The 56,646-nt window shown below is 61.2% G+C and carries 53 protein-coding genes and 1 tRNA gene (2 of these 54 only partly in view); 33 read left to right on the forward strand and 21 right to left on the reverse strand.

Features of this window, described 5'->3' with window-relative positions; genetic code table 11:
• Positions 1-325, reverse strand: partial view of a UbiH/UbiF family hydroxylase gene (locus M0H32_RS04485; protein ID WP_248151201.1) — the 5' portion only. Its footprint begins 905 nt before the window's first position; 325 of the gene's 1,230 nt are visible here — the first part of the coding sequence; its start codon is at positions 323-325; its stop codon lies beyond the left edge, outside the window.
• 212 nt (positions 326-537) lie between these two features.
• On the opposite strand from M0H32_RS04485, the gene M0H32_RS04490 reads away from it, so the two are divergent.
• The 12 genes from M0H32_RS04490 to M0H32_RS04545 all read left to right on the forward strand — a co-directional run bounded on the left by M0H32_RS04490 (position 538) and on the right by M0H32_RS04545 (position 15,406).
• Positions 538-1,464: a DUF2182 domain-containing protein gene (locus M0H32_RS04490; protein ID WP_248151204.1), complete on the forward strand. Its 927-nt coding sequence runs from the start codon at positions 538-540 to the stop codon at positions 1,462-1,464.
• 173 nt (positions 1,465-1,637) lie between these two features.
• Positions 1,638-2,354, forward strand: a complete 717-nt coding sequence (locus tag M0H32_RS04495) for a CDP-alcohol phosphatidyltransferase family protein (RefSeq protein ID WP_248151206.1) — start codon at positions 1,638-1,640, stop codon at positions 2,352-2,354.
• 141 nt (positions 2,355-2,495) lie between these two features.
• Positions 2,496-3,473 carry a quinone oxidoreductase family protein gene (locus tag M0H32_RS04500; RefSeq protein ID WP_248151208.1) on the forward strand — a complete coding sequence of 326 codons (978 nt, stop codon included), beginning with the start codon at positions 2,496-2,498 and terminating at the stop codon, positions 3,471-3,473.
• A 10-nt stretch (positions 3,474-3,483) separates the two neighbouring features.
• Positions 3,484-4,434 (forward strand): LysR family transcriptional regulator, encoded by a 951-nt coding sequence (locus M0H32_RS04505; protein WP_248151210.1) that lies wholly within the window; start codon positions 3,484-3,486, stop codon positions 4,432-4,434.
• 250 nt (positions 4,435-4,684) lie between these two features.
• On the forward strand, positions 4,685-6,169 hold the full coding sequence (xdhA, locus tag M0H32_RS04510; protein ID WP_248151212.1) for a xanthine dehydrogenase small subunit: 1,485 nt from the start codon (positions 4,685-4,687) through the stop codon (positions 6,167-6,169).
• Positions 6,153-8,489: a xanthine dehydrogenase molybdopterin binding subunit gene (gene xdhB / locus M0H32_RS04515; RefSeq protein ID WP_248151213.1), complete on the forward strand. Its 2,337-nt coding sequence runs from the start codon at positions 6,153-6,155 to the stop codon at positions 8,487-8,489. Before xdhA ends, xdhB begins: the two co-directional genes overlap by 17 nt.
• The gene (gene xdhC / locus M0H32_RS04520; protein ID WP_248151214.1) at positions 8,489-9,484 is read left to right on the forward strand and encodes a xanthine dehydrogenase accessory protein XdhC; all 996 of its coding nucleotides are present in this window, start codon (positions 8,489-8,491) and stop codon (positions 9,482-9,484) included. The genes xdhB and xdhC overlap by 1 nt, the downstream gene beginning before the upstream one ends.
• Before the next feature lie 50 nt (positions 9,485-9,534).
• Complete coding sequence (locus tag M0H32_RS04525; protein ID WP_248151776.1) at positions 9,535-11,106, forward strand: ABC transporter ATP-binding protein; 1,572 nt, start codon at positions 9,535-9,537, stop codon at positions 11,104-11,106.
• Positions 11,106-12,194 (forward strand): ABC transporter permease, encoded by a 1,089-nt coding sequence (locus M0H32_RS04530; protein WP_248151215.1) that lies wholly within the window; start codon positions 11,106-11,108, stop codon positions 12,192-12,194. The genes M0H32_RS04525 and M0H32_RS04530 overlap by 1 nt, the downstream gene beginning before the upstream one ends.
• Positions 12,187-13,161 (forward strand): ABC transporter permease, encoded by a 975-nt coding sequence (locus M0H32_RS04535; protein ID WP_248151227.1) that lies wholly within the window; start codon positions 12,187-12,189, stop codon positions 13,159-13,161. Before M0H32_RS04530 ends, M0H32_RS04535 begins: the two co-directional genes overlap by 8 nt.
• Before the next feature lie 95 nt (positions 13,162-13,256).
• A complete protein-coding gene (locus M0H32_RS04540; RefSeq protein ID WP_248151230.1) occupies positions 13,257-14,321 on the forward strand; it encodes a BMP family ABC transporter substrate-binding protein in 1,065 nt (354 codons plus the stop codon).
• 146 nt (positions 14,322-14,467) lie between these two features.
• Positions 14,468-15,406, forward strand: a complete 939-nt coding sequence (locus tag M0H32_RS04545; RefSeq protein ID WP_248151234.1) for a patatin-like phospholipase family protein — start codon at positions 14,468-14,470, stop codon at positions 15,404-15,406.
• Positions 15,407-15,415: 9 nt separating this feature from the next.
• On the opposite strand, the gene M0H32_RS04550 is transcribed toward M0H32_RS04545, so the two are convergent.
• On the reverse strand, positions 15,416-17,062 hold the full coding sequence (locus M0H32_RS04550) for an alpha/beta hydrolase (RefSeq protein ID WP_282449165.1): 1,647 nt from the start codon (positions 17,060-17,062) through the stop codon (positions 15,416-15,418).
• A 615-nt stretch (positions 17,063-17,677) separates the two neighbouring features.
• Between M0H32_RS04550 and M0H32_RS04555 the strand changes: the two genes are divergently transcribed.
• On the forward strand, positions 17,678-19,486 hold the full coding sequence (locus tag M0H32_RS04555) for a putative bifunctional diguanylate cyclase/phosphodiesterase (protein ID WP_248151238.1): 1,809 nt from the start codon (positions 17,678-17,680) through the stop codon (positions 19,484-19,486).
• A 6-nt stretch (positions 19,487-19,492) separates the two neighbouring features.
• Here the strand turns inward: M0H32_RS04555 and M0H32_RS04560 are convergent, their stop codons facing one another.
• From M0H32_RS04560 to M0H32_RS04585, 6 genes are all read right to left on the reverse strand, one after another.
• Positions 19,493-19,714 (reverse strand): hypothetical protein, encoded by a 222-nt coding sequence (locus M0H32_RS04560; protein ID WP_248151241.1) that lies wholly within the window; start codon positions 19,712-19,714, stop codon positions 19,493-19,495.
• Entirely contained in the window at positions 19,711-20,175 is a 465-nt protein-coding gene (locus M0H32_RS04565; protein WP_248151246.1) for a hypothetical protein, read from the reverse strand. The genes M0H32_RS04560 and M0H32_RS04565 overlap by 4 nt, the downstream gene beginning before the upstream one ends.
• A 2-nt stretch (positions 20,176-20,177) precedes the next feature.
• Entirely contained in the window at positions 20,178-21,416 is a 1,239-nt protein-coding gene (locus M0H32_RS04570) for an agmatinase family protein (protein WP_425607291.1), read from the reverse strand.
• A gap of 8 nt (positions 21,417-21,424) precedes the next feature.
• Complete coding sequence (locus M0H32_RS04575) at positions 21,425-22,246, reverse strand: ATP-binding cassette domain-containing protein (protein WP_248151249.1); 822 nt, start codon at positions 22,244-22,246, stop codon at positions 21,425-21,427.
• Positions 22,243-23,064, reverse strand: coding sequence for an ABC transporter permease (locus M0H32_RS04580; RefSeq protein WP_248151252.1), 822 nt, complete (start codon positions 23,062-23,064; stop codon positions 22,243-22,245). The genes M0H32_RS04575 and M0H32_RS04580 overlap by 4 nt, the downstream gene beginning before the upstream one ends.
• A 69-nt stretch (positions 23,065-23,133) precedes the next feature.
• Positions 23,134-24,204 (reverse strand): putative urea ABC transporter substrate-binding protein, encoded by a 1,071-nt coding sequence (locus M0H32_RS04585; protein ID WP_248151255.1) that lies wholly within the window; start codon positions 24,202-24,204, stop codon positions 23,134-23,136.
• A 522-nt stretch (positions 24,205-24,726) separates the two neighbouring features.
• Between M0H32_RS04585 and M0H32_RS04590 the strand changes: the two genes are divergently transcribed.
• On the forward strand, positions 24,727-25,848 hold the full coding sequence (locus tag M0H32_RS04590) for an endonuclease/exonuclease/phosphatase family protein (RefSeq protein WP_248151257.1): 1,122 nt from the start codon (positions 24,727-24,729) through the stop codon (positions 25,846-25,848).
• 49 nt (positions 25,849-25,897) lie between these two features.
• Here M0H32_RS04590 and M0H32_RS04595 read toward each other — a convergent pair whose 3' ends face one another.
• The 10 genes from M0H32_RS04595 to M0H32_RS04640 all read right to left on the reverse strand — a co-directional run bounded on the left by M0H32_RS04595 (position 25,898) and on the right by M0H32_RS04640 (position 35,525).
• The gene (locus M0H32_RS04595) at positions 25,898-26,083 is read right to left on the reverse strand and encodes a hypothetical protein (RefSeq protein WP_248151264.1); all 186 of its coding nucleotides are present in this window, start codon (positions 26,081-26,083) and stop codon (positions 25,898-25,900) included.
• 60 nt (positions 26,084-26,143) lie between these two features.
• Positions 26,144-26,722 carry an SRPBCC family protein gene (locus tag M0H32_RS04600; RefSeq protein WP_248151268.1) on the reverse strand — a complete coding sequence of 193 codons (579 nt, stop codon included), beginning with the start codon at positions 26,720-26,722 and terminating at the stop codon, positions 26,144-26,146.
• Positions 26,723-26,743: 21 nt separating this feature from the next.
• The gene (locus tag M0H32_RS04605) at positions 26,744-27,616 is read right to left on the reverse strand and encodes an XdhC family protein (protein WP_248151271.1); all 873 of its coding nucleotides are present in this window, start codon (positions 27,614-27,616) and stop codon (positions 26,744-26,746) included.
• Positions 27,617-27,634: 18 nt separating this feature from the next.
• Positions 27,635-28,834 carry a vWA domain-containing protein gene (locus tag M0H32_RS04610; protein WP_248151274.1) on the reverse strand — a complete coding sequence of 400 codons (1,200 nt, stop codon included), beginning with the start codon at positions 28,832-28,834 and terminating at the stop codon, positions 27,635-27,637.
• Between the two features lie 2 nt (positions 28,835-28,836).
• Entirely contained in the window at positions 28,837-29,718 is an 882-nt protein-coding gene (locus tag M0H32_RS04615; RefSeq protein WP_248151780.1) for an AAA family ATPase, read from the reverse strand.
• Positions 29,719-29,941: 223 nt separating this feature from the next.
• On the reverse strand, positions 29,942-32,362 hold the full coding sequence (locus M0H32_RS04620; protein ID WP_248151276.1) for an aerobic carbon-monoxide dehydrogenase large subunit: 2,421 nt from the start codon (positions 32,360-32,362) through the stop codon (positions 29,942-29,944).
• On the reverse strand, positions 32,359-32,868 hold the full coding sequence (locus M0H32_RS04625; protein WP_282449173.1) for a (2Fe-2S)-binding protein: 510 nt from the start codon (positions 32,866-32,868) through the stop codon (positions 32,359-32,361). Before M0H32_RS04625 ends, M0H32_RS04620 begins: the two co-directional genes overlap by 4 nt.
• Before the next feature lie 11 nt (positions 32,869-32,879).
• Positions 32,880-33,746, reverse strand: a complete 867-nt coding sequence (locus M0H32_RS04630; protein ID WP_248151277.1) for an FAD binding domain-containing protein — start codon at positions 33,744-33,746, stop codon at positions 32,880-32,882.
• 368 nt (positions 33,747-34,114) lie between these two features.
• The gene (locus tag M0H32_RS04635; protein ID WP_248151279.1) at positions 34,115-35,293 is read right to left on the reverse strand and encodes an MHYT domain-containing protein; all 1,179 of its coding nucleotides are present in this window, start codon (positions 35,291-35,293) and stop codon (positions 34,115-34,117) included.
• 142 nt (positions 35,294-35,435) lie between these two features.
• Positions 35,436-35,525 (reverse strand) — tRNA-Ser (locus M0H32_RS04640).
• A gap of 1,157 nt (positions 35,526-36,682) precedes the next feature.
• On the opposite strand from M0H32_RS04640, the gene M0H32_RS04645 reads away from it, so the two are divergent.
• The 7 genes from M0H32_RS04645 to M0H32_RS04675 all read left to right on the forward strand — a co-directional run bounded on the left by M0H32_RS04645 (position 36,683) and on the right by M0H32_RS04675 (position 43,167).
• Complete coding sequence (locus M0H32_RS04645; RefSeq protein WP_248151285.1) at positions 36,683-37,777, forward strand: septal ring lytic transglycosylase RlpA family protein; 1,095 nt, start codon at positions 36,683-36,685, stop codon at positions 37,775-37,777.
• A 78-nt stretch (positions 37,778-37,855) separates the two neighbouring features.
• Complete coding sequence (locus M0H32_RS04650; protein WP_248151286.1) at positions 37,856-39,061, forward strand: D-alanyl-D-alanine carboxypeptidase family protein; 1,206 nt, start codon at positions 37,856-37,858, stop codon at positions 39,059-39,061.
• A gap of 79 nt (positions 39,062-39,140) precedes the next feature.
• On the forward strand, positions 39,141-39,827 hold the full coding sequence (tmk, locus tag M0H32_RS04655; RefSeq protein WP_248151287.1) for a dTMP kinase: 687 nt from the start codon (positions 39,141-39,143) through the stop codon (positions 39,825-39,827).
• Positions 39,827-40,888, forward strand: a complete 1,062-nt coding sequence (locus M0H32_RS04660; protein ID WP_248151288.1) for a DNA polymerase III subunit delta' — start codon at positions 39,827-39,829, stop codon at positions 40,886-40,888. The genes tmk and M0H32_RS04660 overlap by 1 nt, the downstream gene beginning before the upstream one ends.
• A gap of 86 nt (positions 40,889-40,974) precedes the next feature.
• A complete protein-coding gene (locus M0H32_RS04665; RefSeq protein ID WP_248151291.1) occupies positions 40,975-41,781 on the forward strand; it encodes a TatD family hydrolase in 807 nt (268 codons plus the stop codon).
• Positions 41,778-42,614 (forward strand): MBL fold metallo-hydrolase, encoded by an 837-nt coding sequence (locus M0H32_RS04670; RefSeq protein ID WP_248151302.1) that lies wholly within the window; start codon positions 41,778-41,780, stop codon positions 42,612-42,614. Before M0H32_RS04665 ends, M0H32_RS04670 begins: the two co-directional genes overlap by 4 nt.
• Entirely contained in the window at positions 42,604-43,167 is a 564-nt protein-coding gene (locus tag M0H32_RS04675) for a regulatory protein RecX (RefSeq protein ID WP_248151304.1), read from the forward strand. The genes M0H32_RS04670 and M0H32_RS04675 overlap by 11 nt, the downstream gene beginning before the upstream one ends.
• A 211-nt stretch (positions 43,168-43,378) precedes the next feature.
• Here M0H32_RS04675 and M0H32_RS04680 read toward each other — a convergent pair whose 3' ends face one another.
• Positions 43,379-43,774: a MerR family transcriptional regulator gene (locus tag M0H32_RS04680; RefSeq protein ID WP_248151307.1), complete on the reverse strand. Its 396-nt coding sequence runs from the start codon at positions 43,772-43,774 to the stop codon at positions 43,379-43,381.
• A gap of 97 nt (positions 43,775-43,871) precedes the next feature.
• Here M0H32_RS04680 and M0H32_RS04685 point away from each other — a divergent pair, with 97 nt between their 5' ends.
• From M0H32_RS04685 to M0H32_RS04700, 4 genes are all read left to right on the forward strand, one after another.
• A complete protein-coding gene (locus tag M0H32_RS04685; RefSeq protein WP_248151320.1) occupies positions 43,872-44,195 on the forward strand; it encodes a hypothetical protein in 324 nt (107 codons plus the stop codon).
• Between the two features lie 4 nt (positions 44,196-44,199).
• Complete coding sequence (locus tag M0H32_RS04690; protein WP_248151324.1) at positions 44,200-44,415, forward strand: GDCCVxC domain-containing (seleno)protein; 216 nt, start codon at positions 44,200-44,202, stop codon at positions 44,413-44,415.
• An 87-nt stretch (positions 44,416-44,502) separates the two neighbouring features.
• Positions 44,503-45,579, forward strand: a complete 1,077-nt coding sequence (locus M0H32_RS04695) for a D-alanine--D-alanine ligase family protein (RefSeq protein WP_248151327.1) — start codon at positions 44,503-44,505, stop codon at positions 45,577-45,579.
• A gap of 96 nt (positions 45,580-45,675) precedes the next feature.
• Positions 45,676-46,572, forward strand: coding sequence for a bestrophin family protein (locus M0H32_RS04700; protein WP_248151337.1), 897 nt, complete (start codon positions 45,676-45,678; stop codon positions 46,570-46,572).
• 18 nt (positions 46,573-46,590) lie between these two features.
• Here M0H32_RS04700 and arfB read toward each other — a convergent pair whose 3' ends face one another.
• A complete protein-coding gene (gene arfB, locus M0H32_RS04705; protein WP_248151340.1) occupies positions 46,591-47,052 on the reverse strand; it encodes an alternative ribosome rescue aminoacyl-tRNA hydrolase ArfB in 462 nt (153 codons plus the stop codon).
• The gene (gene rutR / locus M0H32_RS04710) at positions 47,049-47,729 is read right to left on the reverse strand and encodes an HTH-type transcriptional regulator RutR (RefSeq protein ID WP_248151353.1); all 681 of its coding nucleotides are present in this window, start codon (positions 47,727-47,729) and stop codon (positions 47,049-47,051) included. Before rutR ends, arfB begins: the two co-directional genes overlap by 4 nt.
• A gap of 502 nt (positions 47,730-48,231) precedes the next feature.
• Between rutR and aptA the strand changes: the two genes are divergently transcribed.
• The 8 genes from aptA to M0H32_RS04750 all read left to right on the forward strand — a co-directional run.
• Positions 48,232-49,560, forward strand: a complete 1,329-nt coding sequence (aptA, locus tag M0H32_RS04715; RefSeq protein ID WP_248151355.1) for an omega-aminotransferase AptA — start codon at positions 48,232-48,234, stop codon at positions 49,558-49,560.
• A gap of 65 nt (positions 49,561-49,625) precedes the next feature.
• Positions 49,626-49,913, forward strand: coding sequence for a cupin domain-containing protein (locus M0H32_RS04720; protein WP_248151357.1), 288 nt, complete (start codon positions 49,626-49,628; stop codon positions 49,911-49,913).
• 9 nt (positions 49,914-49,922) lie between these two features.
• The gene (locus M0H32_RS04725; RefSeq protein ID WP_248151359.1) at positions 49,923-51,179 is read left to right on the forward strand and encodes a Zn-dependent hydrolase; all 1,257 of its coding nucleotides are present in this window, start codon (positions 49,923-49,925) and stop codon (positions 51,177-51,179) included.
• Between the two features lie 84 nt (positions 51,180-51,263).
• Positions 51,264-52,025, forward strand: a complete 762-nt coding sequence (locus M0H32_RS04730; RefSeq protein ID WP_248151361.1) for an endo alpha-1,4 polygalactosaminidase — start codon at positions 51,264-51,266, stop codon at positions 52,023-52,025.
• Positions 52,026-52,077: 52 nt separating this feature from the next.
• Positions 52,078-53,535 carry a dihydropyrimidinase gene (gene hydA / locus M0H32_RS04735; protein ID WP_248151363.1) on the forward strand — a complete coding sequence of 486 codons (1,458 nt, stop codon included), beginning with the start codon at positions 52,078-52,080 and terminating at the stop codon, positions 53,533-53,535.
• Positions 53,536-53,840: 305 nt separating this feature from the next.
• Positions 53,841-54,647, forward strand: a complete 807-nt coding sequence (locus M0H32_RS04740) for an ABC transporter ATP-binding protein (RefSeq protein ID WP_248151784.1) — start codon at positions 53,841-53,843, stop codon at positions 54,645-54,647.
• Between the two features lie 204 nt (positions 54,648-54,851).
• Positions 54,852-55,721, forward strand: coding sequence for an ABC transporter permease (locus M0H32_RS04745; RefSeq protein WP_248151787.1), 870 nt, complete (start codon positions 54,852-54,854; stop codon positions 55,719-55,721).
• Positions 55,718-56,646 carry the 5' portion of an ABC transporter permease gene (locus tag M0H32_RS04750; RefSeq protein ID WP_248151365.1) on the forward strand. Its footprint extends 226 nt past the window's final position, so only the first 929 of its 1,155 coding nucleotides appear in the window; the start codon lies at positions 55,718-55,720; its stop codon lies off the right edge, out of view. Before M0H32_RS04745 ends, M0H32_RS04750 begins: the two co-directional genes overlap by 4 nt.

Below are 56,646 nucleotides of genomic sequence, written 5' to 3' on the forward strand. Positions count from 1 at the left end.
TGAAACCAAACTCTTCCATTCCAAGTTCCGAACTGTCGAATGTGACTTCCGGTGCCCGTAACAGGCGGCCGGTTCCGTCGATCATGCGCATTTTCTTCAGGGGAGCGGCAGTTGCCTCGATCTCGGCCCAGATACCGATGTCGCGCAAAAGGTCGATCGATTGCTGCCATAGCGCCGTGGTCCGCCCATCCGGTTTGGCCGACGGCGGCGCGAACAGGGCGCAGCTAAATCCCGCCTGCGCCAGGGTGAGGGCGGCGATCCGCCCCGATGGTCCGCCACCGACAACGGCAATATCGAAGATGTCCGGCTGATTTGTCTGCGCCATGGGCTCGTCCATTTGTCGCGTTGGTTTCGCACAATGTGCGCCTTCCACCACAGAAAGCAACGGGACCAAAACACGCAGGCCCTGACTTTTCACATGTTTGCAATTGCCCGGTTCTGTATGAGAAAGATCAATGGCCTCCATGGACACCCCGTTTATGGTTCCGTGAAGGCTGGTCACCATGTTATTCGGCCGGCACCCGGAACAAGGCCCAGATGAGCAATCTTTCTTCCTTCAAGGATAACGGCGCCACCACCGATGGCGCGGGGCGAGGCTGGCCGGTCGTGCTTGGGCTGGTCTTGCTGCTCAGTCTCGCTGGCTGGACTTATCTTGTGGCCATGGTCGCCGACATGGTTCCTGTCATGAATATGAGCGAAGCCGGACCGGGCATGGCGATCTTCAACAGGTTCAACCTGTTCGCGGGCCTGCCTGCCGAGGCAAGGGCCGCTCTGGCCGCGCTGTGTCTGCCTGCGGGCGCGACCTTCGGCATGCCGGGCGCGGAAGCGGGCGCCTTGGATCTCCTCAAGATCTTTTTGATGTGGGCCATGATGGCGCTTGCCATGATGCTGCCCACCGCGCTGCCGATGCTCCGGCGCTACGCTTCGGAGCTGGCCAGCCAGGGGGCTTCGGCCCCGACGGGTCGACTGGCCGGGATGGCCGCAGCACTCGGCTATCTGTCCGTCTGGCTCGGCTATGCCCTGCTGGCCACACTGGCGCAGTGGCTGCTGTCGCGCGCGGGAGCGCTGACGGATATGATGGCGCCGGCCAGCCTGGCGTTGACCACCTCGGTCCTGTTCGCCGCCGGTCTTTACCAGTTCACGCCGGCAAAACAGGCTTGCCTGGCCAGATGCTGGTATCCCCGGTGGGCGTTTGCGGGCGGATCCGTGCAACCGGGAGCAGTCAGCGGCTTTCGGGAGGGGATCGTCCAGGGATGGGCCTGTATCGGCTGCTGCTGGGCGGTGATGACGTTGATGTTCGCGGTCGGGCTGATGAACATTCTCTGGATAGCGCTTTTGGGCGGCGTGATGGCCGTCGAGAAAACCTTTCCAAACCGCCACTTGCCCTACGCAATTGGCGCAGTCTTGCTGACTTGGGCAGGCTTCCTGGTTTACCTGATCCTGAACGGTCGTTTGTCAGCTTAAAAGGCAGCGAAATCCAAACGGGACTGTTTTTTCGGTTCACACTGTCATACGATTGCAATAAAGGTCATCGTCAGCGTCTGTGTGATCGAAGGGCAAAACCACAGCCTCACGCAATGAAAGCGCTAACGACAGAACAACAATCGCGCAAAATTCTTGTGAGTGAGGGAAGCCCCGTGACGGACTTTACGCCAGGCAAAGAGAAACCCGAGCCTGCCCTGTTCCTGATCCACATCCTGACAGCGTCCGGCGCCCCGATCGCTTTGGTCGCACTTCTGGCCGGAGCCCAGGGCAATTGGGCGGAGATGTTCGCCTGGCTCGGCCTGGCCTTTTTTGTCGATGGCATCGATGGCCCGCTCGCCCGTCGTTACAACATTGCCGAGAGGCTGCCGCGCTGGTCTGGCGCATCGCTCGATTTTGTCATCGACTATGCCACATATGTTTTTCTGCCGGCCTTCGCGCTGTCCTGGAGCCTGATGCTGTCCTCACCCTGGAACTGGATCTGCGGTGGCCTCGTCGTCTTCACCGGTGCGCTTTATTTTGCCGACAATGGCATGAAAACACCGGACGGATCCTTCAAGGGCTTTCCGGCGGGCTGGAACATGGTGGTCTTCGGCCTGATGGTGCTGTCGCCCTCCGAAACCTTCACGATCTTTTTCGTCCTGCTCTGCTGCGCGCTGACCTTCGCACCGATCCGCTTCGTGCATCCGGTGCGCGTGCGCCGCTGGCGTCTCGTCACCCTGCCGGTGACGTTGCTGTGGATGGGCCTTGCCGCCCTTGCCATTCTGGACGGCATGGCGCTGACCGGTGTTTCCGCAACGCTCTTTACGGCGGCGAGCTTTTACCTCTTCGGCGTTTCCGCCGTTCAGCAGCTGCTCGACCGGGTCGATTGAGGCGCGGCAACGCGTCTGTAAAGGCAAAACATCTTTGCCCGTACGGCCTTTCCGGCAGCCGTCTGAGCCATTAAAGTTCCTCCGAGACTCACACGCGGGCAGCCTCTGACGGCTGTCCCGGCAATGCTCCGGGGATGAAAAATGGTTCAAGCTGTCTGTGTTCATGAAACCGGTGGTCCGGACGTTCTGCGCTGGGAACAGGTCGAGGTCGGCGAACCCGGGCCGGGCGAGGCCCGCATCCGTCACACGGCCATCGGCCTGAATTTCATCGACACCTATTTCCGCTCCGGCCTCTATCCGGCTCCGAACGGCACGCCGTTCAGCCCGGGTAATGAAGGTGCCGGCGTCGTCCTGACAGTGGGCGAGGGTGTAAGCCACCTGCAGCCCGGCGACCGGGTCGCCTATGTCGGCCCGCTCGGTGCCTATGCCCAGGAACGCCTGGTGCCTGCCGATCGGCTGGTGGTGATCCCGGAAGGCATCGACGACAAAACCGCTGCCGGCATGATGCTGAAAGGCATGACCGCGCAGTATCTGCTGCGCCAGACCTTCAAGGTCGGTCCGGAGACTGTACTGCTGTTCCACGCGGCGGCGGGCGGCGTCGGCCTGATCGCCGGACAATGGGCCGCCCATCTCGGCGCGACCGTGATCGGCACGGCCGGCTCGGAAGAAAAGATCGCGCTCGCCAAGGCCCATGGCTACCAGCACATGATCAACTACCGAACCGAGAATTTTGTTGAGCGGGTCAAGGAGATTACCGGCGGCAAGGGCTGTGATGTCGTCTATGACAGCGTCGGACAGGACACCTATCCCGGATCGCTCGATTGCCTGAAACCGCGCGGTCTCTGGGTCAGCTTCGGCCAGTCCTCCGGACCGATCACCGATTTCAATCTGGCGCTGCTTGCCCAGAAGGGATCGCTTTATGCCACCCGGCCGACCCTGTTCAGCTATATCGCCAGCCGCGAAGCGCTCGAGGCGACTGCAGGGGATCTGTTCGACGTGGTGCAAAAAGGCATCGTCAAGATCGAGATCAACCAGGAATACCGGCTGGCGGACGCCGCCCAGGCCCATATCGATCTGGAAGGGCGCAAGACCACCGGCACCACCGTGCTGATTCCGTAAGGGTCTTCCCATGTTGTCCGGCCGGGCCCAGGATCTGTCGCGCAATCTCTACAGCCCGGCCATGCGCTACTTCCTGGCCGTCGCGGAGGCTGGCTCGATCCGGGCTGCCTCGCGCGAACTCAATGTGGCTTCGTCGGCCGTCAACCGCCAGGTGCTGTGGCTGGAGGAGGCCCTCGGCCTGCAATTGTTCGATCGGGTCGGCCGCCGCCTGCGCCTCAGTCAGGCCGGCGAATTGCTGCTTGCCCATATCCGCCGCACCTATTCCGATTTTGAAGGTACGGTCGCGGAACTGGATGCCCTGAAAGGCCTGCGCCGGGGAACGGTCTCCATCGCGAGCGTGGAAAGCGTCGCGGAAAAGCTGCTGCCGGCCGTTATCAGCGGCTTCCGGCGCCGCTATCCCGGCATTCACGTCAACGTGTCGATTTCCTCGTCTCAGGAGGCCGCCCGCAAAGTCGAAGCCGCGGAAGCCGATGTCGGCTTCACCTTCGATCCGCCGGACACTTCCGCGCTGACGATAGCCTTCCACCATGACCTGGTGATCGGCGCGCTGATGCGGCCGGACCACCCGCTGGCGGAGGCCAGGGGTCTCAGTCTGGTCGATTGCCTGAAATATCCTGTTGCGCTGCCGGCGGAGGGCCTGTCGCTCAGGACCCGGATCGACGTGGTCCGCCGCAGTATTCCGGGAGCCTCCCGCACCTATGTGGAGGCCAACTCCCTGCGGCTGATGCGGGCGCTGGCCCGCGAGGAACAGGTGATTGGCTTCCAGACCCGGATTGGCTGCGAGGAGGAGATCGCTAACGGCACCTTGATCTTTAAACCCTTGACCGATAAGCCACTTCAGGCGGACCGTCTGTGTGTGGTAACCTCGTCCCTACGCGCACTGGCGCTTGCGCCTGGGATGTTTTTCGACCATGCCGTGTTCGCTCTAAGGGATCAACTGCCGGCACTTGATGCCATTTAGGCATCATCATGGTCTCAAATGAGCGCTTTGGTTCTGTGTTTTTTTAAGGCACATTTTTTGTGACAGTTTTGCGGCAGAGCGCCGCAGGAGGGAGACAACCGATGGCGCGTTTGATACCGCACGGTCCGGAAACTGCCCTGGGGAAGCCCATTGATGGCTTTAAGGAACGTCCTCTGATGCCTTTGCTCGGAGGCAGGACAAGTCTTCTCTCGTCGCCCGCTTGCCTTTCTGGAATAGGAGGGCCCGTCTGATGCGCGACACCATCCGTTTCCTGAAAGGCGGCAAGATCGTCGAACTTGAGGACGTCGGTCCGACGGAAACCCTGCTTGATTACCTGCGCCTGCGCCGCCGCGAAACCGGCACCAAGGAAGGTTGCGGCGAAGGCGATTGCGGTGCCTGCACGGTTGCGCTCGGCCGGATTGTCGACGGCAGGCTCGTCTATCTGCCGGTCAACAGCTGCATTCAGCTCCTGGGCATGATCGACGGTGCCGAACTTGTGACTGTCGAGGATCTTGCGGAAGACAACAGGCTCCATCCCGTCCAGTCCGCCATGGTCGAATTGCACGGCTCGCAGTGTGGCTTCTGCACGCCCGGTTTCGTCATGAGCCTGTTCACGCTCTACCATGCCGAGGGCAAGGAAAAGTCCCGCAAGACGGTTACCGACTGGCTGGCGGGCAATCTCTGCCGTTGCACCGGCTACCGGCCGATCGTCGATGCTGCCCTGGAGGCATGTTTCGACGCCGCCGATGACGCCTTTTCCTGGCGGGCCAAGGACACACGGGAACAGCTGCGGGTGCTCTCGGACGGCAGCGACGTCTTCATCGGCGATAGCGACCGGTTCTTTTCCGCTCCCGCGACCCTTGACGGGCTGGCCGCTCTCTACAGCCAGCATCCAGACGCAACACTGGTCTCCGGTGCCACGGATGTCGGTCTGTGGATCACCAAGCAGCTTCGCGAGTTTCCGAAAGTGATCTGGCTCGGCCGCGTCGAAGGCCTGGACCGCGTTGAGGAAAGCCCCTCGGGGGTTCTGATCGGCGCAACGGCGACCTATCAGGCGACCGAACAGGCCATGACCGGAATTTCCGCCGATCTCGGCGAACTCTGGCGGCGGATCGGGTCCAAGCAGGTGCGCGCCTCCGGCACTGTCGGTGGCAACATCGCCAACGGCTCGCCCATCGGCGACACGCCGCCGGCACTGATTGCCCTTGGCGCGACACTGGAGTTGAGCTCGGCAGAAAGCTCACGTGCGCTGCCGATCGAGGATTTCTTCATCGAATACGGCAAACAGGACCGGCAGTCCGGAGAATTCGTCACCGGTCTGTTCGTTCCGCGCCTGTCAGCCAACCAGGCCTTCCGCTGCTACAAGATTTCCAAACGGTTCGATCAGGACATTTCCTCGGTGATGGCGGCCGTGCGCTTGACCGCCGACGAGGAAGGTACGGTCACTGAGGCGCGCATCGCCTATGGCGGCATGGCCGGCACGCCGAAACGGGCAACGGCGGCGGAAGCCGCGCTGACCGGCGCGTCTCTGGAAGATCCGTCGACCTGGGGGCCGGCAATGCAGGCGCTGCTCTCCGATTTCACACCAATGACGGACATGCGGGCGAGCGCGGAATACCGGATGGAAACCGCCCGGGCGCTGCTCGCCAAGGCGCTGATGGAAATGAGCGGAACCGCGCCGGAGCAGGTCCGGGTTCTGGCAAGACGGGAGACTGGCAATGACCGCGCCGCTTGATCCCGAGGGCATGACGGGCCCACTGAAATCCGTCCGCAAGGCGTTGCCCCATGACAGCGCCGCCAAACATGTGTCCGGCACCGCCACCTATATCGACGACATGGTCGAACCGACCGGAACGCTGCACGTGGTTCCAGGCTGGGCGCGCGATGCGGTCCGGGGGCGGATCCAGTCGGTCGATCTTGACGAAGTCCGATCCGCTCCGGGAGTCGTTGCGGTGCTGACTGCCGAGGATGTGCCCGGAACCAACGATTGTTCCTCCGCCTTTGGCGACGATCCGGTGCTCGCCAAGGACGAGATCCTGTTTCATGGCCAGGTCGTGTTCGCTGTGGTCGCGGAAGCACGCGACCAGGCCCGCAAGGCAGCGCAGAAGGCCAGGATCGAGGTTGCCGGGATCACTCCGATCCTGACGGTGGACGATGCTGTCGATGCGGACATCACCGTTCTACCCGACTACCAGTTCCGCCGAGGTTCTCCCGAGACGGGCATGACCGCCGCCGAGACGATCCAGTCCGGCACCATGCGGATCGGCGGACAGGAACACTTTTACCTGGAAGGCCAGGTCGCCATGGCCCAACCGCAGGAAGACGGCGGCATGCTGGTCCATTCCTCCACCCAGCACCCGACTGAAATCCAGCACACGGTGGCCAAGGTGCTCGGCGTGCCGGATGCCGCGGTGACGGCGGAAGTGCGCCGCATGGGTGGCGGCTTCGGCGGCAAGGAATCCCAGGCCAACCAATGGGCGGCGCTCGCCGCATTGGCGGCAAACAAGACTGGCCAGGCCTGCAAAATGCGCCTCGACCGGGACGACGACATGATCATGACCGGCAAGCGGCATGATTTCAAAGTCAATTGGAAGGTCGGCCACGACGGCGAAGGCCGGATTCGTGCCGTAGACATGGAGTTTCTGGCCCGCTGCGGTTATTCGGTCGATCTCTCGCTCGGCGTCAATGACCGTACGCTGTTTCATGCCGATTCCAGCTACTTTTATCCCGACGCCCTGATCCGCTCCCGGCGCCTGCGCACCGATACCTGTTCCAACACCGCCTTTCGCGGCTTTGGCGGTCCGCAGGGCATGCTGGCGGCCGAGCGCATGATCGATGCGATCGCCATCCGCCTCGGCAAGGACCCGCTGGAGATCCGCAAGCTCAATTTCTACGACGGTGAACGCAACCTGACGCCCTATGGCATGCCTGTCGAGGAATATGAGGTCATGCATGACCTGATCGACCAATTGGAGCAGAGCTCCGACTATTGGGCGCGCAGGGAGGATGTCAGCGCCTTCAACGCGGAAAACGCTATCCTGAAAAAAGGCCTGGCCCTGACGCCGGTAAAATTCGGCATTTCCTTCACGCTGAAACATCTCAACCAGGCCGGAGCGCTGGTCCATCTCTACACCGATGGTTCCGTTCATCTGAACCATGGCGGCACGGAAATGGGGCAGGGGCTCTACCAGAAGGTCGCCCAGGTGGTCGCCGAGGAATTCGGCATCACGCTCGACAAGGTCCTGATCACCGCGACCAACACGTCCAAGGTTCCGAACACCGGGCCGACAGCGGCCTCCTCCGGCACGGATCTCAACGCCATGGCTGCCAAGCTGGCGGCCAAGGAAATCAAGGCGCGCCTGATCACCTTCTTGTGCGAGCAGCATCAATGCAGCGCCGAGGCCATTCATTTCAGTGACAACAAAGTGCTGGTGGGTGATCAGAGCTTTGCGTTGTCGGAAATTGCCAAGCAGGCCCATATGGCCCGTATCCAGATGTCCCATGCCGGCTTTTATGCGACGCCCGGCATCACCTGGGACCGGGACAGCGCCACAGGACGGCCGTTTTACTATTTTGCCTTTGGCGGCGCCTGTGCCGAAGTCACCATTGACACCATGACCGGCGAGATGACGGTCGACCGGGTCGATATCCTGCATGATGTCGGCCATTCCCTGAACCCGGCGATCGACATGGGCCAGATCGAGGGCGGTTTCGTGCAGGGCATGGGCTGGCTGACCACCGAGGAGCTTGTCTGGGACGGCAAGGGCCGCCTGCGCACCCACGCGCCAAGCACCTACAAGATCCCGACCGCCTCCGACATTCCGGAGGAGTTTACCGTCCGTCTTTATGAGGGCAGCGGCAATCCGCAGGCAACGGTCTATCGCTCCAAGGCGGTCGGCGAACCGCCTGTCATGCTGGCCAACGCCGTGTTCTGCGCGATCAATGACGCGGTCGCCAGTCTGGCGCCGGGGGAAGTGCCCGATCTGGACGCTCCGGCGACCCCTGAAGCCATCATGAAAGCTGTCCAGGACATGCGCAGGAGGAAACACGCCTGATGCGGGTCTGGGCCAACATCACCGATTGCCTGGAAAGGGACGGCGCATGCGCGCTCGTCACGGTGGCCCGCGTCGACGGTTCGACGCCGCGCGAGGCTGGGGCGCGCATGGTGGTGCGGCCGGACGGAAGCTTTCACGGCACGATCGGCGGCGGCACACTGGAATTCGAGGCCATTCGAAAGGCGGTCGGCGCACTGCGGGGCGACAACGCCAGGTTCTTTCTCCAGAGCGTGTCCCTCGGACCGGATCTCGGCCAGTGTTGTGGCGGCAGGGCCCAGATCGCCATTGAGACAATGAAAGCCGGAATGCTTGGCCAGGCGCGCCGGTTTGCAGCGTTGGAAGCAAAGGGAACAGCGTTCACAACCAGGGTTCAGGTGGGAGACGGCCGGGCAGGGGAACGCACGCTCCATCACGAGCCTTCGGATCAGTTGTTCACCCTCAAGGATGATGAAAAAGGCGGCGAAGCGCTTCTCATTGAACAGTTCGGGACTGACCGGCGGCCGCTATTTCTGTTCGGTGCCGGACATGTCGGCAGGGCGCTCGTGCTGGCATTGGCGCCGCTTCCATTCGAGATTTTCTGGATCGACAGCCGCGCGGAGCAGTTTCCAGGGCCGGTTCCGGCCAATGTCCGCAAGATCGCGGTGAAAGATCCGGCGGCCCAGCTGGACGAGGCACCGGACGGCGCATTCGTTCTGGCGATGACCCATTCGCACGCGCTCGATGAAGAGATCATGGCACGCGCCTTGCTACAGCAACGGTTTGCCTATTGCGGGGTCATCGGATCGGCAACCAAACGCGCGCGGTTCCAGAAACGTATGAAATCACGGGGATTGAACGAAACACTTATCGCAAACATGGTCTGCCCGGTCGGGGTCACGGCGCTCAAATCGAAACATCCGGCAGCCATTGCCGCCGGTGTCGCCGTCGACCTGATGATCCGGGACGAGGCCAGTCATCAACAAGCCGCGGCAGGCGGGAGGCTTGCACACAACTGACGATCAGTCGGGACAGCGGTGGCCGCAAGGGGGACAACTTGGCACAGACCATGACTACAGAGGTGGACGACGGCAAAGTCCGCAATGACAGATCCAAAAAGGACGCATTGCTGGACGCACGGGGACTGACCAAACGCTTTGGCGATATTCTCGCCAATGACCGGGTCGATCTCATCATCAACAAGGGTGAAATCCACGCGCTCCTGGGTGAGAACGGGGCCGGCAAATCGACGCTGGTCAAAATGTTCTACGGCTCGCTCGATCCCGATGGCGGTGAAATCCATTGGGATGGCCGCCAGGTGGAAATAGACAATCCGGCCGCAGCGCGCGATCTCGGTATCGGCATGGTGTTCCAGCATTTTTCGCTGTTCGAAGCCCTGAATGTCGTCGAAAACATCGCGCTTGCGCTACCCAATCCGGGCAACATGGCCGAGCTCGCCAAGCGCATCGAGGTCGTCTCGCGCGATTACGGTCTGCCATTGAACGCCTATGACGTCGTCGCCGATCTGCCGGTCGGTATTCGCCAACGTATCGAGATCGTGCGCTGCCTGCTGCAGGAACCGCGGCTCATCATCATGGACGAGCCGACCTCCGTCCTGACGCCGCAGGAAGCCGACCAGCTGTTCCTGACGCTGGAAAGGCTCGCGGGCGAAGGCTGCGCGGTGCTCTATATCAGTCACCGGCTCGAAGAGGTGAAGCGGATCTGTCACCACGCAACGATCCTCAGGCATGGCCAGGTCGTGCGTGAATGCGATCCCACAAAGGAAACGCCGGCCTCGCTCGCCAGCATGATGGTCGGTGCAGATGTCGCCGCGGTCAGCGCAAGTGCCCAGAAACCGCAGATTGGCGCGGTGCGCCTCGGCCTCAAGGGGCTTTCCGCAAAAGCCGCCACTCCCTTCGCGACAGCGCTCAACAGCATTTCGCTGAAGCTCCATGCAGGCGAGGTCGTGGCCATCGCCGGGGTTGCCGGCAACGGCCAGGGGGAATTGTTCGACGCCATCTCCGGTGAAATGCCGGTGGCGTCCTCGATGATCGAGATCGACGGCAAGGCATGTGGCACGAAAAACGTCACCTGGCGGCGCCGGCAGAAGGCCGCGTTCGTTCCAGAGGAACGGCTTGGCCATGGCGCCGTTCCGGGCATGAAACTGTCACAGAACATTGTTTTGACACGGCACAGCACCGGCGACGGCCTCATCAGCGGGGGAATGGTGTCCATCCAACAGGCCAGCGTCATGGAAAAGCGCATCAAGCAGGCCTTTGATGTGCGCGTGTCCCATGACGACCCGGAAGCGCGCTCGCTTTCAGGCGGCAACCTGCAGAAATTCGTTGTCGGCCGGGAGCTCGACCGGAAACCGGGTGTTCTTGTGATCAATCAGCCGACCTGGGGCGTCGATGCCGGCGCCGCGGCCTTGATCCGCCAGGCGGTGATCGACCTGGCACGGGCGGGCTCCGCCGTCCTGGTGATCAGCCAAGACCTCGATGAAATCTTTGAAATCGCCGACCGGATCGCGGTCATTTCCAGAGGTTATCTGTCGGCGGCCGAACCCGCTGCCGATATGACCCGTGAACGGGTCGGCCTGTTAATGGCCGGTGGCGCGGAAGCCCAAGGGGAGGTCGCCTGATGCGGATCGAACTGGTCAAACGCAAGGAACACAGCCAGGCGATGCTGCTGCTGTCCCCCTTGATCGCCGTGGCGCTGACGGCGCTAGCAGCCGGAATCATCTTCTTGATATCCGGTCACAACCCGCTGATTGCGCTATATAAGTTCTTCATCGAACCCTTGACGCAACAATGGTCGCTCGAAGCCACGATCGACAAGGCCACACCGCTGATCCTGATCGGCTGCGGTCTCGCGGTCTGCTATCTCTCCAACAACTGGAACATCGGTGCCGAAGGTCAGTTCATTTTCGGCGCGCTGTTTGGTTCGGCCCTGCCGATCCTTTACCCGGACTTCGAAAATGTCGCCACGCTGCCGCTCATGCTGGTGTTCGGCGCTTTGGGCGGGGCTCTCTGGGCGTTGATACCAGCCGTCTTGAAAACGCGGTTCAACACCAACGAGATCCTGACCAGCCTGATGCTGGTCTATGTCGCCAGCCTGCTTCTGGACTATCTGGTGCGCGGCCCCTGGCGGGATCCCGGCGGTTACAATTTCCCCGAATCCCGCATCTTCTCCGACGCAGCAACCCTGCCGGACGTATTCGGCGGCCTGATGAGCCTGTCGACGCCGATCACAATCATTATCGCGATCGTGCTGGCCCTGGTTCTGGCCAAGACCTTGAAAGGCTTCGAGATCCGGGTAATGGGAGAAAGTCCGCGCGCGGGCAGTTTCGCTGGGTTCTCGGCCAAGCGATTGACGCTGTTTTCGTTTGCCCTGGCCGGTGCGCTGGCCGGGCTTGCCGGAACCATGGAAGTCTCCGGCGGGCTCAACCAGCTGCTGCCGACGATTTCGCCGGGCTATGGCTTCACCGCCATCATCGTCGCCTTCCTGGGCCGCTTGAACCCGTTCGGTATCATCGTGGCCGGCTTTGTTTTGGCGCTGTCCTATATTGGCGGCGAGGCGGTGCAATCGGCCATGGGCGTTTCCAACAAGATCGCCAGCGTGATCCAGGGTCTGCTGCTGTTCTTTGTGCTCGCCTGTGACACCTTCATCCTATATCGCATCCGCATGGTGTCCCGCCGTGTGACCGCCGGGGAGACGTCCCATGTTTGAAGCCGTTCTTCTGACTGTTATCACAGCGGCAACTCCGCTCCTGATAGCCGCCATCGGTGAGCTGGTGGTGGAACGCTCCGGCGTGTTGAACCTTGGCGTCGAAGGCATGATGATCATGGGCGCCGTTGTCGGCTTTGCTGTTGCCAACCAGACCGGTTCCGGCGCGCTCGGCGTGGTCGCCGCGATTGCCGCGGGTATGGCTATGTCGGCCCTGTTCGGGTTTCTGGTGCTGGCGCTTGTAACCAACCAGGTGGCAACCGGCCTGGCGCTGACAATCCTCGGTATCGGTTTTTCCGGCCTGATCGGTGAGGCGTTTATCGGCGTGCCCGGTTTGAAGCTCCCTGAGCTCTACATTCCGGGCCTTTCCGAAATTCCGTTCTTCGGTCCGGTTCTGTTTCAGCAGGACGCCATCGTCTACCTCGGCTTCGCGCTGGTCGCACTTGTGGCCTATGGCTTGTTCAGGACCCGGCTGGGCCTGGTGCTGCGCGCCGTTGGCGACAATCACGGATCGGCCCATGCGCTTGGCTATTCGGTCATCCGGATCCGCTTTGCCGCCATCTTGTTCGGCGGTGCCTGCGCCGGTCTCGCGGGGGCGTACCTGTCTCTTGCCTATACTCCGCAATGGGTGGAAAACATGTCCGCCGGTCGGGGCTGGATCGCCCTTGCTCTGGTCGTGTTCGCATCCTGGCTGCCGCTTCGCGTGGTGATAGGGGCCTATCTGTTCGGTGCGGTCACGGTTCTCAACCTGCATGCACAGGCGTTTGAGTTCGACCTGTCCTCGCCGTTCCTGTCGGGCTTGCCCGGATTCGTTACCGGTGCCATTGAGATTGCAACGACGTCCCAGTTCCTGTCCAGCTTGCCGTATCTTGCGACTATTTTGGTGCTTGTGCTGATCTCGGCAAACCGCAGACTGACGCTCGTCAACACACCGGCCTGCCTCGGCAAGCCTTTCGTTCCCGACCGGTGAGCCTCCCAGCCACCGGTCAGTCCATGCGCCGATGCGATCAGGCGCGGGACGGGTCACAAGATCGCATTGAGAAGTCAAACCAGAGGGGAAACCACATGAAGTCTCTTTTGAAAACCACCGTTGCCGCCATCGCCTTCGCGGCAGCCGGTTCCGCCGCCCAGGCGGCAGACGTCAAGGCTTGCTTTGTCTATGTCGGACCGGTCGGCGATTTTGGCTGGTCCTACCAGCATGATCAGGGCCGCCAGGCCGTGGAAGAACATTTCGGCGACAAGGTTGAAACCGCCTATCTGGAAAGCGTTCCGGAAGGGCCTGATGCCGAACGCGCTATCGAGCGCTTCGCCCGGGAAGGCTGCAACATCATCTTCACGACCTCGTTCGGCTACATGAACCCGACCATCAAGGTCGCCAAGAAGTTCCCGGATGTGAAGTTCGAGCACGCCACCGGCTACAAGACCGCCGACAATGTTGCGACCTATAATTCCAAGTTCCACGAAGGCCGCTACATCATCGGTCAGATCGCGGCGAAACAGTCCAAGTCCGGTGTTGCCGGCTACATTGCCTCGTTTCCGATCCCGGAAGTTGTTTCCGGCATCAACTCGTTCCTGCTCGGTGCCCAGTCCGTCAATCCGGACTTCAAGCTGAAGGTTGTCTGGGTCAACACCTGGTTCGACCCGGGCAAGGAAGCCGATGCCGCCAAGGCCCTGATTGATCAGGGCGCGGACATCATCACCCAGCACACCGATTCCACCGCACCGCTGCAGGTGGCTCAGGAGCGCGGCGTGCACGGCTTCGGCCAGGCCTCCGACATGATCAACTTCGCCAAGGACGCTCAGTATACGGCGATCATCGACGACTGGGCGCCTTACTACATCCACCGCGTTGAAGCGGTTCTCGACGGTTCGTGGAAATCCGAAAGCACCTGGGACGGTCTTGCGGAAGGCCACGTGGTGATGGCGCCTTACACCAACCTGCCGGATGACGTCGTCGAAATGGCAAAGGCGACCGAAGAGAAGATCAAGGGCGGCTGGGAGCCGTTTACCGGTCCGATCACCAAACAGGACGGCACGGTAGCCGCTGAAGACGGCGTTACCCTGGATGACGGCGCGATCCTCGGCATGAACTGGTATGTCCAGGGCGTCGACGACAAGCTGCCGCAATAAGGTTTAATACCGCGGGCCGGGACTTCGTTCCGGCCCGTTTCAAATTGGCAAATTTGCCCTTGTTCCAGGCCGGGTGCGTCAAGGCTACAAGCCGCCGCGAGCGGAATGTGTTATGTGTTTTCAACACAACAATCGGCGGCTTCCACATGATCCAACGACGCGACCTCATGCTTGCCGTAGCCGCGGCTGGCAGCACCTTGCCCGTTTTCATGTCAGCGAGCGCCGCATCCAGTTCCGAGGAAAGTTCACGCGAAAAGCCCCGGGCAGATCAATTCGCGCTTGCACTCGGTGGCGGCGCCGCCAAGGGGTTTGCGCATATTCCCGTCCTGGAGGCCATGGACGAACTCGGGGTTAGGCCGGCGGAAATCGTCGGCACCTCCATGGGCGCCATCCTCGGCAGCTTTTATGCCAGCGGCTTGAGCGGGCGTGAAATCAGGGACTTCACCGTCGAACTATTCACCCGCAAGTCCCAACTGTTTCAGAAGCTTTTCCTGACGGATGGCCGGACCTGGTCGTCCCTGCTCAATGTGGGACGACCCGCGATCATCGATCCGGTGGTCCTGTTCGAAACCGTGTTTCCGTCAGGATTGGCGGAAAAATTTTCGGACCTCGACATTCCGGTGAAAATCATCGCCACGGATTTTTACACCCAGTCCGAAGTCGTGCTCGAGAAGGGGCCTCTGCTGCCCGCGATCGCCGCCTCGTCGGCGCTGCCCATGTTGCTGACGCCTGTTGAAATCGATGGCCGGGTGCTGATCGACGGCGGTTTTGTCAATCCGTCTCCCTTCGACGTGCTGCGGCAGGACGGCTATCTCAGCATTGCCGTCGACGTGACGGGCGCCGAGTTTGTGACACGTCCGGGACTTCCCTCCGGTATGGAAACCTGGATTGGGTCCTTTTCGATCACCCTGCATTCGCTGGTCGCCGCGAAACTTGCATGCACCCGGCCGGATCTCCTGATCGAACCGCCGGTCGGGCGCTTCAAGGCGATGGACTTTTTCAAGATCGAGGACATCCTGGCCGCGGCGGAGCCGGCAAAAGATACCTTCAAACGCGGTCTGGAGGCGCTTTGGAACCAGCCCTAGGGCAGGGAATCACAGCGCGGGTCCCCGTTGCTCGAAGATCGCCTTGAGCGCGTTGGCGCGGTCCTCCGACCAGCCGTCGGGTTCCACCAATGCGGCCCAGGCGTCGATATAGTCCGGCGCGATATAGTAATGCCCGAAACGCGGCACATCGAGTGCGAACACGGAATCCAGCGCCAGTTGCAGCATGGTCACTACGGGAAACCAGGAGAGTTTGTCCGAGACGTCCGGAGCCCGCGGCGCGCTCATCCAGGCCGGTGGCCTGATTGCGCTGTCAAAGGTGAAATTGACGATCGGGTCGCTGCCGTAATTCAGGAAAACAGCCCGTATTGGGCCCCAGGGCGCAAAGTTGCCGTCAAGACCGCCATACTGATCCATCACCCTGACAAGAGAGCCATTGCCATAGGTCGGCCGCCAGGCGGGGCTGTCCGGATTACGCTGATCGCGCACGGCCGACCAATATCTCGAAAAGAAGGGCGATCCGGTCCACATGGCGCCCTCAATGGGATCCCCGAGCATGTCCAGGAGCGGCAAGGTAGCCTGTGAATTGAAAGCGCCCTGGCTAAGACCGTGCACGTACAGGCGCGGACGCTGGTCCTTCGGCAATCCGGTCCAGTGGGCATAGACTTTCTTGAAGAGCGCACGGGCCTGATCGACGCCGTAATCAGGATGGGCGACCAGAGCCAGCATGCTGGTGAGATAGGAATATTGCACGGCGACCGTTGCGACATTGCCGCCCAGCATGAAATCGATCGTGTCATGCGCGCCGGGATCCATCCACCCCGTTCCCGGCGGCACCACGACGATTACGGCCGAGCGCTCGAAACCGCCGACACGGATCAGTTCTCGCAAGGCCAATTCAGCGCGCTCCTCCGCTGTTTTGGCCGATCGTCTGCCGACATAGACCCGGATCGGATCCTGGACCGGGCCTTTGAAAAACGCCGAGATTTCCGAACTTGTTGGCGCGTTTGCGACATATTCCCGGCCCCGCCGGCCCATCTCCTCCCAGCGGACCAGGGACGCGGCGCTGCCGGTTTTAAGCGGATCTTCCGGTTTGGCAACATCCGGTTCGATCAGCATATCGGCCGCCAGAAACGATGCGTCCGCGGCCCGGAACGCCGTGCGTACCAGCGCGCCGTCGACAAGCGCCCAGAACAGCCAGCCGACCAAGGCAATCGACATCACGATACCCACACGGCGCGGCAACAGCCGATCCAGGATATCGGCAATAACCCGCCGGATCATTCCTGCGAGGCGAAAGCACAGCCAAAGACCGAGGAAGAGCGCGCTGCCGACGGCGAAAATGAAGATTGGCGCGCCGGTTTCGAGCGGCGGCAGGCCAACGGCTTCCCGGGTGGCGTTCTGCCAGCTCGCGGCCTTTGAAAGCGAATAGACCAGGATTGCGGCACTTGCCGCGATGCCGGAGTTCGACCAAACGCGCCTGAACCGCGTGGCTTCGGGAAGCTCCAGATAACGCCAGAGCGCCCGCGTCAGCAGGGCAACCTCATAGCCAAGCGATGCGGCAACGGCGCCGAGTGCGGCCTGGATCATAGGATCCCGCGGCATCAGGGAGGGGGTCAAGGCTGCCCCGAAGCAGCTGACCGCGACAATCAATGCGAATGGTGACCAGGCGTTCCTGAGCCTATTCAAGAAAAGCATTGGCAGATGTTCCGATCTGAATCGCTGCGATACCGCAGGATTTCGCCCTTGAGCTGCGACGTCAAGAGACTGTGTCGCAGCACGGTCCAATGCGACCAGACCTATTTGCCAAAAGGTTTCCACATCCCGTATCCGTCAAAATGACGTTGCGTTTATTGTGATTTAGAGGGTTTTAACGGTTCTTGGTTCAAATGTCAGAGGGCGCGCAAATTAGGGGTATGCAAGCTCATGCGCGGTCAGGCCGTTGACCTGGACCATGGTAAGTTTCAAGTAAGTTTGCCGGACTAAGGTCGGTTGGCCAATCATGACGGGAAGACTGATCGCGGGGCACAGGCAATCAGTCTTATAAATTTAGACAAGCCGGGGGGCACCGGTTCGTCCAGGACAGAGACGCACGGCCGGAGAGGATAATCAGGAAGTCCCGTTGTGGGACGGTACCATTCTGTCATCAGGGCGGTTGATCCGATGCGATTTGATTTTGTCTTGCGTACAGGACTTCCGGCGTTGTGTGGCGGATTTGCGCTGCTGGTTGTTCTGAATTTTCTGCTTCTTTTCCAATCCGAGTCGGAGTTGCGCCGGAAGTCGGCTCTCAAGACGGCCGTGATGGCGGATACAATGCGTTTCAGCACGTCCGAACAGGAGAAGCTGATCGCCAGGTATGCTGCTTTGCAGATTCATGAAGATGCAAAAGCGGCCAGGCAATCCTACAGGGAGCTTTTGACGGCTCTTGCCAACTGGCCGAGTGACAACTACCGGCAGGTCGTCGGCCAATCCGACTATATTGAAGAGAAGCTCGGCAACATCTTGAAAAGCAGCCAGAGGGTTCTGCCTTATCTGGACAATCTGGACGACCACACGGCAACCAGCAATGCCCTGATCATTTTGCAGGGCATCGACAGTTCTCTTCAACAAATCAACCAGATGGTTACCCAGGAGGCCGTTCGTCAGGAAGATGGCGCCCAAGCCGTCTTTCAAATGTACCAGCGCGCGCAGACCGGTCTGTTTCTCGGTTTTCTGCTTTCGGGACTTGGGTGGATCTTTTTCGAAAACAAGCGCCGCAAGGAACAGAAGCTGGAGGCGGAAACCAGTCTGGACCGTGCAGAGCAGCTGGAACACCAGCTCAGGCACGACAGCGTCACCGGCCTGATCAATCATCGCGCCTTTGACGAAATGCTGACTTCGGCCTGGTCGGGCCTCCTGGAAGACCAGACCCTCAGCGTCTTGAGCATCGACCTGGAAACCAGACTGCCCGCGCGCAACAAGTTCAACCAGGCAACGGAAGACGCGCTGCTGGCCTCAACGGCCGACCTGCTGCGGCATGCTGTCGACCAGCTGGAAGGCGTGACGTGCGTTGCCCGTTCGGCAGGCAAGGGGTTCTTGTTGATGGCCGTTGCCGATGAGGAGTTCGGATTGACCTCTCCTGTCGTTGCCAACCGGATCCACGACATCTTTCTGCGGCCGGTGCCAACCGCTCTCGGGTCCTTCCTGATTTCCCCCGCCATCGGTTACGCGGACTCCAAGACGGTGGAACGCGATCCGTCGGACATTATCCGGAATGCCAATCTTGCTGTCGCAAACGCCGTCAATCACGGCCGGCGCCGCGTTGTGACCTATGAAGCGGCGATGCGCACGGAGATGGAACGCCAGACCATCGTTGAGAACGCCCTGGCGCGGGCTATTGAAGCCAATGAACTGCTGCCGCATTTCCAGCCCCAGTTCAATCTTAAGACCGGCCGGATCTTCGGGGTCGAGGCGCTGGCCCGCTGGTACCATTCGGAACTCGGCTGGATTTCCCCCTCCGAATTCATTCCGCTTGCCGAAAGGAACGGGGACATCGTTTCGCTCGGCTGGAAAATTCTGGAAACGGCCTGTTCGGAAGTCCAGTTGCTGCCGAACGAACTGACCGTCTCAGTCAACCTGTCTGTGGCCCAGATCCTGAGCGACGATGTTGTCGCCATGATGGACGAATGCCTTGGCCGGACGGGATTGCCGGCTTCCAGGCTCAAGCTGGAAGTCACTGAAACCACGATCATGAGCGACCTCAAGCGCATACAGACAACCTTGTCCGAGATGCGTGCCCTGGGTGTCGGCATATCTCTGGACGATTTCGGCGTCGGCTATTCGGCGCTGTCCTATCTGACCGATTTCCATTGGGACGAGATCAAGATCGACCGGTCCTTTGCCACCAAGGCGGTCAGGGACCGGAAGATCCGGGACATTTTGAAGTTGGTTCTCGGCATAGCCGAAACCATGGGATCCGATGTTCTGATCGAGGGCATCGAAACTGTGGAACAGCGCGATGTTCTGGTCGATCTCGGCTGCGCCAACGGGCAGGGCTACCTGTTCGGAGGCCCAATGGCTATCGACGACATCACCACGCTGTTTTTCTCCGAAAACGGTCAGCGCAGCTTTGCCGGTATCTGACAGACATCAGTTTTTGGTCTGTTTCGCCTTCGCCGCAAAGGACCGTCTCACTGCCAGCGCGGCAAAACCGGCCCCTAGCGCGGCGACGATCACAACGACATGGAAAGGCGATCCGAGAAAATGCTCGGATGCCGAAGTCCATCCCGTGATTTCATCATGAACCCCGGGATGGGCGAAAGCCTGCACGCTCATCAGGGCCAGACTGCAAATTGTCAGAAAGGGTTTCATGCGTCGATGTCTCCATGGCTTAGGCGGTGGGTGAGAAGCTCTATCAGGTCGATGTCCGCGCGCTCGGTCAGCGAGACATAGGTGAAGGTCATGGTTTCCCGTGCTTCGACCATCGATCCGGGGAAGGGCATGTAAGCCAGTTCCCTGGAGGCGAAGGCGGGGGAGGCAGTGCCGACCTGCCAGTTGCTGACGATCCTGGCATCGACCAGGTGCTGGACCAGACCGTCCGGCCCGGCCTGGTGAAACGGCACACCGGCGAGCCGAAGGTAACTGGTCTTGTCGTCAGCGCCGCGAAAACCGTCTATGAAGCTTGCCGACAGGGCCTGGAGTTCTTCCGCCCGGTCGGAGGCCGACACCCCGTGTACATGGGAGTGCAGGTGGTCCGGGCCGGCATGATTGTGGTCATGGGGATGATGATGATGGTGGTCGTGACCGCGATGATGCGAATGATCGTGGGACATGGTCACGCCACCTCCGGTCCGGCGGGAATGCTCACCGGCTTGTCGATGATCGCCTTGTGCGCGCCCATCTTGCCGTGAGAGACCAGTGTACCGAGCACATCGACGATGACGCGCGTTGCCAAGAGCGCGGTAATGTCGGAACAGTCATAGGGTGGCGAAACTTCCACCACCTCGAGACCGCAAATGCCTTCTCTTGCCACCAACGACACCAGCTCCAGCGCTTCGCGCGGCAGGAATCCTCCCGGTTCCGGCCAGCCGGTACCCGGCACGAAACCGCAATCGACGCTGTCGATGTCGAAGGAGATATAGACCGCGTCGGCGTCCTTCCAGGCAAGTTCCAGGGCCCGGGCCGCCGTTTCGGCAAGGCCCAGTTCTTCAACGTCGCGCATGGTGAAGATGTTGGTGTTGCGCTCTCGGGCCACTTCGACGCCCTCGCGCGGAACCTGCCAGCCGCCGATGCCGATCTGGACCAGGTTGACCGCCGGCACATTGACCAGGTCTGTGGCATGGAACCAGGGCGTCGTGTGCATGCGCTCGTCCAGATCCTTCTCCTGAATGTCGATATGCCGGTCGAAATGAACGATGCCGATGCGCTTGGAGGTGCATTGGGCAATGCCGCGCACGCAGGGAAAGCCGATCGAATGATCGCCGCCGATCATGATTGGCAAGGCACCGGACGAGGCCACATGGGATACGGCCCGCGTGATCTGGTCGAAGGTCTTTTCGATATTGGCCGGAATGGTGAAGATGTCGCCGACATCGCAAAGGGTCATCTGCTCGCGCAGGTCGACGCCCATCTCATAGTTATAAGGTGTATAGAGCGCGGATATTTTCCGGACGCCTTGCGGTCCAAAACGGGTGCCGGGGCGATAGGTGGTGCCGCCGTCAAACGGAATTCCGATCACCGCGGCGTCATAGGCACCGACCTTGGTAACGTCCTCGATGTATGGCGCCTTCAGGAATGTGTTGATGCCGGCGTAGTGCGGCAGCTCGCCGCGCGCAAAGGTCGGAATGGACTTGTCGGTCAGACTGTCCGAGCCGGTCAGTCCCATCCGCAGTGCCCAGGCCTTTTCCTTTTCCCAGGCGGCTGAAGGCAGGGCGCCTTCCTTCTCGGCGGCTTTCCAGCCACGCAACTGCAGTTTGTCGAAATCCGGATGGTGTTGCCGTCGCGGCTGCATCCGCAGCACCGGGCCGGCTGCTCTGTGCCGGGTTGCGGGACCTGAGGAAAAAATCTTTGTCATGGGGGACCTCATGAGGCGTTGCTGTTTGAAAACTGATTTTGCGGATCGATGGCAGGAGCGCCGATCACACCGGCGATGTCTTCGGGACTGCGCGCCGCGCCCGGAGAATCCAGCGGCAGGTCGTAGGTGATCGTGGCACCATAGGCCTGCGGGGCCTGCGGATCGTGCCGGACCTTGTCAAACACCAGGAGACGCGTGCCGAGCTTGAAAGCTTCGTGAATGTCATGTGTGACCATGAAAATGGTCATGCCGAGATCCTGCCAGAGCCCGAGCAACAGGTCGTGCATGTCGACCCGGATGCCCGGATCCAGCGCACCGAACGGTTCGTCGAGCAGCAGAATGCCGGGTTTTTTGATCAATGCCTGGGCTATGGCAAGACGCTGCTGCATGCCGCCGGAAAGCTGCACCGGATATTTGTTCGCAGCCGCCTTCAGACCGATGCGTTCGAGCAGGCCGTCAATGTCGGCAAAGGCGGATTTGCGGGCGCTTGCGAACAAGCGGCCGGTCCAGGGGGCGGCCTCAAACTCGCTGGCCAGGATCAGATTTTCAGCGACAGTCAGGTGCGAAAACACCGAATATTTCTGAAAGACGATGCCGCGATCCGGCGTCGGCTCGTCGGGCAGGGGGCGTCCGTCCAGCAGGATGCGGCCCCGGCTGGGCAGTTCCTGCGAGAGCAGCATGCGCAAAAAAGTGGACTTGCCACAGCCGGACGCGCCGACAATGGTGCAGAACGAACCGGCGGCAACATCGAGATCGACCCGCTCCAGCACCGGCAGCCCGTCATAGGATTTGGTCAGGCCCTGTACGGAGAGTTTCGGCGTGTCACTCATAGCGCGTCCACTCCCTGATGCGCCCACCGGAACAGCCGGCGAGAGGCTTGCAAAAGCAGAAGGTCAAGCAGGAACCCGAGCAGTGTGATCCAGACAACGTAGGGCAGGATCACGTCCATCGCGAGATAGCGCCGCACAAGGAAGATCCGATAGCCGAGACCGGAAGTGGACGCGATTGCCTCAGCGGATATCAGGAAGATCCAGGCCGGCACGAGCCCGAGACGGAGCGCGGTGATCAGTCTGGGGAGGAGCTGCGGCAAAACAAGTCGCGTCACCATCTGCCAGACCGAAGCGCCGAGCGTTTCCGCCTTGATGATCATTTCCCGGGGAATGTCGAGCACGGCCTGGGCCATGGACCGGATCATCACCGGAGCGGTGCCGATAACGATCAGCGCGATCTTGGCGAGTTCACCGAGCCCGAAGGTGATGAACAGGATCGGCAGGATGGTGATCGGCGGGATCAGCGAAAACGTGGCGAGATAGGGTGCGAGCGCACTTCGCACATGGGGAATAAAGCCGATGGCGATGCCAAGAGACAGCGCCAGCACCGTCGAGACGGCCATGCCGGTGCCGAGGCGCCAGAGACTGTCAAACGTGTCGAGCCAGAGCAGCAGATCGCCGGAGCGCCGGTCAGGCACGGTTGCCATGCGCCAGAACGCGGCCGCCATGCTGTCCAGCGAGGGCAGCAGCTTGTCCGCAGGGTTGTCGAGCCGCCGGTAATGGCTGGCAACCGAGTAGGCGATCACGGTGGCCGCGAAGGGCAGCAGCCCCAGTGCCAAGGCCGTGAGCCTGGACGGTTTCCGGTTGATGATGCGCATGAAGGTGGTCCGCCTCTGGAAAGTGGCCCGGCACTCCAGGCGCCGGGCCAGGGAAATCAAGGTCGGAAATCAGAGCGTGCCGTCTGCCGCCATGGTCATGAAACTGGGGTCGAATTTAAGCTTCACATTGGCCGCGTCGCCGTAAACAGAGCCGTCCGGGAAGGAAACGCCAACAAATTCCGGGCTTGGAGCGCCTTCGCCGAGAATGCCTTTTTCAAACAGGAATTCGGCAACGAACTTCATGGTCTTCGGCATCTCCGCGGATTTGGTGAAGGCTACCGCGTCTTCGGGCGTGAAGAACATCTTGGTGGTGGCGAGCTGGGCGTCGTAACCGGCCAGGTCCGTTCCCGACGCTTCCGCCATGGCAGTGCGCGCGGCGACACCTTCATCGCTGTCGGAGGACATGATCGCCATCAACTCGTACCAGGCGCCGGTCAAAGCCTTGCCGAAATCCGGGTTGTCGGCGAGTGTCTCGGTATTGACCATCATGATATCGATGATCTCACCCGGAATGCCGGCGCTGTCGAACACCTTGGTAGCATTCGGCTGGGCCTCGATCTCCGACAGAAGCGGGTTCCAGGTGACAACGGCCGTCACGTCATCTGTCTGGTAAGCCGCGATCATGTCGGCGTCGGACGTGTTGACGACGGTCAGGTCCTGTTCGCTAAGGCCAACCGTATCAAGGGCGCGGGCCAGCAGGTAATGGGAGACGGACAATTCCACCAGATTGACGGTCTGTCCCTTGATGTCGGCAAGCTCGGTCTTGTCCTTCAGGATGATGCCGTCATTGCCGTTGGAATAGTCCCCGACGATCAGAGCGGTGGTGTCGACACCGCCGCCGGCAGGGATCGAGAGGGCGTCCATATTGGTCATGGAACAGCCGTCATATTCGCCGGCCGTGTACTGGTTGATGGATTCGACATAGTCGTTGATCTGCACGATCTCGACGCTGATGCCGTATTTGTCTGCCCATTTTTTCATGAGCCCGCTGTCCTGCAGATAGCCCCAGGGCATCCAGCCGACATAGATCGACCAGCAGACCTTGAAGTCCGTTTTGACTTCGGCTTTGGCGGGGGTAAGGGACAGCGGCAAGCTTAGCGCTGCGGCGAGGAGGGTGGCTTTGGCAATCGATTTCAGCATCTGTGCGCGTCTCCTGTCTTGGGCCGAACCCTTATCGGTCCGACGTCCGTCATGAGATTTCTGCGCACGTCCGGGAGCCAGGTTCGCGCGCGCGAAACCTCGTGCAGTTGTCTCCCGGGTTTTTGTCCCGCCGTGTCACCGGCCTATCTGGGCATGGCGCCCTTGTGACCGGCTTGCACCTCTCGGTCCTGTGTCGTTGCCGACCGGATCCCTAGGCGCGCTGCACTCCATCAAACAAAGCAAGGGAGGTGCCAAAATGCCTCATGGAGAATTAGACGCATTAAAAACAGCGATTTGATGGGGTTGGTTTAAGTATAGAATTAGCAGCAAGCAGCCTTTTGACTGGGAATTGATCAAAAACCGGGCATGAGTGAACAATAGACAGTCATGCCTGCCGATCCTGTGTAGCGATGAGGAGAATGTTGCCGCATCAATCGCATGGCGCTGACTGCAGAATTCGCCTTTGGACTTGGTCAACTCAAGGTATATTATGCAAAATTATTGAACCGTGAGGTTAGCGCCATGCCCTTTTATCACGGACTGAAATACTATGAGCACGACCCGGCCAAGGGCGATTTTCCGAATTATCCGGACAAGCAAAACTGGATTGCCAGCCGTCTGCTAACGCTGCGCAAGGATCTGAACGAGTCCATCACCAGCTTGCGCCAGGCGCGCTCGCTGATCATCGGCAGCTGGAATATCCGTGCCTTCGACGACGGCGCGCCTCGGCTGGATGAAAGCTATCACTATATCGCGGAGATCATCAGCACCTTCGACATCTGCGCTATCCAGGAGGTAAAGGGCGACCTGGCACCGCTGGACCGGTTGCGCAAACTGCTCGGGCCCAGCTGGGACTATTTCGTCTCCGATGTCTCTACCCACAAGGGCGGCAACAATGAGCGCATGGCGTTCATGTACAACACGAGCCGTGTGAATTTCCGGCGGCTCATCGGGGAGCTGGTGATTGATCCGGACGATCTGGCAGGTGCCGACCAGTTCGCGCGCTCGCCCATGTTCGCGGCGTTCCAGGCCGGCTGGTTCCGTTTCTGCCTGTGTTCCACGCACGTGATTTTCGGCGGCGACACGGAAGAAAAAAAGGCCATGCGCGCCGACGAGATCCGCGCCATCACCAAAATGCTGGTCAGCCGTGCCAAGAAGGAGGATCAGGTCTATATCTTCCTCGGCGACATGAATATTGAAAGCCTGAACGGGCCGATCATGCAGGCGCTGCGCGACAGCCGCATGGTGGTGCCGGAATTTCCGTCGACCAACATGACCGGTGACCGGTTTTACGACCAGATGGCTTTTACCGACAAGGGCGCCGCCACACGCAAGACACGTCTGTTGCGGCATGGTGTTTTCGACTGGCGCCGAGCCGTCTTCGGGCCCTATCCCCAGGACGAATTCGATATGTTGCCGGATGGCGAGAAACAGGGGGCCCGCCGCCGGATTTCACATACCGATATGCTTGCCCATTACGAACCGATCTGCGTGGCGCAGCGCGCCGCCGTCGGCAAGGAGCCCTATGCCGATTTTTCCCGAAGCTACGGTCTCTGGACAACCTTCGAGATGTCGGACCATCTGCCGATCTGGATTGAACTCGAGATCGATTATTCGGACGACTATCTCGCAAGGTATCTTTGAAAGGTGGCAACCGGCAGCAGTTGATCAGGCGCCTTCAGGAACCGAGGGCCTAACCGCCGAAAGTGCAGATCTGCAGAAGCGGCGCCAGGTGTCTGTCCGTGAGGCCGAAGCAGCAGGAATGCGCCACCAGCAGGAAGGCGGTCAGCGCGGAGCCAGTGCCGAGCGCCAGCAGCAGTGACGGATCCCGCGTAAAATCCTCAAAGCCGGTCTTCCGGCGGATGTCTGCCTGTGTCATCTCTTCATCCTATTGCGTATCCCGGATCTACGCCAGGCAAAGGAGCCTGGCGCACTCAAGTCACTGCGCGGGTTCGGAAGTTTTGTCAGCGTCTGCTTCCTGTTTCTTGCCACCGAACAATCCGCCGAGCCAACCCTTCTTTTCGGCCGCCGCAGAAGCGTCGGGTAGGGCGTCACCGGCCTCCTCTTTAGCGGCCGCTGGGGCAACCTGTTCCCCAAAGGCGGTAAAGAATTCACCAGCGAGGCGTTTTGCAGTGGAGTCGATCAGGCGCGCACCGAGTTGAGCGAGCTTGCCGCCGACCTTTGCGTCGACGTCGTAATGCAGGATGGTCGCCTCGAGGCCGTCTTCCTCAAGACGGACCTTGGCGCCGCCGCGCGCAAATCCGGCAACACCGCCCGAACCTTCGCCTTCGATGGTGTAGCCATTGGGCGGGTCCAGATCCTTAAGCGTGACCTTGCCGCCGAAAGTCGCCTTGACCGGCCCGACCTTCAGCTTGACCTTGGCCTCCAGCTCCGTCGCCGAATGCTTGATCAGCTCCTCGCAGCCGGGGATGGCAGCTTTCAGTACTTCCGGATCATTGAGAGCTTCCCAAACCTTGTCCCTGGGCGCCGCGATGCGCTGGCTGTCGTTCATCTGCATGGACGTTGCTCCAATCCGTGTTCATAAGTGGTGAATGGTGGTCTGGCGCTGGTTGCTGCGCCGGATCATCAGGAGCTCGGCCAGAATGGAAAGCGCGATTTCCTCCGGAGTGATTGCTCCAAGATCGAGACCCGCTGGTCCCTTGATCCGCCCGATGTCCTTTTCCGAAAGGCCTTTTTCCAGAAGCTTGACCATGAGCGCGGCCAGCTTGCGCCGGCTGCCGACAAAACCGACATGCCTGACGGGTGTCGCAAGAGCCGCTGCAAGGGCCGCCAGATCGCCGCGCCCTTGGGTGGAAACGATCACGTAGGTTTCGCCATTGCCGGCAGGGGCATCGACAAAGCCATCTATCAGGCGGGCGGATGTTTCGAACGGCGCAAGGTCTTCGCCTTGGGCGCAAACGGTTATGTCGAACCCGATGGTCGGGGCCTGGGCGGCCAGCGCCTGCGCCACCGGACTGGCGCCGTAGATGACCAGGGAAGGGCGGGGCAGGACCGGCTCGATGAAAATATCCATCGTGCCCTGGCTCGGACACATGTTTTTCGCGAAATGCACGCCTTCCCGTTCCTCGCCGGGTGAGACGCCGAGTTCGTCCAGCAGTTCTTCCGGGCGAATGGAAATCAGCCTGGTTTCACCGTCCTCGAAGGATGCCCTTGCCGCCTTGAGGACAGCTGCCCGGGCGCAGCCACCACCGATCCAGCCGGCAGCGATCGATCCATCCGCGGCGATGACAGCCTTTGCCCCCGCTTTTGCCGCGGTGACGGAAATTGTGCGGACTACCGTCGCAAGAACAAAAGGTTGGCTGTCTTCCTTCAACCGGCTCATCAAGGATGACAGATCGCTGGTGAGCTCGGGCGCAGCATTCGAGTGAGACCCTGGAATGGAATGTTTCATCGGTATGTCTCCCATGGATCAGAGCCTAGCCAGATAGGGTTCAAGAGCGGCGAGGCTGTCCAGATTGTGGGCTGGCGCGAACAGGTCGACATGGGGCAGGGCTGCTTGCATGCCGCTGGTAACAGGCTCGTAGCCGTCCCAACCCAGCATTGGATTCAGCCAGACGATGCGGCGGCAGCGGCGTCGCAGCCGGGCCATCTCGGCCCCCAATATTTCCGGCGCGCATGTGTCGTAACCGTCCGAGAGGATCATGACGCAGGTGCGCGAATGGATCACGCGCGCGGCGTGCCAGCGGTTGAAGTCGGAGAGCGCTTCACCGATTTTCGTGCCGCCGCCGACGCCCTGGGCCATCAGGCCCATCCGGTCGAGGGCACGGCCGGCGTCGCGTTCGGACAGAGCGGAGGACACATGCACCAGACGGGTGTGGAACAGGAAGGCTTCGGCCTCGCGGAAGTTGTCCAGAATGCCATGCACGAAGCGGGTGAAAACGCCGGTGTAATTGTTCATGGAGCCGGACGCATCGAGCAGGATCACAAGACGGAGCTGCCGTTCGCGCGGTCCCTTGTGCACAAGGTCGATCGGCGTGCCGCCATGGGCGATCGAATGACGGATCGTTCGCCTGAGGTCCAGCCTGGGGCCCTTGCGCTTTTGCCGGTCCCGTCGTGTCAAACGCACACGCATGGAACGCGCGAGCCGCTCCGCCAGATCGTGAGCCTTTTTCAGAGCGTCCGGGTCCTGAATGTCGCGGAAGTCCACTTGGCCCAGGTTATCGGCGATGCTTGCGCCTTCCCGACGTCTGGACGGCGTGTCATCGCTCGCCTCGTCCTCTTCGCCGGGGCGACGATCCACGTCGCCTGCGATCGTGTCCTGCCGCGCGCCCTGGGCGTCGACGAGTTCCCGAATGGTCTTCATGCCCTTCTTGGGGCTGGTTCCGGTCACCTTCACACCGGACTTGACACCCCGTCCGAGCCAATAGGCGTCGAAGAGGTCATCGAAACGTTGCCAGTCCGACAGGCGCCCGCAGAAGAGCGAGCGAAAGGCCGCCCTCAGAGCTGCAGGCCTTTGTACCAGTGGCGACATCAGCAGGGTTGCCGCATCTCCAGTCTCCGCCAGTCCCACCTTGAAGCCGCTGTCGCGCAGCGAGCGGACAAACCCGGCCAGCCGCAGTCTGAGCACGGCACCGATATCCTCATGGGTTTCAAGGGGGAGGGCGGTCATGGTCAGGCCACCTTGCCCAGCAGGCGGTCGGTCACATCCTTTGTGACCCTGGCCCGGTCTTCCCGAGTTTTCAGGACGCAGGCCAGCGTTTCGAACACCAGTTCGCGGTTTGCGCCGAGATCCTTTGCGCCAAGCCCCAGAAGCGCGGCCGCCCAGTCGATGGTTTCGGCAACGCCAGGAACCTTGACCAGGTCCTCCTTGCGCAACTTGCCCATCAATTCTGCGATCTGCAGCGCCAGTGCCGCATCGAGCCCGTCGACCCGGCTCAAGAGGATGCGCGCCTCCCGGTCAGGCGTCGGGTAGTCGACATAGTGATAAAGGCAACGGCGGCGCAACGCGTCGGAGAGTTCGCGGGTGCCGTTGGAAGTCAGGACAACACGCGGAATGGAGGTCGCCGTGACTGTTCCGAGTTCGGGAATAGACACCTGGTAATCGGACAGGATTTCAAGGAGAAAGGCCTCGAATTCCTCGTCGGCGCGGTCGATCTCGTCGATCAGCAGCACCGGTGGCTTTACCTGCCGAATAGAGGCCAGTAGCGGGCGCTCGAGCAGATATTTTTCGGAAAACACAGCCTCTTCAACGCTGTTCGCGTCCGCCCCCGTGCCTTCGCGCGCCTTGATCGCGAGCAGCTGGCGTTGATAGTTCCACTCGTAAATGGCGTCGGAACGGTCGAGCCCCTCGTAACATTGCAGGCGGATCAGATCGGTTTTCTCCAGACGCGCCAGCGCCTTGGCGACCTCGGTCTTGCCGACCCCGGCTTCTCCTTCCAGAAGCAGCGGCCGGCCGAGCATGCCGGTCAGAAGCAGCGCGGTCGCCAGGCCTTCGTCGGCGATGTAGCCGGCCTCAGCGAGTTCCAAAGCGATCTGGTCCTTGGTCTGGGTCATGGGGGTCCGTTGTTTCAACCAGTCATTTCCCTCGTCATTGCCGGGCTTGACCCGGCAATCCTGCCGTTTCCTCACGCTCCGATCAGCCTCTTTCAAGGAACCGAAGTAACGGCATGGATCCCCCGATCCTGTCGAGGGCAGGCCCATGGTGGAGCCATGGGACGACATACGGAGAAAAACCGCGGACCAGTTTCTGAGGATTTGGTCCGCGGTGTCTTATGTCTTACCCGTGCGCCCCGAGATCCCGGGCTGCCTGCCAGATCCGCCAAGCATCGTGCGGCATCTGGATGTGGGTGCTGCCGAGGAACTGGAACGCATCGTTGACGGCGTTGGAGAAGGCCGGCACGCCTCCGACATTCGGGCTTTCGCCGACCCCCTTGGCGCCGATCGGATGATGCGGGCTGGGCGTCACCGTATAGTCGGTCTCCCAATGGGGCGTCTCGACCGCTGTCGGAATGAAGAAGTCCATGAAGGACGCCCCCATGACGTTGCCGGTCTCGTCGTAGCGGATCTCCTGGCCCATCGCGATGGCGAAGGCTTCCGTCAGCCCGCCATGGACCTGTCCCTCGATGATCATTGGATTGATGCGCGTGCCGCAATCGTCGAGCGCATAGAAGCGCCTCGTCTTGGCGACACCTGTGTCGACATCGATGTCCATGACGCAGAAATATGCGCCGAACGGATAGGTCATGTTGGGCGGATCATAATAGCTGACCGCTTCGAGACCCGGCTCCATGCCGGGAGGCGGAGCGTGATAGGCCGCCCAGGCGATCTCCTTCATGGCTTTTCGGGCCTGCGGATTGCCCTTTACCTGGAAGCCGTCCACGTCCCACTCAAGATCGTATTCGGAAACCTCCAGCATGTGGGCGGCGATCATCTGCGCCTTGTTGCGGATCTTGCGCGCCGCCAGCGCAATGGCGGCACCGGCGACCGGTGTCGAGCGGGAGCCGTAGGTTCCAAGTCCGTAGGGCGCCGTATCGGTGTTGCCTTCCTCGACCATGATGTCGGCGGCCGGAATGCCGATTTCGGTGGCGATGATCTGTGCCCAGGTGGTCTCGTGGCCCTGGCCCTGCGACTTGGTGCCCATGCGCGAGATCACCGAACCGGTCGGGTGCACGCGGATTTCCGCGCTGTCGAACATGGCAACGCCCAGGATATCGCAGTTCTTGGACGGGCCGGCGCCGACGATCTCGGTGAAGAAAGAGACGCCTATGCCCATGATCTCGCGGGTCTCGCCGCGCTTGAACGCCTCCTGTTTGGCCTTCTGTTCTGCGCGCAGCTCGCGATAACCGATCGTGTCCATCGCCTTTTGCATGGCGGTGTGGTAATCGCCGCTGTCATATTCCCAGCCGAGCGCCGACTGATAGGGAAACTGCTCCGGCTTGATGAAGTTCTTCATGCGAAGATCCGCCGGGTCCATGCCGAGCTTCTGGGCCAGGATGTCCATGCCGCGCTCGATGCAATAGGCAGCCTCCGTCACCCGGAAGGAGCAGCGATAGGCAACCCCGCCGGGGGCCTTGTTGGTGTAGACACCGTCGACCTCCAGATGCGCTGCCGGGAAATCGTAGGACCCGGTGACGATGTTGAAGAAACCGGCCGGCCATTTCGACGGATCGGCGCAGGCGTCGAAACCGCCATGATCGGCCAGCACATGCACTTTCAGCCCTGTGACCGTGCCGTCGCTTTTCGCGGCGATTTCCGTGGTCATGTGATAGTCGCGGGCAAAGGACGTGGTGGAAAGGTTCTCCATCCGGTCCTCGACCCATTTGACCGGCACGCCGGTGACGATTGAGGCGACGATCGAGCAGATGTAGCCCGGATAGGCACCGACCTTGTTGCCGAAGCCGCCGCCGATATCCGGCGCGATCACGTGGATCTTGTGTTCCGGGATCGTCGACAGCAGCGAGGCCACCGTGCGGATGACATGCGGCGCCTGGAACGTGCCCCAGACGGTGAGCTCGCCCTTGACCTTGTCCATCGAGGCCACGCACTGGCAGGTTTCCAGCGGCGAGGGATGGGTGCGGTGATAGGAGATCAGCTCCTTGACCGTGACATCTGCTTCCGCGAAGGCCTTCGAGGTCTCGTCCTTGTCGCCGACTTCCCAGGTGAAGATGTGGTTGTGGTGTTTGCGCGGCCCATGCGCGCCTTCCATCTTGCCCTCAAGATCCGGCCGCAGCACCGGCGCGTCCGGCGCCATCGACTGGAACGGGTCGACCAGAACAGGCAGTTCCTCATACTCGACCTCGACCAGCTGGATGGCGTCATCGGCGATGTAGCGGTTCTCCGCGACCACGAAGGCCACTTCCTGGTTCTGGTAAAGCACCTTGCCATCGGCCAGCACCATCTGGACATCGCCGGCCAGCGTCGGCATCCAGGCGAGATTGACGCCTTTCAGGTCCTCCGCGGTCAGGACGGCAATCACGCCGGGCAGCTTGAGGGCTTCCGTGGCGTCGATCTTGGTGACCTTGGCGTGTGCATAGGGCGAGCGCACGAAATCACCGAACACCATGCCCGGCAGTTTCAGGTCATCGACATACTGGCCCTTGCCCTGCGTGAAGCGGATGTCTTCCACGCGCTTGCGCTTGCAGCCCATGCCTTCAAGGGCGGCCTCGCGCTGTTCCCGTGTCGGGGTCATGTCGTTCATTCCGCAGCCTCCTGGATGTCAGTGCCGTTCAGCTTGGCTGCGGCATACTGGATGGCCTTGACGATGTTCTGGTAGCCGGTGCAGCGGCAGAGATTGCCCGAAATGCCCATGCGGATTTCGTCTTCCGTCGGGTTCGGGTTTTCCTTGAGGAGCGTATGGGCCCGGGTAATCATGCCCGGCGTGCAGAAGCCGCACTGAAGCCCGTGCATCTGGCGAAAACCTTCCTGCAGCGCCGAGAGGGTGCCGTCCGGATTGGCCATGCCCTCGATGGTGGTCAGCTCCGCGCCGTTGGCCTGAACCGCGAATACCGTGCAGGACTTCACCGACATGCCGTTCATGTCGACCGTGCAGGCCCCGCAATGGGAGGTCTCGCAGCCGATATGGGGACCGGTGAGATCCAGTTCCTCGCGCAGAAAATGGATGAGAAGCGTGCGCGGCTCGACAAAGCGCTGCACCTTCTTGCCGTTGACGGTCAGGCTGACCGGGATCTGTTCGATATCGCTCATGTGTCTCTCCCTCAGCCCCTGGCCCGGTCAGCCGCCCGCGCAAGCGCGCGCTCCAGCATGATGCCGGCCATTTTAATGCGGTATTCTGCCGGTCCCCGCCCATCGGAGGCGGGGTCGGTGATCGCTTCAGCGGCCGCAACGGCGCGTTTCACGGTGTCCGCGTCGAGCGTCGACCCGGTGAGAATGCTGCCGGCTTCTTCGGCGTAAAGCGGCGTGTCGGCGACGTTGGTCAGTGCAACGGAGCAAGTGGACACGCTGCCGCCGGACAGCGTCAGCACGACGGCCGCTGCTGCTGTGGCGTAATCGCCCACCTTGCGCTTCAGCTTCTCATAGGCATAGCCGTGGCCGGTCGGCGGCACCGGGATCTTTACGGCCGTCAGGATTTCGTCCGGGGCGAGGGCGGTGAAATAGGCGGCCTCATAGAACTCCCGGGCTGCAACTTCGCGCGCGCCGTCCGGTCCGGTCAGTACATAGGCCGCGTTCAGGCACTGCATCAGCGCCGGCATGTCGTTGCCAGGATCGCCATTGGCAACATTGCCGCCGAGCGTGCCGAGGTAGCGGATCTGCGGGTCGGCAATCAGAAGCGACGTCTCACGGATGATCGGCAGCCTGGCGCCGAGCAGGTCCGAACCGATCAGCTCATGCTGCGTGGTCATGGCACCGACAGTGATCGTATCGCCATCTTCCGCAATGCCCTTCAGGTCGGCGATGCCGCCGAGATCGACAAGATGCTCGGGCGCTGCCATACGCAGCTTCATCATCGGGATCAGGCTGTGTCCGCCGGACAACGGACGGGCTTCGTCGCCATGACTGGCCAGGATGGCGACGGCTTCGGCCACGGATGATGGCCGGTGATAGGTGAACTCACCAGGGATCACGTTTTTCTCCTCCCTCTCACGGCGGGTCAAACAGACCGGCCGGACATGCGCTGCCCGAAAGGACAGACTGTCGCATGCCTCAAGGCTGCGGAGATGTGCGCCGCACACTCAAGACGGCATGCACAAAGGGTGGCGGCAATACACGGATGACGGGTTGATTTGCACGAATTGCGGCAAGTCTGTTGACGTATTTCGCATCTTTTCCGTGGTGGCAATTTGCCAAAGGCGTTTATTGCCAGCGAGTTGCAGGCGTTCTCGCAGATCATCGTGAAACAACCTGAGGAAGAACGTATTTCGTGCAGGACCGCACGAATGACGACCTCGCCGGCCCGACATTGCACTGCAAACCAGCGATGTGAGGAGATGAACTATTCGGCGGGGATCGGCTGTTCGCCGGAAAGCGGAGCGTCTTCGATGGCGCTGAGCCGCTTCTTGACCCGACCCCAGCGAGACCGGCTTACCGGCACGATCTGGCCTTCGGATCCGGCCAGGACAAGCACCCCGCCGTCGCCGGAGCGCTTGAAACTCGCCACCCGGTTCAGGTTGACGATGTGGCTGCGGTGGACGCGGTTGAAGATCTTGGGATCAAGCTGCTGTTCGGCCTCGCTGATGGAGAGCGGACAGAAACAGTCCCGCGCGCCGTCATGAATGCGCGTGTAATGGGCATCTGCGTGAATGGCGACGATGTCCTGGACGCCGATCTGGCATTTCTGGCCGTCCCGTTCAATCGGCAGGCTCCGCCTGGAGGTCCCCGATGCGTTCCGGCCAGGATTGGCGGCGGCCTGAAGTCCGCTGGCCGGCTTACGGGCAGGGGCCGCCTCGGTGTCTACGGCTGAAGTGTCTTCCTGCGCCGGCACCAGCGCCAGCAGGAAAAGGCCCGAGACCAGAAACGCGACGCAGGAGACGACAATGGCGAGCACACCCGGGCTCAGCATCGGGGCTCTGATGGCGGCGTCCGGCTGGATCAACCCGAAGGTCATGCCCGTCATGGCTGTGTAATGCATCGCCGAGATCGCGAGTGCGAGTACGGCCGCAGAGACAACGATATGCGGCCGGCGGCCAAGGCCGAAGAGCAGCCAGATGGCAAGCCCCGCCGCGTTGAAGGCGATCAGGAAACTGCCGAAGACATAGGCCGGCTCGTGCTGCATGGCGAGAGAGTCGTGCAGCGCATACATGCCGAGATAATGCATGGTGCAGATGCCGCTGCCCATGACGAAGGCCGCAAGTCCAAGGCGCACGGGCGTCAGCCGGCCGTTGCTGGCCGCAAAGACGGCGAGACCGACCACGAGCACGCAGACGAGGAAGGAAAGCAGCGTCGGCAGCACCAGGAAATTGGCGGCCACCGGCAGGCGCGCGGCCAGCATGCCGACAAAATGCATCGACCAGATCGCCAGCGCCAGCGTCAGAGCGGCCCCGGCAAGTAGCAGCCGCCGGCGCGCGGCATCGGCCCGGCCCACCTGAACGGCCAGGTTCAACCCGACAAAACTGCCCTGAAAGGCCATCACGAGGGACAGCGCCACGAGCCACGGCTCGTGCGTCACCGGCATGCCTCACCTCCCAAATTACGCCGCCGCGATGAGCAGCGGATTCCTCCGGGAAGAATGATAAGCGAAAGGAGGAGGGGCGGCAAATGCCATTGGCATGCACGAAGCATTGCACCGGCCGCAGAAAACATCCGCTTCGTGAAAATGGCGGTGAGGGTGGGATTCGAACCCACGGTACGCTCTCACGCACGGCGGTTTTCAAGACCGCTGCCTTAAACCACTCGGCCACCTCACCTGAGCAACCGTAATGCGCCAGGACGGCGCGGCTGCACAACCCGTTTCGTCTGTCGGACGGTGAAAGTCAAGCAGTTGTTCAAGCCAGGCGCGAGCAGGGGACAAAATGGTGTGGACGTTGAGGAGCGGCACACCCCGACCCCACTTCCTGCTGCTGCACCAGAAACCTACACAGGTGTCCCCCCAGGCGAGCAACACGAGACCCGGGGCCTACTCATTTCCAGAGCGCCCGCGTGGATGGCGGGTGACCACGCCGATCTCGGAGCCTTGGCAAGCGGACAAGCGAGTGGGACCCGGATCTGCGCTTTGCTTGTCCGGGGTGACACAAAGTACGTGGCGTAGGACTTGTGACCTGGGACTTGTGACCTGGGATTTGGGATTTGGGATTTGGAAATCGCATGACGTGACGACTTCGGTAACGGAAATTTGACCGAAAGCAAAGGCGCACGGGACCGGGCAACAGGCTGCCATCGTTTGTCAGAAAGTCGTCAGCGACGTCGGCACGATAAATCGGGAACGTTTCTTTGGGATGTTCCGGCGCCGTCAGCTTCAGGGGTGGGGCAGGACGTGCACGACGGGCACCGGAACATCGCCAAAGGGTCGGGGCCGCCGGTCCGGTGTCGTGGGCAGGGTTTTGAACCGGCGGCCGAAGCTGGAGGTGGGGTCCAGCATTGCCGTGACAGGGCGGTCACGAGCAATGACCTCACCCTAAGCGGAACTGACAGGGGTGGATGTGATGTGCGTCACAACTCCTCCGAATGACGATTTTTGAGCGGCCGTGTTCTTCATGCAACAGTCGGAAACTTGCTGCCTGCGTCAGTTTTTAGACATATATTTCAGAGTGTTACAGATCGCTCTCGAGAGCTATTTTGCGCCATCGCCGCCGAAACCGGTGGAGAGTTGATTTTCGTCCGCTTTGCGGTCTCGACGCCCGGTTTACTTTGGAGTAACAAAGTTGCGCTTTAACAAGGGCATAGGCAAGACGAACAGCGGGGGCAGTGCGTCTTGCGGGGACTGATCAGATAGATCGGAACAATGCCTTTAGAAACCGGCGCGGATCTTAATCACGCCCGGGGACAATCGCGTGAGCTGCGGGGCCGCCAGCGCGTAAGTGAGTAGGACGGCAGTATGCAAGGGACAGGCGGTCAATCTAGCCATATGGCGGATACGTCTCACGGGGAACCGGCCAAGAAGGAGCTGAGACCCACGCGCTCCGTCTGGGCGCAGGTGCGCACCGGACTGATCACGATCGCGGCCTTGTCCGCAGTCGCCGCCTGCAGCACCGCTCCTCAGGAAAAAGCCAAGTTCAGCCCGAAGAAATACGGCGTCAAGGGCAGCCCTCGCGTGGTTGCCGATGGCAAGCCGGTGCCCAAGGGCGGCGGCCGCTATGTTGTCGGCAAGAAATACAAGATTGCAGGCAAGTGGTATTACCCGAAGGACGACCCGAATTACAAAAAGACCGGTCTCGCCTCCTGGTACGGCCCGACTTTCCACGGCCGCAAGACCGCCAATGGCGAGATCTTCGACCGGAACGCCCTGACCGCGGCGCACACGACCATGCCGCTGCCGTCTTATGCCAAAGTGACCAATCTCGCCAATGGCCGCTCGATGATCGTGCGCGTCAATGACCGTGGTCCTTTCCATGGCAACCGTGTCATTGACCTCTCGGAACGTGTCGCCACCATGCTCGACACCAAATCGGCAGGCGTCGGCAAGGTGAAAGTCGAATATGTCGGCCGTGCACCGCTGCATGGCCAGGACGAAGCCTTCCTGATGGCTTCCTATGACGGACCGGGTGCTGTTCAGCCGGGCGCAAGCCGTCCGGGAACGCTGCTGGCACAGGCTGAGCCTCAGGCACCGCTGGCCACACCGCAGGTCACTTTTGGCCGCGTGCCGGCTCCGGCAACCCGTCCGTATCTGACGGTTGCCGCCGCCGCTCCAGTCCGGCCGCAACCGGTCACCGTTGCCTTTGACCCGGCCATCGCTTTCGAATCCGGAAACCCGACCATCAAGGTGGCATCCAACAACGGCTTCGAGCCGGTCGAATCCGCCTATACGGCTGAACCGGCCCCGGCCGAGCAGACACTTGGTGTGCTGCGTGTTCCGGCTCCCGGCACGATGAGCGCGGGCAGTGCGATCTCCTCCTTTGCCGCCAATCAGCGCATATCCGATGCCCATTCAGTGCTGGCGGGCCTGGGCGGGTCTGGCTTGTCCCTGCGCGAGTTGGCGTCCAAACTGGAAAACGGCAGCTAACCGATTCTGATACCGGGCCTACGGGCCCGGACCGGCTGCCACGCCCATTGCAGGGTCTTCACGAAGGCAGGCGGTCTGATGCGTTTGGCAGTTTTTGCGACCCCGTCCCGACTCGGACGGGTTTTCTCATGTTTCCTGACAGTTCTTCTCACGCTGGCATTGCCGGTGCTTTTGGTTCAGCAGGCGCGGGCCGCCGAAACCATCGTGACCAAGGCGCCGATGGCCTTTCTCTATGAGCCGTCTTCCGGGACCATCCTGTTTGCCAAAGCCCCCGACCAGACATTTGTCCCCGGAGCGCTCGCCAAGGTGATGACCGCGGCCACCGTGTTTCAGGCGCTGAAGGATGGCGATTTAAAACTGGATCAGCTGTGCAAGGTCAGCGAACATGCCTGGCGCACGGGCGGAGCGCCATCGGGCCGCGGCGCGACCATGTTCGCGGCCATCAAATCGGAGGTTTCCGTCGAGGATCTCCTGAAGGGCCTGCTGGTCCACAACGGCAACGATTCCGCCATTGTTCTGGCGGAATGCCTGGACGGGTCGGAGCAGGCCTTCGCCGGCCGGATGACCACGCTGGCGCAAAAGATCGGCATGACCAACAGCCGCTTCGCCAATCCGACCGGCTACGCGGAAGACCCCAGTCAGACAACCGTCCGCGACCAGGCCCGGCTCGCCGAATACATCCTGGAGAGCCATGCGGATCTTTATCCCATGTTCGCAATCCCGGATTTTACCTGGAACAACATTTTTCAGCGCAACAAGAACCCGCTTCTCGGAGAAATCCGCAATCTCGACGGTCTTGGTGGTGGCGCTGACAAGGAGGACGGCTATTCCGGGCTCGGCTCTGTCGACCGCAACGGCCGCCGGGTCATCGCGGCGGTCGCCGGGCTCACGTCAGACAAGCACCGCCTGCAGACCCTTAAGGAAGTGATCGAAGGCGCCTGGGAATACTTCACCATCAAGACCCTTTTCACGGCTGGTGAAACGGTGGCCGACGGCCGGGTTTTCGGCGGCACCGAAAGCAGCGTGCCGCTGATCTCCCGCGACGATGTCAACGTGTTGCTGCCCCGAGGCACCACGCTGGACTACCGCATCCGCGTGGTCTATCCGGGACCGATCAGCGCACCGGTGGAAAAGGGCCAGCCGGCGGGCGAAATCCGTGTCATCGGGAAGGACGGCATCGTCTATCGCGCTCCGCTTGTCACCGGTGCCGCCGTCGGTGAGGGGCCTCTCATCGGCCGCGCGCTCGACGGTCTTCAGGAACTGCTGTTCGGCTGGATCGGATAAGGCCTTTTGCTGGCGGCGGGATACCTGCTAGAAGCGTGACAGGCGGAAAAGAGAAAAGTGCGACGGGGCCGATATCAGCGTGGCTGGACATTTCATCACCTTTGAAGGCGGCGAGGGGGCGGGAAAATCCACCCAGATCGCGCGCCTCAAATCCTTTCTGGAATCGCGTGGCAAGACCGTCGTCGTTACCCGCGAACCCGGCGGATCACCCGGTGCCGAGAAAATCCGGCAATTGCTCCTGTCCGGCGAAGCCCGGGATCTCGGACCGCGCGGTGAGGCCATGCTGTTTGCCGCCGCCCGTGCGGACCATGTCGACACAACCATCAAGCCCGCCCTGACGCGCGGCGACTGGGTCCTGTGCGACCGCTATGCCGATTCGACCCGGGTTTATCAGGGCGAGGCGGGTGTCGACGGTGCCTATCTGAAACTTCTGGAAACGGCCGCCGTTGCCGGGGTCTATCCCGATCTGACTCTTCTGATCGACGTACCCGCCGAAATCGGCCTGTCCCGCGTCGCCGTGCGCTCCAAAACCGATGACAGCGGCGGACCGGACCGCTTCGAAGGCGAGGCCATGAAAGTGCATCAGCGCCGGCGTAAAATGTTCCTGGAGCTCGCGCGCGAGGAAGCCCATCGGTTTGCCGTCATCGACGGGTCCAAGGACCTGGACCAGGTGGAAGGTGCCATTCAAGAGGCGGTTCTGGAGACGTTTCCCGAGGACTTGCAAGGCATAAGCAAGGCTGGAACGGTGACGGAGGCAGCGTCCTGATGGCGCGCGCGGCGGCCCCCATTGAAATCCCCGAAGTGGATGCCCTGCCTGGGTTTCCCCTACCGCATGAACGCATGCAGCTGATCGGCCACCGGCAGACAGAACAGAAGTTGCTCGATGCCTATCGGTCGCAGCGCCTGCACCACGCCTGGATCCTGGGTGGCCCCAAGGGCATCGGCAAGGCCACGCTGGCCTTCCGCTTCGCCCGGTTCGTGATCGCCAATCCGGACCGCTTCGGACAAGCGGTCGCCGCAGCGGCCGATCTTTCCGTCGATCCGGAGCATGCCGTTGCCCGTCAGCTTGCGGCCGGAGGTCATCCCAACGTCCTGCATCTTCGCCGTCCCTGGGACGACAAGGCCAAGCGTTTCAAGGCGGATCTGCCCGTGGATCAGGTCCGGCGCACGGTTTCCTTTTTCGGCACGACGGCGTCGGCAAAAGCCTGGCGGCTGTGCATTGTCGACGCGGCCGACGACATGAATGTCAGCTCCGCCAATGCGCTGTTGAAGATCCTCGAGGAACCGCCCGAACGCTGCCTGTTCCTTGTGCTGAGCCATGCGCCCGGCCGGCTGCTGCCGACCATCCGGTCCAGGTGCCGCCGCATCGATCTGGCGCCCTTGAGCGAGGCAGAAATTGCTGAAGGGCTGCGCGACCTGGCCCCGGACACCGTGCCGGGTCCTGAGGATCTTCATGAGATTGCCCAGGCCGCCGACGGCAGTCTGCGCTCGGCGATCACGCTGCTCTCCGGTGACGGCCTGGCGATCGCCAAGGGCGTGAAACGGCTTGCCGAAAACGCGGCGCAGCTGGACCTCGCTGCGGTTCACGCCCTGGCTGACCTGGTGGCCGCCCGTGGCCAGAGCGACAACTGGGAGAATTTCCAGCACATCATCCAGATCTGGCTGCATGAACGCATGCGCCGGGATCTTGGCGGCGGACTTCAAAAGGCCCATGGCCTGATCGAACTCTGGGAAAAGACCAACCAGGCCATTCGTGACGCGGATGCGCTCAATCTAGACCGCAAGCAAGTGGTGCTGGATTTCTTTTTGGCCCTTCGCGCCGCCTGACGCATGCCACTGCGCTTCAGACAAAGGCGTTTCCATGCTATGGCGCACACATCAGCCCCAAAGGCTTCAACATTTCCGGATCCTGCATGCTCGTAGACAGCCATTGCCATCTCGATTTTCCCGACTTCGACGGAGAGCGCGCCGACCTGATCGAACGGGCCCGTGCGGCCGGTGTCGAGCTCATGGTGACCATCTGCACCCATATTCGCAAATTCGACCAGATCCGTGCCATCGCGGAAGACTATGAAAATGTCTACTGCTCGGTCGGCACCCATCCGCACAATGCGGGCACGGAGCGCGGCATTCCGGTCGAGGACATCGTCGCGCTTGCCGCGCATCCCAAGGTGGTCGCCATCGGCGAAGCCGGCCTTGACTATTTCTACGACAAGGCGCCGCGCGACGCCCAGGCGGAAGGCCTGCGCATTCATATCGACGCGGCGCGCCAGACCGGTCTGCCGCTGGTGATCCATGCGCGCGATGCCGATGACGACATGACGGCAATTCTGCGCGAGGAAATGGGGAAGGGGGCCTTCCCGGCCCTCTTGCACTGCTTTTCCTCCGGCCGCGACCTGGCTCTGACCGGGATCGAGCTCGGTCTTTATGTGTCTTTTTCCGGCATCCTGACCTTCAAACGGTCCGAAGAACTGCGCGAAATCGCGAAGGAATTGCCGGCCGACCGCTTGCTGGTCGAGACGGACGCGCCCTATCTGGCGCCGCAGCCGAAACGCGGCAAACGCAACGAGCCCGCCTATACCGCCATGACCGCTGCGGTTCTGGCGGAAACACGCGGTGTCTCGGAAGAGGAAATCGCGCGCCAGACCACCGAGAACTTCTTCCGCCTGTTCAAGAAGGTGCCGCGCGAGGCCTATCTGACCAAGGCTGCCGCCTCGTGAGTGTCTGCCTGACCATTCTGGGCTGCGGGTCATCCGGCGGCGTGCCGCGGATCGGCAATGACTGGGGGGACTGCGACCCGCTTGAGCCGAAAAACCGCAGATCCCGCTGTGCACTGCTTGTGGAAAAGCGTGTGGGTAACGCGTGCACAACTGTGTTGATAGACACCGGTCCAGACATTCGGAATCAATTGCTTGGCGCCAATGTCAGCCATATCGATGCCGTGCTCTACACGCATGCCCATGCCGACCACCTGCACGGTATCGACGACCTGCGCGCCTTCTGGGTGCGCAGCAAGACCAGAGTGCCTGTCTATATGGACGGCGAAACCTACGACCGTGCCCGGGCGTCGTTTGGCTATTGTTTCGAAACGCCCGCCGGATCCAATTATCCTCCAATCCTGGACAGGCACGAAATCCAGGCAGGCGCAGCGGTGACAATCACGGGGGCTGCCGGTGACCTGAGTTTCGAACCCTTTGAGGTCGTCCATGGCGAAATGAACGCGCTTGGATTCCGGATTGACGGGGCAGCCTATCTTCCGGATGTATCCGGTATTCCGGAAACAGCTCTCAAACAACTGAAAAAACTGGATATTCTGATCTTGGATTGCCTGCGGCGTCATCCGCATCCGAGCCACTTCTGCCTGGAAGATGCCTTGGCGTGGACGCAAAAAATCGCACCGAAACAGGCCGTTTTCACCAATCTCCACAATGACCTGGACTACCGGACGCTGGCCGCAGAATTACCGGATCATATCGAACCGGCATTTGACGGCATGCGCCTGGACTTGGCGGAAGTCTGCGAAAAATGTGCCGATACGGTCCATGCGGGCTAAACCAACCTATAAGCCGCCAACCCAGGACCGGCTGACGCGCTCGGCGCTGCATTATCTGGAACGCTACGCATCGTCCGAGGCCAATCTGCGCCGGGTCTTGGAACGCAAGGTTTTGAAGGCCTGTACCGCGCTTGAGCTGGATCCGTCGGACTTCTCCGAGATGGTCGATACGGTCATTGAGGCTTGTGTGCGCAACGGGTTGATCAACGACAAGACCTATGCGGAAACCAAGGCCGCCGGTCTCAGACGGCGCGGCGGTTCCACGCGCAAGATCGAGGCGCATCTGACGGCCAAGGGCGTCGACCGCGCGACAATTGAAGCCGTGCTGCAGGACAATGATCAGTCCGACGACAACGCCGCATGGGTCTTCGCGCGCCGCCGGCGGCTTGGACCATACCGGAGCAGCGGCAAGCGCGCTGAACGCCGCGACAAGGATCTGGCTGCCATGTGCCGTGCAGGTTTTTCCTTCGAGATTGCACGGCGCGTGATCGATGCGGAACATGCCGTCGGGCCAGGAGACAACGACGCACTGGGACACGGAGCAAACGACTGATTTTCGCGTGGTCGCAAATGATGTCGACGGAACGTGGCGCTAAGCCATTGATACCAGGCCTCAAATCCGTCTGCACATTAAAGTTCCATAATATTGATTATGCGAATCATGACCCGGGACGCGCCCTCTGTGCTGTTACGGGGTTTGTCTATTCCGAAATGCCGCACTTCCTGATTGTAAGATGTGGCAAGCGGTCAAAGCGTCTGAATGATTAGTCCTGCTCGGTTCGAAGCCGGCCGAGCATTGGGCAATCGACATTGCCCCGTGAGCAGTTGGAGACAAGCTGCTTCAGCGCCGTTTCCAGTTTCTTCAGTTCGGCGATTTTTGTTGCCACATTGGCAATATGAGCTTTCGCCAGTTCCATCACAGCCTCGCAGTCCGAGGCCCGGTTCTCGGAAAGGTCCAGCATCATTCTCGCTTCTGCGAGAGGAAAACCTAGATCGCGCAGCCTTTTCAAAAGGTGCAGCCGGCCGATATCATCAGCCGTGTAGAGCCGCCGATTGTTCGCGGCCCGCCCCGGTCTTGGAACAATCCCTTCCCGTTCATAGTAGCGGATTGTCTCGATGCTGACGCCGCTCCGTTTCGATGCTTCTCCAATCGCGATCATGTGATGTCATCCGGCTTGATCCTGTAGTGACTACAGGAGGTATGACTGCGGGCACCGAAAGTCACTACGCAATGCCGTGATGGTCCCGGAGACCGCGATGCAGAAATTTCTAAGTCTGAGCTATCTGAGTTCGATTTCGGCGCTAGGGGTCGCGACCTGCTGTGTCCTGCCCATGGCGATGATGTTGCTGGGACTGGGAGGAACTTGGCTGGCAGTGTTCGGGAAGATCGCCGCTGCAAGCTATTACGTTCTTGCGATTTCTTCAGTCCTTGTGGCCGTGTCCTGGATTTTGGCGTTTCAAAAACAGTCGCTTGCAAGGTTGAAATGGTGGTTGACGGGAAGCACGGCGATTACGGTTTTGGCCTGGGTTATCGTCTTCAACGAGACCTGGATAAACGACTATCTGATCATGAGGATGTGAAGCGATGACCAATCAAGATGTCGCGTTGGAAAGCGCGTTGACATGTCCCGTGTGCGGTCATGTCGAAACGGAGATCATGCCCACAGATTCCTGCCAGTGGTTCTATGAGTGCAAGGCCTGCCACGAAATGCTTAAGCCCAAGGAGGGCGACTGCTGCGTTTTCTGTTCCTACGCAACAGTGCCCTGCCCGCCAATTCAACTGGGCAAAAACTGTTGTTGAATAGAGCAGGTGGAATGACAGACCCGTTTACACGGAACCGCCTTTTTTCATAGTCATTGCTAGATCTTGGCTTGAATCGGGAACACAATGACAGAAGCTTCGAGGAAAATCCGGATCGGCGTCCTTTTTGGCGGCCTGTCCGCCGAACATGACGTATCGGTCCTGTCGGCCACCAATGTCATGAAAGCGCTGTCGCCGGAACGCTACGACGCCGTGCCGATTTACATTACCAAGACCGGCACATGGCTGTTGAGCCGGTATGACAACGGAAAACTCGAGCAGCCCTCGGAGGGAGCAAACCTCTGTCTTCTTCCCGGAGGACAGGGCCGGCTTATCGCGATGGGGAGCGATGGCACGGCCACCGAATTGCCGAAACTCGACATTCTGTTCCCCGTTTTGCACGGCCTGCCTGGCGAAGACGGCGCGGTGCAGGGCTTTGCCGAAACCGCACGCGTCCCCCTCGCCGGTTGCGGTATTGCGGGATCCGCCAACGCGCTCGACAAGGATCTGGCAAAACGCCTGTTGGCCTCTGCTGGGATACCGACAGCGCGCGCAGTTACTGTCCTGCCCGGTCAGGTCCCAGCCTTCGAGGACCTGGCCAAGGACCTCGGACGGACAGTCTTTTTGAAGCCGGCCCGCCAGGGCTCATCGGTCGGCGTTGCCAAGGTCAAGACACCGGACGACTACCAGGCCGCGCTGAAGGACGGGTTCCGGCATGACACAAAGCTGCTTGCGGAGGAATTCATTGACGGCCGCGAATTCGAATGCGCCGTGCTGGAAGACCCCGATGGCGGTCTGTTCGTCTCCCGCTGCGGCGAAATCGTGCCGGCCGCGAGCCACGGCTTCTACACTTACGATGCCAAATATGTCGATGGCGACGGCGCCGCCCTGATCGTTCCGGCCGACCTGCCGCGGCAGCTGGAAGACGGCCTCCGCGCCATGGCCTTGAAGGCCTTTCAGGCCCTTGGCTGTGACGGCATGGCGCGGGTCGACTTCTTCCTTCTGTCGGATGGCCGCTTTCTGGTCAACGAACTCAACACCATTCCCGGCTTCACCGATATCAGCATGTATTCCAAAGTGATGGCGGCCAGCGGTGTCGCTTACGCGGAGATCATTGACCGATTGGTGGACCATGGTCTGGCAAGGGCGAACCGCCGGTCTTGAACCCATGTCGGCTTCAGCCTTCATTTCGGCGTTCCCGGCCAGTCGAATAACCTCATGTACAGCTAAACCTGTCCGCATCGCGGAACAGGTTTGCCCATGATACTCAGAGATCCCCCCCACCACCTGAAACTCTTTTTCATCATGCAGGGGTCGATCGTGCCACGCGTCGCCCCGCTGATCTGTCTTGTCACCGCTATCGCGCTGGCCGTCGTTCTGGTGGACCGGTTCGTGCAGCCGCTTCCGCATATTTCCCTGGCTGCCACGGGTGTGTTCGGGATCGCCCTGTCGCTGTTTCTCGGCTTCCGCAACAACGCAGCCTATGAGCGCTGGTGGGAGGCTCGCAAGCTCTGGGGCGGGCTCGTGGCCGACATGCGCAGTCTTGGCCGTGAAAGCGACCTGTTTCTAACCGACGATATCCTGCGCCGCCAATTTCTGCGCTGCGCGGTGTTGTTCACCCATCTTCACCGCTTCGCCTTGCGCGGCCCCGATGATCACAAGGCCTTAGACCAATGGGCGGGAGAGGATCCGGAACTTGTCTCCCTGGCCACACCCTGTGCGGCACTGAACGCCGCAAACGGTATCCTGTGTGATGCGGCAAAGGCAGGCACAATCGATGGTTTCGGTCGCAAAGCTTTGAGCGAACGTCTCGCTTCGATCAGCCTGGCGCAGGCCGGCTGCGAACGGATCCGTGTGACGCCCCTGCCCTTTGTCTATTCCTTGCTGGTTCTGCGCACGAGCTGGCTTTATTGCCTTGCGGTCCCCTTTGCCCTGATCGAAAGCACAGGCATTCTGGCGCCGGTCTTTGCCGCGGTGATTGCCTATGTGTTTTTCGGCCTGGCCGCGGTCACCGAGGAACTGGAACATCCCTTTGCCGACCGCGCGCACGGCCTGCCGCTGGCCGCAATGACCCGGACCATTGAAATCGCACTGGCGGAGCGGATCGGCGCGCCGGTGCCGGAACCGCTGAAGCCGCAAAACGGAATCCTGGTCTGAGACACGTGTTGCCTGGTTTCAATCGTCGTGCCGTCCCCCTCGACCGCGCATCTTCTTGATCTGGCCGCGTTGTTTCTTGGCGTCCAGGCGCCGGCGTTTCGACCCGAGCGTCGGCTTGGTGGCCTTGCGCGGCTTCGGCTTTTCGGTGGCCTTGCGCAGAAGCTCCAGGAGGCGTTCCAGCGCGTCCTCGCGGTTGCGTTCCCGGGTGCGGAAACGGTCGGCCTGCAGCACGATCTCGCCGTTCAGGGTCAGGCGGCTTCCGGCCAGCCGGGCCGCTCGGGACTTGACGTCTTCCGGCAAGGTTTCATTGCCCGCAAGGTTGAAGCGCAGCTGGACGGCCGTCGAGACCTTGTTGACATTCTGACCGCCCGGTCCGGAAGCGCGGATGAAATCCTCGCTGAGGTCGTCTTTCAGGATGTAGAGACGTCCCGTGACAGCAATGCGTGACGCCGCACCGATATGGGCGTCGTCACCACTCATTCCGCCAGACCGTTTTCCGGCGGCCAGACAAGACCGGCACCATTCAGGATCAGGGACGTGACCGAGGATACGGTTTCTTCAAAGAAGTCCGGATCGCTCAGGTCCCGGCCCGTCAGCGCCCTGATCTGCACGGAAAAGTCCGCGTAATGCTGCGTCGTCGCCCAGATCGTGAAGATCAGGTGCACGGGATCGACCCGGCGCATCTTGCCGGCCGCGATCCAGTCCTCGATCACCTGGGACTTTTCAGCGACCAGACGCTTCAGCTCGGTTTCCAGGATCGGCAGGATCTGCGGCGCGCCCTGCATCACCTCGTTTGCGAACAGGCGCGAGGCTTCCGGGAAAGTCGCCGACATCTCAATCTTCTGACGGATATAGGCAGCCAATTCGGACGCCGGTTCGCCTTCCGGCCGAAGCGTTTTCAGCGGTGCCAGCCAGACTTCGAGGATATGGGCCAGGGTGGCGTTGTAAATCGCTTCCTTGGAAGAAAAATAGTAAAGCAAATTGGATTTCGACATGCCGGCATCGGCGGCGATCCGCTCCACCGTCGCACCCGAAAATCCCTTTTTCGAGAACTCTCCCAAGGCCGCGTCGAGAATCAGCGATCTGTTTTTTTCCTGGATCCGGCTCATGCCGCCCGCCTTCAACGGATCCTGCGTCTGCCCGCTCAATTCTGTCATCAACCGTCCCGCTTCCCGTCCAATCGGCCCGTTTGTTAGGTGCTCAAACACGCCAATTCCACAGGTTTTGGCGCGTTTCGAGCGGATCGAAGACCCTCCGGAGCGCGAATGACCACAAATTAGTCATGACGGCCGGATTTGCATCTTGACCATTTGGTCAAATCCCTCCTAGGGTAAATTGACCAGATGGTCAGAAGGCTAGTCGATCCCCTCACGCCCTGCAACGGGCCAATTCACCTGGCGCGGGATGTCTTGTTGAGGCGCTGCCTTCGGATCATCATGACAAGGACCGGCAAAGCCGGCACGGGCCGAACGGCCCACCAGAGAGATTTGGTCCCTTCCGACAAAGAGGCAAAAGCCCGCCGGAAAGGACCGGGAACAGTTTGGGGAGAGGACCACAGCTAACGGCACTGCCTTTGGCAGGAGCCGCATGCTATGCCTTCCTCCATAAGCAATACCAACAGCCGGCCCCTTCCATTCCGAAGGGCCGCAAGGAGGACGTATGTCAGCACCGAGCCAGGCTGCCACCAACAATCTCGAAGCGTTCTGGATGCCGTTTACGGCCAACCGCCAGTTCAAGCAGGCGCCGCGCATGTTCGTGTCGGCCAAGGACATGCATTACACCACTGCCGAAGGCCGTCAGGTGCTCGACGGAACCGCCGGCCTTTGGTGCTGCAATGCCGGTCATTCCCGGCCGAAGGTGGTCGAGGCGGTGCAGAAACAGATTGCCGAGCTCGACTACGCGCCGGCTTTCCAGATGGGGCATCCGAAGGCGTTTGAACTCGCCGCGCGGCTCGCGGCCATGCTGCCTTCTCCGCTCGACCATGTGTTCTTCACCAATTCCGGTTCCGAAAGTGTCGACACGGCCCTGAAGATCGCGCTCGCCTATCAGCGCTCCATCGGCCAGGGCACACGTACGCGCCTGATCGGCCGCGAACGCGGCTATCACGGCGTCGGCTTCGGCGGCATTTCCGTCGGCGGCATAGTCGCCAACCGCAAAACCTTCGGCACCATGCTGACCGGTGTCGACCACATGCGCCACACCCACGATCCGGAGCGCAACGCCTTCTCGCGCGGCATGCCGGAAAACGGCGCCGAATACGCCGAAGAACTGATCCGCATCATCCAGCTGCACGACCCCTCGACCATTGCAGCCGTGATCGTCGAGCCGGTCGCCGGCTCCACCGGCGTTCTGATCCCGCCGAAGGGCTATCTGGAGCGCTTGCGCGAGATCTGCACCCAGAACGGCATCCTGCTGATCTTCGACGAGGTCATCACCGGTTTCGGCCGTCTCGGCTCGCCATTCGCAACCGACTTCTTCGGGGTCACGCCGGACCTGGTCACCACGGCCAAGGGCCTGACCTCCGGCGTCATCCCGATGGGCGCTGTGTTCTGTTCCTCCGATATCTACAATGCCTTCATGACCGGCCCGGATCACATGATCGAGCTGTTCCACGGCTATACGTATTCGGCCCATCCGGTCGCCTGTGCCGCCGCGCTTGCCACCCTCGACACCTACGAGGAAGAAGGCCTTCTGACCCGCGCCGCGGATCTCGCCCAACACTGGGAAGACGGCCTGCATTCGCTCAAGGATTGCCCGAATGTCATCGACATCCGCAATCTTGGCCTGATCGGCGCAATCGAACTGACACCGATTGCCGGCGAACCGACCAAACGTGCCTTCTCGGCCTTCCTGAAAGCCTATGACGACGGCCTGCTGATCCGCACGACCGGCGATATCATCGCCCTGTCGCCGCCGCTGATCATCTCCAAGGACCAGATCGACGAGATTTTCGACAAGCTGCGCAGCGTTCTGCACGCGATCGACTGAATCACGCACCGGAGGGCGCCGCCGTTTGCAGCGCCCTCCCCATTGAAAACCGGAACCCAATCGCGATGACACGCCCGCAGGCTACGGCAGAAAAGCTGATTGACGATGAGCGTGTCCGGGTCACGCGGTTCGACTTCGTACCCGGTGCCGAAACCGGCTGGCACAGGCACGACCTTGACTATGTCATCACGGCGCTGACCGAGTGCCGCATGCTGCTGGAAGAACCAGGTGGCGAGACCCGCGAGGTGATCGTTCCGGCCGGAACCGTTTATCGGCGCGACAGCGGCGTCGAACACAATGTCATCAACGGCGGAGACAGTCCGATGTCTTTCGTCGAAACCGAGTTGAAATAGGAGAGCATCATGGCAGCGCCCGGCGAAAACCTCAGGATCAACCCGGACCGGCTGTGGGACAGCCTGATGGAGATGGCCAAGATCGGCCCGGGCGTCGCCGGTGGCAACAATCGCCAGACCGTCACGGACGAGGATGGCGAGGGCCGCAAGCTGTTCCAGAAATGGTGCGAGGAAGCCGGCATGACCATGGCGGTCGACACCATGGGCAACATGTTCATGACCCGGCCCGGAACCGATCCGGACGCCCTGCCCGTCTATGTCGGCTCGCATCTCGACACACAGCCGACCGGCGGCAAGTATGACGGCGTTCTCGGCGTGCTCGGCGGGCTGGAAGTCATCCGCACCATGAACGATCTCGGCATCAAGACCAAACATCCGATCGTGGTCACCAACTGGACCAACGAGGAAGGCACGCGCTTTGCGCCGGCCATGCTCGCCTCCGGCGTCTTTGCCGGCGTGCACACCCAGGACTGGGCCTATGACCGGGAAGACCACGACGGCAAGAAATTCGGCGATGAGCTGAAACGCATCGGTTGGGTCGGCGACGAGGAAGTCGGCGCCCGCAAGGACAAGATGCACGCCATGTTCGAGCTCCACATCGAACAGGGTCCGATCCTGGAGGCCGAAGGCAAGGACATCGGTGTTGTCACCCATGGCCAGGGCTTGTCCTGGACACAGGTAACGGTGACAGGCAAGGACAGCCACACCGGCTCCACCCCGATGCCGATGCGCAAGAACGCCGGGCTCGGCATGGCGCGCATTCTGGAAAAGGTCGACGAGATCGCCTGGTCCCACGCCCCCCATGCGGTCGGCGCGGCCGGCCACATAGAAGTGTTCCCGAATTCGCGCAATGTCATCCCGGGAAAGGCAGTCTTCACCATCGACTTCCGTTCACCGGACCTTGCCGTTATCCAGGACATGGAAAACCGGCTGAAGGTCGAAGCCCAGAAGATCTGCGACGATATGGGCCTTCAGGTCGAATTCGAAAAGGTCGGCGGGTTCGATCCCGTCGAGTTCGACAAGGGCTGCGTCGAAGCCGTGCGCAATGCCGCCGAGCGCCTGGGATACTCCCACCAGAACATCATTTCGGGCGCCGGCCACGACGCCTGCTGGATCAACAAGGTCGCTCCGACGGCCATGATCATGTGCCCCTGCGTCGACGGGCTGTCGCACAACGAGGCCGAGGAGATTTCCAAGGACTGGGCCAAGGCGGGGGCGGACGTCCTGTTCCACGCGGTTGTCGAGACCGCGGGGATCGTGGAGTAATCTGAAAATCACTCTCGAAGCCCCGGCAGACAGCCGGGGTTCCATCAAGGGACAGACGCAATCGTGCACTTGAACGGAAAAGCATTGGCAATCACGGGCAGCCTGCTTCTGGCGCCGGCCTCTGCCCTTGCCTTTTCCGTCGGCGACAGCTGGGACTGGCAGCTGACCGAACCAGTCGACCTCAATCGCGCGGTCGACGTGCTTGATCTACATCCGGAACTGGTCACTGCCGAGGACATTGCGGAGCTGCGCGCCAAGGGCATCAAGACCATCTGTTATGTCAGTGTCGGCACGCTGGAACGAACGTCTCCGGATCGCGGGACCTTCCCGCAAGAAGTGGTCGGCAAGACCTATGGCGATTGGCCGGACGAGAAGTTCCTCGACATCCGCCGCATCGATGTTCTGTTGCCGTTGATGACGGCCCGGTTCGAGAGCTGCAAGGCCAAGGGGTTTGACGCGATAGAGCCGGACAACATGGATGTCCATGACAATGATAGCGGCTTTCCGGTCACCGCACGGCACACGGTTGCCTATGTCCGGCTGCTGGCGGCAACGGCTCAGGGGCTTGGCCTGAAGATCGGCCAAAAGAACGTGCCGGACCTGACGGAAGATCTGGTCGACACTTTCGATTTCGCGATTTCCGAAAGCTGTTACCAGGACCGCAGCTGCAAGTCCTATCTCGCCTACACGGAAGACGGCAAGCCGGTCTTCGACGCGGAATACACCGACCGGCCGATCCATTTCAGCAAGGCCTGCGCGATCGGCCGGAAATACGGACTATCGATGATCCTGAAGGACCGGGACCTGACGGCGCCGGTGCTTTGGTGTCCAGACGAAAACCAATGAACAGATCGGGCATAAGCCCGGACCATCCAGCGCAAGCATGAGGGGAACAACAATGGCTAGCAAAGTGATCAAGGGCGGCACCGTGGTGACCGCGGATCTGTCCTACGACGCCGATGTGAAGATCGAGGGCGGCAAGATCGTCGAAATCGGCCCCAATCTGTCCGGCGACGAAACCCTGGACGCGACCGGCTGCTACATCATGCCGGGTGGCATCGATCCGCATACGCACCTGGAGATGCCCTTCATGGGCACGTTCTCGTCGGACAATTTCGACAGCGGCACACGCGCGGCGCTGGCCGGCGGCACCACCATGGTGGTCGACTTCGCCCTGCCCTCGCCGGGCCAGTCGCTGCTGGAAGCGCTGCAGATGTGGGACAACAAGTCCACGATGGCCCATTGCGACTATTCCTTCCACATGGCGATCACCTGGTGGGGCGAGCAGGTCTTCAACGACATGCAGGAAGTCGTTCAGAAAAAGGGCATCAACACCTTCAAGCATTTCATGGCCTACAAGGGCGCGCTGATGGTGAATGACGACGAGATGTTCGCGTCCTTCTCCCGCTGCGCCGAGCTCGGAGCCCTGCCGCTGGTCCATGCGGAAAACGGCGACGTCGTCGCGACCCTGCAGCAGAAACTGCTCGCCGAGGGCAACAACGGTCCGGAAGCCCATGCTTATTCCCGGCCGCCGGAAGTGGAAGGCGAAGCCACCAACCGCGCCATCATGATCGCCGACATGGCCGGTGTGCCGGTCTATATCGTGCACACCTCGTCGGAACAGGCCCACGAAGCCATCCGCCGCGCCCGCCAGAACGGTATTCGCGCTTACGGCGAGCCGCTGATCCAGCACCTGACGCTTGATGACAGCGAGTACAAACATGCCGACTGGGACCACGCCGCCCGCCGGGTGATGTCGCCCCCGTTCCGCGACAAGAAACACCAGGACAGCCTTTGGGCGGGTCTGGCCTCCGGCTCGCTGCAGGTGGTCGCCACCGACCACTGCGCCTTCACAACCGACCAGAAACGCACCGGCGTCGGCGATTTCACCAAGATCCCGAACGGCACCGGTGGCTTGGAAGACCGCATGCCGATGCTGTGGACCTATGGGGTCGGAACCGGCCGCCTGACCCCGAACGAGTTCGTTGCGGTGACTTCAACCAATATTGCAAAGATCCTCAATATCTATCCGAAAAAAGGCGCTGTTTTGGTTGGTGCCGATGCGGATCTGGTGGTCTGGGATCCGGAAAGGACCAAGACAATCTCGGCGTCCAACCAGCAGTCGGCGATCGACTACAACGTGTTTGAAGGCAAGACGGTCAAGGGGCTGCCACGCTACACGCTCACCCGCGGCCGCGTCGCGGTCGAGGACGGCACGGTCAACCATCAACAGGGTCATGGCGAGTTCGTTGCCCGCGAGCCGTTCCAGGCGGTCAACAAGGCGCTCAGCACCTGGAAGGAACTGACCGCCCCGCGCAAGGTCGAGCGCACCGGCATCCCGGCCAGCGGCGTCTGATGCCTGCCTCACCCTTTTGGCTCCGCCAATGCGCCTGCCGGAGCTTGCTCCCTCTCCCATTGGGAGAGGGCTGGGGTGAGGGAACAAAAGCTTGTGAGACGCAGAGAGATCTGTCCCCTCACCCGGACCTGTGGTCCGACCTCTCCCACGGGGAGAGGTGACTTGGAGACGACGCCAACGCGTCGAAGAGCCGGATAAGCCAAACCCGCTGCAAGCCCGGCTTGATCAGCAAACCTTGGGACCCGGACCCGACTCGTGTAGCGAGGAATGACATGAACGCTCTTGCCAGCGCAAAGGACACCGAGATGGTGGAAACAACAACAAGCGCCAGCCCGAACCGGGTGATCGATATCGAGAATCTCTCGCTGACCTTCGAGACCAATGACGGCCCGGTTCACGCCCTGTCAGACATCGACCTGAAGATCGAGGAAGGCGATTTTGTCTCCTTCATTGGCCCGTCCGGTTGCGGCAAGACCACGCTGTTGCGCGTCATTGCCGACCTGGAGAAACCGACGGCGGGCCATATCAGCGTCAACGGCGTTTCCCCTGAGGAAGCCCGTCTCAACCGGGCCTATGGCTATGTCTTCCAGGCCGCCGCGCTCTATCCCTGGCGCACGATCGCCAAGAATGTCGCGCTGCCGCTGGAAATCATGGGCCTGTCGGCCGCCGAGCAGCGGGACCGCATTGCCCGCAACATGGAGCTTGTGAACCTCACCGGCTTTGAAAAGAAGTACCCCTGGCAGCTTTCCGGCGGCATGCAGCAGCGCGCTTCCATCGCCCGCGCCCTTGCGGTCGAGCCGGATCTCCTGCTGATGGACGAGCCTTTCGGGGCGCTCGACGAAATCGTCCGCGACCACCTCAACGAGCAGCTCCTACAGCTCTGGGCCAAGACCAACAAGACCGTGGTCTTCGTCACCCATTCGATCCCGGAAGCCGTGTTCCTGTCGACCAAGATCGTCGTCCTCTGCCCGCGCCCCGGCCGGATCTACGACGTCATCGAAAGCGACCTGCCGCGCGACCGCTCCCTCGACATCCGAGAGACCCCGGAATTCCTGAAGATCGCCCACCGCGTCCGCGAGGGCCTGAAGGCGGGGCATTCCTATGAGGATTGAGGTTTCAGGTTTTACCCACTTCGTCATTGCCGGACTTGATCCGGCAATCCAAGCCGTTTCCTTGCGACACGGACAGACCGGAAAAAATTTGAAACGTCACGGCATGGATCCCAAGGTCAAGCCTTGGGATGACGGGAGGAGATTGCGCGCATGACCGACGTCCCCCTCACGCAACCCCGCAGCACCAATCCGTTTTCCGGCCTGATGTCCGGTACCGTCGGCCCGGTGACCGTCGTGGTTCTTGCGATCATTGCGATCTGGTACATCGCCGCCGTGGCGCTCAATACGCCATTCCAGAAGGACATCTATGAACGCGCCGGGCAGAGCGATGTCGCCGTCAGCCAGATGGTCACGGACACGCTCTTCCAGGAGCGCCCGGTCCTGCCGGCGCCGCATCAGGTGATCGTCGAAATCTGGGAAACCACGGTTGAAAAGAAAATCACTTCCAAGCGGTCGCTGGTCTATCACACCGGCATCACGCTCTCCTCGACGCTGATGGGCTTCCTGATCGGCACCACGCTCGGCATTCTGCTGGCGATCGGCATCGTTCATTCGCGCGTGCTCGACAAATCGCTGATGCCCTGGATCATTTCCTCGCAGACGATCCCCATCCTGGCGATCGCGCCGATGATCATCGTTGTGCTGAACGCCGTTGGCATATCCGGACTGCTGCCCAAGGCGATGATCTCCACCTATCTCTCGTTCTTCCCAGTGACCGTCGGCATGGTGAAGGGGCTGAGGTCGCCCGAGGTCATGCATATGGACCTGATGCACACCTATTCGGCGACGCGCCTCCAGGCCTTCTGGAAACTGCGCCTGCCCTATGCGGTGCCTTACCTCTTCACCTCCATGAAGATCGGCATGGCGGCGTCACTGGTCGGCGCCATTGTCGGTGAATTGCCGACCGGCGCCGTTGCCGGGCTCGGGGCCCGTCTGCTGGCCGGCTCCTATTACGGACAGACCGTGCAGATCTGGTCGGCACTGCTGATGGCCGCCTTCCTGGCCGGGTCCCTGGTCGCGCTGATCGGCGTCCTTGAAAAACTCACCCTGAAACGAATGGGGATGGCGCAATGAGCACGATGACCGCACCCAAACGCCGTCTCGACATGCCGGCACTGCTCGCCTGGTTTGTTGTTGCCATGGTCGTCGTCGGCCTGTTCAGCCCGATCTTCGGGCCGGACTACGGCATCATGGACGTGCCGCGGCTGGCGCTGTGCCTGGTGATCCTGGCGATTGCCGGTGTGCGCTACGAACTCGGCTTCATGCGCAACCTTGTCGGAGACCTCATTCTCGGCCTTGTCACGGCTATCGCCGCCTGGCTGCTCATTGCCACTGTCACGAACCATGCCGGCGAGGCAACGCTCGGTTTCTGGGCACTGACCGCCGCCACCTGGGCGTCCGCGTGGCTGTTTGTCGAGCGGCTCGCCGTCTGGAAAAGCGCGTCCCCAACGGCGCAAAGGATCATCAACCTGGCGATCCCGGCTATGTTCGGCATTACCCTGCTGGTGCTCTGGCAGCTGATCGTGACCGGCGCGGGTGTGCCGAAGGTGCTGCTGCCGGCTCCGTCCGAAATCTGGGTTCGTCTGACCAACTCCGTTCCAACCCTCTGGGCGGATTTCCAGCAGACCTTCCTCAAGGCGGTGCTGGCCGGTTACATCATCGGCTGCGGCTCTGCCTTTATCGTCGCGATCCTGGTCGACCGGGTGCCGTTCCTGCGCCGCGGCCTGCTGCCCATCGGCAATCTGGTCTCTGCCCTGCCGATCATCGGCGTCGCCCCGATCATGGTGATGTGGTTCGGCTTCGACTGGCCGTCCAAGGCCGCCGTTGTCATCATCATGACCTTCTTCCCGATGTTGGTGAACACGGTCTCCGGCCTCGCGGCCTCCGACGCCATGCAACGTGACCTGATGCGCACCTATGCCTCCAACTACTGGCAGACGCTCCTGAAACTGCGCCTGCCCATGGCCATGCCGTTTATCTTCAACGCGCTGAAGATCAA

This window comes from Roseibium sediminicola (assembly GCF_023156505.1).
In the GTDB taxonomy this organism is placed as follows: Bacteria; Pseudomonadota; Alphaproteobacteria; order Rhizobiales; family Stappiaceae; genus Roseibium; species Roseibium sediminicola.

Coding starts and splice junctions, on each gene's coding strand:
- M0H32_RS04490 (WP_248151204.1), top strand. CDS start 538: ATGAGCAATCTTTCTTCCTTCAAGGATAACGGCGCCACCACCGATGGC.
- M0H32_RS04500 (WP_248151208.1), top strand. CDS start 2,496: ATGGTTCAAGCTGTCTGTGTTCATGAAACCGGTGGTCCGGACGTTCTG.
- M0H32_RS04505 (WP_248151210.1), top strand. CDS start 3,484: ATGTTGTCCGGCCGGGCCCAGGATCTGTCGCGCAATCTCTACAGCCCG.
- xdhA (WP_248151212.1), top strand. CDS start 4,685: ATGCGCGACACCATCCGTTTCCTGAAAGGCGGCAAGATCGTCGAACTT.
- xdhB (WP_248151213.1), top strand. CDS start 6,153: ATGACCGCGCCGCTTGATCCCGAGGGCATGACGGGCCCACTGAAATCC.
- xdhC (WP_248151214.1), top strand. CDS start 8,489: ATGCGGGTCTGGGCCAACATCACCGATTGCCTGGAAAGGGACGGCGCA.
- M0H32_RS04525 (WP_248151776.1), top strand. CDS start 9,535: ATGACTACAGAGGTGGACGACGGCAAAGTCCGCAATGACAGATCCAAA.
- M0H32_RS04530 (WP_248151215.1), top strand. CDS start 11,106: ATGCGGATCGAACTGGTCAAACGCAAGGAACACAGCCAGGCGATGCTG.
- M0H32_RS04535 (WP_248151227.1), top strand. CDS start 12,187: ATGTTTGAAGCCGTTCTTCTGACTGTTATCACAGCGGCAACTCCGCTC.
- M0H32_RS04540 (WP_248151230.1), top strand. CDS start 13,257: ATGAAGTCTCTTTTGAAAACCACCGTTGCCGCCATCGCCTTCGCGGCA.
- M0H32_RS04545 (WP_248151234.1), top strand. CDS start 14,468: ATGATCCAACGACGCGACCTCATGCTTGCCGTAGCCGCGGCTGGCAGC.
- M0H32_RS04550 (WP_282449165.1), bottom strand. CDS start 17,062: ATGCTTTTCTTGAATAGGCTCAGGAACGCCTGGTCACCATTCGCATTG.
- M0H32_RS04555 (WP_248151238.1), top strand. CDS start 17,678: ATGCGTTTCAGCACGTCCGAACAGGAGAAGCTGATCGCCAGGTATGCT.
- M0H32_RS04560 (WP_248151241.1), bottom strand. CDS start 19,714: ATGAAACCCTTTCTGACAATTTGCAGTCTGGCCCTGATGAGCGTGCAG.
- M0H32_RS04565 (WP_248151246.1), bottom strand. CDS start 20,175: ATGTCCCACGATCATTCGCATCATCGCGGTCACGACCACCATCATCAT.
- M0H32_RS04570 (WP_425607291.1), bottom strand. CDS start 21,416: ATGACAAAGATTTTTTCCTCAGGTCCCGCAACCCGGCACAGAGCAGCC.
- M0H32_RS04575 (WP_248151249.1), bottom strand. CDS start 22,246: ATGAGTGACACGCCGAAACTCTCCGTACAGGGCCTGACCAAATCCTAT.
- M0H32_RS04580 (WP_248151252.1), bottom strand. CDS start 23,064: ATGCGCATCATCAACCGGAAACCGTCCAGGCTCACGGCCTTGGCACTG.
- M0H32_RS04585 (WP_248151255.1), bottom strand. CDS start 24,204: ATGCTGAAATCGATTGCCAAAGCCACCCTCCTCGCCGCAGCGCTAAGC.
- M0H32_RS04590 (WP_248151257.1), top strand. CDS start 24,727: ATGCCCTTTTATCACGGACTGAAATACTATGAGCACGACCCGGCCAAG.
- M0H32_RS04595 (WP_248151264.1), bottom strand. CDS start 26,083: ATGACACAGGCAGACATCCGCCGGAAGACCGGCTTTGAGGATTTTACG.
- M0H32_RS04600 (WP_248151268.1), bottom strand. CDS start 26,722: ATGCAGATGAACGACAGCCAGCGCATCGCGGCGCCCAGGGACAAGGTT.
- M0H32_RS04605 (WP_248151271.1), bottom strand. CDS start 27,616: ATGAAACATTCCATTCCAGGGTCTCACTCGAATGCTGCGCCCGAGCTC.
- M0H32_RS04610 (WP_248151274.1), bottom strand. CDS start 28,834: ATGACCGCCCTCCCCCTTGAAACCCATGAGGATATCGGTGCCGTGCTC.
- M0H32_RS04615 (WP_248151780.1), bottom strand. CDS start 29,718: ATGACCCAGACCAAGGACCAGATCGCTTTGGAACTCGCTGAGGCCGGC.
- M0H32_RS04620 (WP_248151276.1), bottom strand. CDS start 32,362: ATGAACGACATGACCCCGACACGGGAACAGCGCGAGGCCGCCCTTGAA.
- M0H32_RS04625 (WP_282449173.1), bottom strand. CDS start 32,868: ATGAGCGATATCGAACAGATCCCGGTCAGCCTGACCGTCAACGGCAAG.
- M0H32_RS04635 (WP_248151279.1), bottom strand. CDS start 35,293: ATGCCGGTGACGCACGAGCCGTGGCTCGTGGCGCTGTCCCTCGTGATG.
- M0H32_RS04645 (WP_248151285.1), top strand. CDS start 36,683: ATGGCGGATACGTCTCACGGGGAACCGGCCAAGAAGGAGCTGAGACCC.
- M0H32_RS04650 (WP_248151286.1), top strand. CDS start 37,856: ATGCGTTTGGCAGTTTTTGCGACCCCGTCCCGACTCGGACGGGTTTTC.
- M0H32_RS04660 (WP_248151288.1), top strand. CDS start 39,827: ATGGCGCGCGCGGCGGCCCCCATTGAAATCCCCGAAGTGGATGCCCTG.
- M0H32_RS04665 (WP_248151291.1), top strand. CDS start 40,975: ATGCTCGTAGACAGCCATTGCCATCTCGATTTTCCCGACTTCGACGGA.
- M0H32_RS04675 (WP_248151304.1), top strand. CDS start 42,604: ATGCGGGCTAAACCAACCTATAAGCCGCCAACCCAGGACCGGCTGACG.
- M0H32_RS04680 (WP_248151307.1), bottom strand. CDS start 43,774: ATGATCGCGATTGGAGAAGCATCGAAACGGAGCGGCGTCAGCATCGAG.
- M0H32_RS04685 (WP_248151320.1), top strand. CDS start 43,872: ATGCAGAAATTTCTAAGTCTGAGCTATCTGAGTTCGATTTCGGCGCTA.
- M0H32_RS04690 (WP_248151324.1), top strand. CDS start 44,200: ATGACCAATCAAGATGTCGCGTTGGAAAGCGCGTTGACATGTCCCGTG.
- M0H32_RS04695 (WP_248151327.1), top strand. CDS start 44,503: ATGACAGAAGCTTCGAGGAAAATCCGGATCGGCGTCCTTTTTGGCGGC.
- M0H32_RS04700 (WP_248151337.1), top strand. CDS start 45,676: ATGATACTCAGAGATCCCCCCCACCACCTGAAACTCTTTTTCATCATG.
- arfB (WP_248151340.1), bottom strand. CDS start 47,052: ATGAGTGGTGACGACGCCCATATCGGTGCGGCGTCACGCATTGCTGTC.
- rutR (WP_248151353.1), bottom strand. CDS start 47,729: ATGACAGAATTGAGCGGGCAGACGCAGGATCCGTTGAAGGCGGGCGGC.
- aptA (WP_248151355.1), top strand. CDS start 48,232: ATGTCAGCACCGAGCCAGGCTGCCACCAACAATCTCGAAGCGTTCTGG.
- M0H32_RS04720 (WP_248151357.1), top strand. CDS start 49,626: ATGACACGCCCGCAGGCTACGGCAGAAAAGCTGATTGACGATGAGCGT.
- M0H32_RS04725 (WP_248151359.1), top strand. CDS start 49,923: ATGGCAGCGCCCGGCGAAAACCTCAGGATCAACCCGGACCGGCTGTGG.
- hydA (WP_248151363.1), top strand. CDS start 52,078: ATGGCTAGCAAAGTGATCAAGGGCGGCACCGTGGTGACCGCGGATCTG.
- M0H32_RS04740 (WP_248151784.1), top strand. CDS start 53,841: ATGGTGGAAACAACAACAAGCGCCAGCCCGAACCGGGTGATCGATATC.
- M0H32_RS04745 (WP_248151787.1), top strand. CDS start 54,852: ATGTCCGGTACCGTCGGCCCGGTGACCGTCGTGGTTCTTGCGATCATT.